Below are 57,671 nucleotides of genomic sequence, written 5' to 3' on the forward strand. Positions count from 1 at the left end.
GCTACTATCACCGGCGGCACCTTAGCTGCCGTTAATAACATCGGCACTATTACCAGCATCCTCGGTGCAACGATAACCGCAGGTACCCTATCCAGCGTCACTTCGATTTCGCAAAAGAGCTTCGTAGAATCATCTGTCTTGAACGTCCAGCCATCATCTACTACTTTCGCTCCACTACCAGCCGTAACGACAAGTGTATTGGGCGTGTATTCCTACTTCGTATATAACAGACAGGGAGGGTCTATTGTAACTAGAGTCGAAATAAGCGCAGACGGCACAAACTATTTCGTCGATACAAACGGAGCTACGATCGCAGCTGGTGCATCTGACGTTGTCGTTCCTGCCAGATTTTTAAAATACACCAGACTGTCATACCGGCTAGCCCTACTTGCAGCCCCGGCTACAATTGATGTTTATTTCAATGGGCAAGGTACCTAATAAATAGCTCTCACATAACCTAATAACTAACAACACGAAAGAGCACGTGAGCACCATGTGCTCTTTCTGCACGTGCGAATGATGAGGTGAGAGGGTATGTATATTTCGCATGGCAATCGAGGCTTTACTATAGGCGTCCTCATATTAGCTCGTGATGAAGCAGCATTAATTGGACGTTGCTTAGATAGTGTAAAGGAAGCTGATGAATGTCTTGTTGCTGACACAGGATCAGTAGATGGCACTCCTGAAATGGCTCTCCAACAAGGAGCCCACGTCATTCAGCTGGAATGGAATAATGACTTCGCAGAAGCACGCAACGAGGCGCTGCAGCATATGACAACGGATTGGATACTTGTACTGGATGCAGATGAACGATTGATAAGCTCGATCCAAGATGTTCGAGAATGGATTTACCACACAAATGGCGAAGGCAGCACGGTGAAAATAATTAATCGACTGAGCGAAGAAGATGTGCAGCTAGCTGTTTGCCATCGTGCAGTAAGACTGTTTCGACGCCGCGACACCTTTCAATACAAAGGAAGGATTCACGAAGACATCGGACCTTCCATTACGCAAATCTATGAAGAAGCGGCTTTAGCAGACAGTGCGATCACCATTGAACACATTGGCACACTTCCACAGCATATCCAACGTAAGAACAAGCCCGAACGCAATAAACAACTGCTGCTCAAAAGTATAGAGCTGAATCCAACCGATGCCTTTTTGCTATATGGACTTGGAGTCACCGCTGTTCAGCAGCAAGAACTGGATGACGCCTATCGATGGTTCAGTCTTTCTCGCGAGAACATCGATCTCCACGCAGCTTATCGCCCTACCTTATATCGGGATGCGATCAAAGTACTACTTGCACAACATAACCCCCATACAGCGGAGGAGTGGCTGCAAGAGGCTATTTCTAGCTACTCTGAATATGCCGAGCTCTATATTTTGCAAGGACAGTCGTTGTTTCAACAAGGGTTATTACAAGAAGCTTTACACAGCTTCCAACATGCTCTGACGACAAGCTCTGACCACTACGTCACGGAAAATGGAAGCAACAGCTATATCCCACATACGTGGATTGGGGAAACATACCGACAGCTGCGCCAATATAGTGAAGCGCTCAAATCCTACAACACTGCACTTGTTGACCATCCACAATATGAACCCGCACTTCATGGGTTCGTAGCAGCTGCTGTGGAATTGCATGTATCAGAAGAAGAGGTTGTCACTCATATCGAATCACTATGGGAACAAAGAGAACAAATCGACTTCCCTAGCGCCGTGATTCTCGTTCGTGTCTACAAACAAGCTGGCTACCATCATTCTCTTGCCCAGTTGTGTGTCAATCGTTTATCTACACCCCAAGCTATATATGGATTAACCATTGCTTGGATCCATAAAGAACGATACGCGGAAGCCAATGGAATGCTGCACCATTTACTACAGACGACGCGACTGCATGACAACGAGCGCAGACAGTTGGAAGATTGGCAGGCAATCTGTGCATGGCAGGCTCACTTGCAAGGAAAACCTGCTCTCGTCAGCAATGCCAACTGGGCACCTGCTGTTCGTGAGGCTTACCAACTGCTGACAAGGTCCAACCAAGCCATTGCAAGCGGGAAAGCCTATATTCATAAATACACGATTGAGCATACAGAGGAGCAGTCTGCAGTAGAAGCTTCCCCGCATAAAAAGGATATACAGGATAGCGTAGCTGCATCTCATCTTGAAGGAACTTCCCCTAGCGGCGAGCTATACGAAGTTCTAGATCGGTGGATAACGCTGCTGCGCGATGAAGCGCTTATTCAACCACTCCAAAAATGGACGTTCCATGCTGGTAATCGCGATTTGAAGTGTGCCAAAGCCTTGTATGCCGCTGGTGATATTTACAGCTCAGCGGATATCTTACTTAAAGCGATGACGGAACAGCGGCTTGATGCAGAAGGAGCCATGATGCTAGGCGAGGTGCTCATGCAGAAACAGCACTGGCAGGAAGCACTCGACTTGTTAGAAGGTGCCCGACTGCTGCACCAAGAACAAGTAGACGTCGAGCAAGACGTGTCCGCTAGGCTTGATCGTATGCTGGCACTTACGTATGTTCGGCTGTCTGAGCATTATTTGCAGCAGGCCATTGCGCTTGATCCTAAGCAGCAAGCGTGGGAAGAACAGCTCAAGATGATTCGTCTGGCAATCGAGCAATTATCGTCGACGCCTTGGGAACTGCCGCGCACCACACTGCAAAGGAGGAACATCCAACTTGTCCAAAGTGAAGCTGTCCGCCTGTCTCATCGTTCGGAATGAACAGCATCTACTTCCGGATTGCCTGCACAGCATACGTCAAGCAGTAGATGAGATTATCGTCGTAGATACAGGCTCAACCGATGAAACGATAGCTATTGCCAAGCAGGCGGGGGCTATCGTGCTTGAAATACCTTGGAACGACGACTTTGCAGCAGCTAGAAATCTTTCGCTGGCTCATGCAACAGGCAAGTGGGTGCTTATTCTCGACGCAGATGAGCGCCTAGATGCCGAAAGCATCCCACTGCTCCGTAAGCTGGTGGAAGGGAACGATCCCTATGAAGGGTATTTTATAAGAGTGGAGCATGTGATGGGAGACGGATTCGATCCGATTCCTATGACTGTCAATCCGCTGCTTCGGCTGTTTCGCAATCGAGAGGCTTATCGTTTCGAAGGAGCTATTCACGAACAAATAGCATCTGTCATTATTCGTGAGAAGGTGGATGCCGTTCTCGCCTTCACACCAATACGCGTGCTTCACTTAGGCTACCAGCCGCATATTGTTAGCGGCAAAGATAAGATTGCTCGCAACATACACATGCTGGAACGAATCATTGAGACCGAAGGAAGACAGCCGTTCCACTTGTTTAATCTTGCTGTTGAGCGATTGAGAAAAGGCGATGACATAACCGCCCTCACCTTACTCCGTGAGGCACGCGAGATTACACCACTGTCTGCTTCATTTGCCCATCTGATGATTAAAATAGAAGCTTGGGCTTGTGCCCGGATTGGGAAAATAGACGAAGCCGTGCAACTATGCACGGCAGGTATTAAAGACTTCCCCGACTATACGGACCTCCACTTTGCGCTGGCGGTGTATTACGACGCCAGCGGCAATCGTCACGCCGCCATCGAGGCGATGCGCGAGGCGGCGCGGATTGGCACGCCTCCTTCGCATTATCATACCGAAGGAGGCGTGGGTACCTTTCGCGCCCATATGCAATTGGGCGCGTGGGCGCTTGAGGCGCGCGCATGGCGCGAAGCTGCGCGCGCCTTCGACGCCGCGTTGGCGGCGGAAGGCTGCCCGGCAGCGGCTTGGCTCGCCAGCGTGCGATTACGCCGCGTTCAGGGCGACCTGCCTGCGCTAAGCGAAGCCGCAGCGCAATGGCTGCAAGCGCAGCCGCAGGCGCTCCGTGCCGCATTGCTTAGCGCGGCACAGCACGGCGGCGGTTCAGCGCTTGATTTACCTCACGCCACCGCTGCCCATAATGCCCCCACTCCCCCTGTCGGCAGCAGCGTTACGCCGCAGGCACAGCCAACTGCTGCCTCGGCTGGTTCACCCGCTTCGTCAGCAGCTAAAAACCCATCTCGCACATCTGCTACCGTTTCATTAGCTGATCTGCTTGCTGATAATAACAACACTAACAACAAACACAATAACAACTTATCAACCCCATCAAAACATAAACAACACGTACAACCTACAATGACTAACACGCCTATTGCACAAGCCCTATCCTCCTTGTCTAAAGCTGATATAGCTTTAGCAAGATTGCAGCAATATCCTTGGTCGCGCACGTCAGCGGCCACTTCACGTCTTTTGCTCCCCCTCTATGCATTGGCACTATCAGCTCAGACAAAGGAGGCACCTACAATATGACGACACCTTCTTTTCCCATAACTTTATGTGTCATCGTTCGCGATGAGGAGGACGTGCTGCGGCGCTGCCTACAATCGGCTAAAGATCTGGTGGCTCAAATGATCGTTGTCGATACAGGATCAACGGATGCCTCTGCTGCAATTGCCAAAGAATGTGGGGCTTCCGTTTATCATTTCGAATGGCAAGATGACTTTTCAGCCGCACGCAATGCTGCTATCGAAAAAGCCGAGCAGCCATGGATATTAATGCTGGATGCTGACGAAATCATAGATAGGGAAAGTTGGCAAGAAGAACAATTGCAAGCCGTTTTTAAACAGCCGCACGTTCTCGGCTGTTACGTACGGATTGCCCATTTAACTCACTGCTGGAACCAAAATTTTAACCTTAATCATAGACCAGCTTATAGTGCCATCGATATGGCGTGTCGGCTATTCCGTAACGATCCCCATCTTCGTTATGCTGGGCGCATTCACGAAGACATCACCGCTACTATAGAAGCCGTATCAACAGAAGAATCATCAGAAGCAATATGTTGGAGCTCCTTCACCATATGGCATGATGGATACGCAGCCGAGCGCTTGCAGAACAAAGATAAGTCAGCACGGAACTTGCACTTGCTTCATTTGCAACTAGAAGAAGAACCACTAAACCCATTATGGTGGTATGCGTACGGGACAGAACATTTCCAAGCAGAACGCTATGCAGAAGCACTTCCTTGGCTGCTGCGGACGATCACTTCCTTATCCAAACAGCCTCGCTTGCCGGGCTATGCTTCTGACGTTTGGCTTAAAGCTGTTTTTGCCTACTATTCACTTAACCAAATAGACAGCGCTGTTCGATTAGCCGAAGAAGCAATGAATCGATTTCCACGCTTTCCAGATTTGCTGCTGCTCAGTTCCACCTTGTATGCCATCCGTGGCAGCTTAGCAGAAGCCTACCGTTGTGCCGAAAAGGCCGCTTCCTGCGGAGATCGTACACACCTATATACGAGCACCGATGGCGCTAGTACGTGGAGAGCACATTGGATGGCAGCGTTTCTTGCCGAACGTACTGGTAATTATGCTCAAGCTGCACACCATTATGAACAAGCCGCCGCCTACACCATCGCACAGCACCCTTCCGCTGTTCTGAAGTCTGCCGCGGCATGGCACCGATCCGATTGGATTTCATCCAGCCGCTGGATGCGGTCAGCTGCGGCAGCTTCCGAACAAACACTACCCACCATTGCTCATCAACTTACACAAGCGTTAGCCGCCTCCGTTCATTCCTCTGCTGCCGCTCATCTCCTACCATTTGTGCCAGCCTTACATCGTGCAACAAGAATTGATTGGGCTTCATTCACCCGCCATTTCTTATACGATGACACTTAACTTGACATCCTAAGTACAGGATGTTATATTCTCCTCATATTCAAGATAATTATTTTCGAGATATATACAAAGGCGGTAATATACTATGCATGAAAAGAAATCAACAAAAGATTACGGCCCTGAGATAGAGCAAGCACTTAAACTACTCGTTGTCTTGTCACGTGCGTCACGTTCTTTAATGGAAGTGTCCCAGCAAGACATTAAACGGTATGGCTTGAACTTAAGTGAATTTGCTGTGCTTGAATTGCTTTATCATAAAGGGCCTACTCCGATTCAGCAGATCGGCAGTAAGGTTCTGCTTGCTAGCGGCACAATGACTTATGTTGTGGACAAGCTCGTAAGTAAAGACTACATTATCCGCAAGCAATCGGAGCAGGATCGTCGCGTCATTATGATCGAGCTGACACCTGCAGGCGAAGAAGTCATTGCCCGTATTTTCCCAGAACATGCTCAAACTCTACACGATCGGATGAGCCACCTGTCTAATGAACAGCAACAGCAATTGATTCAGCTTTTGAAAATATTAGGCCAACCTGACACAGCACCATCCAATTAGCGAGCTTTCATTGCAAATCATCCTGCATGTAAAGATGTGTAATGAAGGCTTTCCTCAGCGTAGTTATCGATAACCATAAGGATGTAGCATACAATAAAAAACTGCCTCCGCTCAAGTTAACCCTAGAACGGAGACAGCTGTATTATTATCTAATTTGATTTGTCCATGAAACCATACCTAACATCTTTCATTGCTTCGCGGCTTCGTTCTGAGTATCATTATCCGTTTGCAGCAACCAGTTCCCTCGTGTCGGCAACAAGCTGTGATGGATCGTTGTTACCTTGGCGAGGAATGAATGTATGACCACTCTTTGTCACAGATGCCAATTGATAGGGCAAACATAAAGGTACACCTGTACGTGGATCTGGTACGATATCAGCTTCAATGCCAAATACTTGACGAAGAACATCCTGTGTTACAACTTCCTCAGGCGCTCCCTCACAAATGACAGTACCTGACTTAATTGCGACCATATGATGAGCATAGCGCGACGCATGGTTCAAGTCATGCACGACCATAATAATTGTCCGTCCTTCTTCTTCGTTAAGCTTATGCAACAATTGCAGAACTTCTAATTGATGCGCCATATCAAGGAATGTCGTAGGCTCATCCAAAAATAAAATATCCGTCTGCTGCGCAAGCGCCATCGCGATCCAAGCACGCTGACGTTGGCCTCCAGATAGCTGATCCACAGGACGATCATGGAAAGCGGCAAGTCCTGTCACTTCAATCGCCCATTGGACAATCTCACGATCTTCCTTTGTCATCGAGCCAAAGCCTTTCTGGTGTGGGAAGCGACCATAGCTAATCAACTCCGAGACGGTCAGACCTTCAGGCGCTGTTGGATTTTGCGGCAAAATAGCCATCTGCTTAGCTACTTCTTTCGTAGATTGTTCGTGGATTGAGCGTCCATCCAACAGAACGTCTCCGCCCGAAGGCCTCATAATCCGAGACATCGTCTTCAATATCGTAGACTTGCCTGAACCGTTAGAACCGACCAGTGCCGTTATTTTTCCCGTCGGAATCGATACATTCAAATTATCTACAATTACCGTGTCATTGTACCCAATCCGAAGCTGTTCTGTACGCAATCTCTCCACTGCGCCCACTCCCTTTTACAAATAATTTACCTCATCTATGCCAATACCGATCTTATTTGAAATTGGACGTCCGACATTGTATCCGTTCATTTTATTAATTGATAATGATTATCAATGATAATATCACTAATCTTTAGTAATGTCTATCCCTCGCCAAAAATATACAAATCTGCTCATTTACATAGACAAACAAATAAAGAGGACTGCCTACAGGTTGTTCCCATCCTGTTAAGCAATCCTCTATTCAACCATCCTATTCACTATCATGTACCGACATCCACTGATACTATCCCTTACCAAAGAAGATCCTTATTTGCTTACGAAGCACATTCACAACGATACCAAGTATCGTCCCGATTAAAAAGGCGACGAGAGAGATGGCTATACCGAACATAGCCGTAAATCCTTCTCCTGGATTATCACTCTCTGCTTCGTATAAACCTCCGATTAAAGGAACCAAAAATGTATAAATTACTACGTAAATAAAAAATGCAGCGAACGATATGATAAGCTGCCTCCACTGCCCCTGCGATACGAGGGAAGTCGAAATGAAATTGACGATAATAAGTATGAATACCCCAATGGTTAAACGATGATCATAATCTTCATACGTGTACAACCTATGAATAAAGAGAAGTGTTAGGACCACATGGATGAGAGCCGGCAGGCTTCTTACTAGCATAGATCGCAGTACAGGGATAAACATGCGCTCATGCTCCCCTCCCTCCCATTTTCAATAAATATGATTTGTTCATTTACATATGGAAGCGGTCTGTAGAACTTATCTCTCGATTGAAGGCCAAAAAGCGGGTTCCTTGATAAGAAACCATACCTCCATCACCCTCAGCAATCAAGCCGTATTCTTTTGACTCAACTTGAAGCTCCATTCTACTCCCATCTGTCAGTTCGAACGTCACATAATGCTCCTGCTTAACGCCTGAGTTCTTTCTCCCTCCCCATACTTCAACACGTTTGCCCACCACTTTGCAAACTTCCGATACCTGAGGAGCTCTATTATTCGATAACCAGCGTGAAATACCTGTAACAACAGATATGAGTATGGAGCCAACAATAAAAATAAAGATAGCACCAAAAAATAATTTAAAACCAAGCGGCGTTTCGTTGAAAAAATCCCAAAACCCAGGCTCTTGAAAGTAAGCATGCAATTGTCTGGAAATGACCATAAGCTCGATTGTTCAACTCCTTTTCGCGTCGTTGTCCACTAAGTGCTTCCTTAAGCAGACAGAGCTAAGCGCACAATTTCCTCATACTTTGCTCTTGCCAATCGCTCAGTAATGTACATACAAGCAAGGACAGTGATAATCGACGAACTCACATTAGATAATTAGGTAGAACATGCCTGGCGGATAAGGCTTCGTACCAAATAAATAAGCGGCAGTATCCGGATTTATGCCTGCTACCTGCAAGTATACCAAACTAAAGGATAATATTTCCACAAACAGAAAGAGGACTCCTTCCAACGGCCAATTCATCTACTCTTAACGTCTGACCTTATAGACAACTATGAAAAAAAGGACATTCCTACACAGTTGCACCATAGTATAGTAAGGAGTGGTATTTCCGTCTTTACCACTACAGCGAATCTAGCAAATTACATTTTTACAAAAAAATTTGTTATGATGGAAATAGAATTATAGGGCATCCGTCGATGCGAAATTAAGGAGGATATTATGTTAGCAACCGATCATCGCTCCCAAGAATTGTATTCGATCTGGCTGAACGATCCGCATATCGATGCAGCTACAAAGCAAGAGCTTCAAGCAATCGCTGGCCAAGACAAAGAAATTGTGGACCGTTTCTATACAGAATTGCAATTTGGCACAGGCGGTCTGCGTGGAGTTATAGGCGCAGGAACAAACCGTATGAATGTATATACAGTAGGAAAAGCCACTCAAGGTTTGGCTCAATATTTGAATGCAGCCACGGATTCACCTTCCGTTGCAATCGCATACGATTCTCGTCATTTCTCACCTGAGTTTGCACTAGAAGCTGCACTTGTCCTTGCAGGCAACGGTGTCAAAGCATATGTATACGAATCACTGCGTCCAACACCACAGCTGTCGTTCACGGTACGTCAATTGCAAGCTAGCGCAGGCATTGTGGTGACAGCGAGCCACAATCCGCCGGAATATAACGGATACAAAGTATACGGAGCAGATGGGGCTCAGATTAACCCTGAGACAGCCGCTCAAGTCATTGGCGAAATTCGCGGCATTGCGTCACTAGCTGATATCAAACGTCTCACTCGTGAAGAAGCAGAAGCACAAGGATTGCTTGTCTGGCTAGGTAAAGAGATGGACGAAGCATACATAAGCGCCGTCGCAGCTGTTAGCCAAAACCCTGACGTCATTCGTGAAACGAGCAACAACTTCCGCGTCTTGTTCACGCCACTTCACGGCTCAGGCAATCTTCCTGTTCGCCATGTACTAGAGCGTATCGGATTTAGCCAAGTACGTGTAGTTGCTGAGCAAGAACAGCCTGACGGCAGCTTCCCGACAGTGAAGTCACCTAACCCTGAGGAGCGCGAAGCATTTGCCATCGCTATTGAGCAAGCTCAAGCTTGGGATGCTGACATTATTATGGGTACTGACCCAGATGCTGACCGAATGGGTGCTGTTGTTAAAGATGGAAATGGACAATATGTTGTACTGACAGGTAATCAGTCAGGCGCTCTAATGGTCCATTATGTACTGGATGCGATGAAGAAGAACAACACCCTGCCTGCAAATGGCGCAGTTATTAAGACGATCGTAACAAGCGAGCTAGGTGCTTCCATCGCTGAAGCATTTGGCATGACCGTACTAAACACGCTAACAGGCTTCAAATATATTGGCGAGAAAATGACTCAGTTCGATGAGACTGGTGAGCATACCTTCCTGTTTGGATACGAAGAGAGCTATGGCTATTTAGCTGGCAACTACGCACGTGACAAAGATGCTGTCATTGGGGCTATGCTCATTGCTGAAGCTGGCGCGTATTACAAAGCGCAAGGAAATACATTGTATGATGTGCTGCAAGAGCTTTATGTAGAGCATGGCTACTACTTGGAAGGCTTGCAGTCCCGTACCCTTAAAGGTGTAGAAGGTGTTGCCGTCATTCAAGGTATTATGGAAGACTGGCGGACAAACGTCCCTACCGAAGCTGGCGGCATAGCTGTTGCCAAGGCAGAGGACTATGCGCTTGGGCTCTATGATCTACCAAAAGAGAACGTGCTTAAGTTCCATCTTGCAGACGGAAGCTGGTTCTGCCTTCGCCCTTCTGGAACTGAGCCAAAAATTAAAATGTACTTTGCAGTAAAAGGCACGGACAATGCAGATGCTCAAGCTCGTCTAGAGCGCGTTACGAACGATGTAATGTCTCGCATTGATGCATTTGTCGCTGCTCACAGTGAATAAATCATGAACTAACAACTACGCACTCATACTCATATAGATCAACCTCAAGCCAAGCCATCAAGCATCTAGCTCGTTGGCTTGGCTTTTTCATTTATAGCCATACTGTTCTCGTTTCTAGTCAGCCCTCTAAATATCCATCTTGTATTGCTGCTGCTTAGATACACTGCCCCGATGCAAACCATACGCGTTGAAATCTTTTAATGATTGTCCCCTCTTCTACGCTTGCCTACATGCGTAAATAAGTTCATACTTACCTTATATGCATCAAGCAACACCGAGTCCTGTCGACTCAATATCAAATCTTGTATTTCATCGTATAAAGGAGACCTCGACATGCAGCAAGAGACATTAGAGCTATTCCGCACGCTAACTGAATTTCCGGCCGCGCCAGGCTTTGAGCGTGATCTCCGAGCACTTGTTAAAGGAGAAATTAGCAAATACACAGATGAAATCATTCATGACGCGCTTGGCAGCGTATTTGGCGTTATGCGTGGTAATGAAGAAGGTCCTCGCGTTATGGTTGCTGGACATTTGGATGAAGTCGGCTTTATGTCTACGCAAATTACAGACACAGGCATGATTAAATTCACTACGCTCGGCGGCTGGTGGGGACAAGTTATTCTCGCTCAGCAAGTAGATATCATTACACCAAACGGCCCAATTCGCGGTGTTGTCGGTTCCATTCCGAAGCATTTGCTCGATGAAGCAACAGCGAACAAGCCTGTTGATCCTAAAGTGATGTATATCGATGTAGGTGCAGATAACCGTGCAGAAGCTGAAGCAGCAGGCATTCGCCCTGGCCAACAAATTGTGCCTGTTTGTGAGTTTACACCAATGCTGAATCCGAAAAAGATTATGGCCAAAGCATGGGACAACCGTTACGGTGTCGGACTTGCTATCGAGTTGTTGAAAGAGCTGCATCGTGAGAAAGCTCAGCTGCCTAACATTTTATTCTCTGGTGCAACCGTACAAGAGGAAGTTGGTCTGCGTGGAGCACGTACAGCTGCAAACTTAATTCAACCTGACATTTTCTATGGATTGGATTGCAGTGCTGCCAATGATATGACCGGCGACCGTAATTCCTTCGGTCACTTAGGTAAAGGCGCACTTCTTCGCATCTTCGATCCGACGATGATTACACATCGCGGTCTCGTTGAGTTCGTACAAGATATCGCTGATACGCACAAAATTCCGTACCAATACTTCGTATCTCCTGGTGGTACAGATGCTGGACAAGTACATTTGAGCGGCAAAGGCGTACCATCTACGATTATCGGTGTTGTCGGACGCTACATCCATACGCCAGCATCCATCGTTCATACGGATGATATTGATGCAGCGAAGGAACTGCTTATCCAACTCGTTAAACATACCGACCGTACAACGTACAACACAATCGTTGAGCGAGCTTAGCACGTAATACTTAAGCTCCCTTTCCAGCATCGCACCCTTTTTTCATCACCAAGTACCTTCCGTCATTCATGATGGAAGGTACTTTCATGTTTGTATTACATAGCGCAAACTATGAACCACTCTTTAGAAATTGAGCTATTCCTATTAAGAAAAGCATTAAAAAAAGTGCTAAAACAACAAAGAAAATGAATTTAATCCTTTTCCCTCTTTTGTTTTGTGAACTTAATTGTTTCTCAACCTCATTCAAACGCTTTTCAATACTATCGAGATTTTTTTGATTATTATCATTCATGAGTAACCCATCCTCCTTTTCATGCTTCTAATTTCCTGTCTCTTCACGATATATCACTCTGTCTACTAATAATAACAAATAATTATGTAGTAAATAGAAAACCTACGTTCGAACAACTGACCAGCCGTTGTGGTAGTACATATCGTACCATCTTGAGCGGATATCTGCTGATCATTTCTACCAAATTTACAATAAAATATTGCCTAATCATATTAGACGACGATTATAGAGACAGTGAACATAAAGCAGCCCAAAATACGTAAAACAAAAAGCTCCTTCAGTAATACACCGCTGAAGGAGCTTCTATTCTTATGCAAAAATATTAGTCTCTGCTCGCTCCAATAAAGCGAAGAATGAACAAGAACAAGTTCACAAAGTCGAGGTAAATACTCACAACGATGGAAGGAATATCTTCTTCCGCAAATCCATGCTTTGTAAGACGAGAGAAATCAAACAACGTCCATCCGATAAAGATCAGAATACCGAAGCCTGAATATATCAATTCCATTGTACCTGTCATTGGAACGAACAAGCCTACAAGCATAATACCAATAAGAACAAGCGTTGAAGCAACCAAGAAACCACGCATATAGGAGAAGTCTTGCTTAGACTTCACCGCATAAAGCGCTGTCCCCCCGAAAGCAACTACCGCAAGAGCAAATGCTTGCCCAACAAGAGTTGCACCGAGCGTGCTTACATAATAAGCGATCGCAAACTGCAACGTAATACCCGAAACAAACATAAAGGCAAACATTATCGGGTACCCAACAGCTTTGCTCTTTCTCAAGAAGAAGACAGCCAGCAATAGGCCGATCTCTACAACGAAGAGAGGGATCGCATATGCTGCGGGTACGAATTGTCCTGCATAAATACCTGCAAATGAAATCAGCAATGCAATAAACAATACTGAAAATAACTTAGGCAATGAGCCATTTGATGAAGAATACTCTGTGCTATGCATTGGTATCAATTTCCTCCTTTTTATACTTTTCATGTCTCTTATTTAATTATACGATGCGTGATCCATTTTGTCCCACAATATATAAAGTAACCGTCTTATATGCACCTAACATGCAAGAAAATACGATCATCCAGAGCTCGTACTCTCCATTATCTTTATGCCCCTTTTCCCATGCCCATACCTATTATCTATGTTATGCATCCAACTCTTCATCTTTCACCTACTAAAAAAGTTACCGGTTGTTGAAACTTTAGAGTTGTAAAGGAGCGCACAACTCCCAAATTAAATGGGTAACTATGAAAAGAAGGGATCTGCTCCCTGTTTAATGAAATTTGACTCACATACATGACTTTACCTCCAGCTCTGTCGTTCTTCATCATGATGTACAAATTTAGCACATTAATCACATTAATTATTTCTAGCATTTATTATAAATAACTGTTCAATCTACCGCAGTACAGGTACACTTAAATGAATCGAAACAACGATATCAATGAGTAGCGATACGAATTATACATGAAATTTCATCACTACGAGAATGATCGAGCATAGGGAGGCATACGGCAATGACAACGTCAGTTACTCAATCCAATTCGACAGTTTTAGAGAAAGCAACATTTGCTGGGGGCTGCTTCTGGTGTATGGTGAAGCCGTTTGATCAATGGGATGGCATTCATAGAGTCATTTCAGGCTATACAGGAGGACATGTAGTCAATCCAACCTATGAACAAGTAAAAACACAGACGACAGGACATATAGAAGCTGTACAAATTACGTTCGATCCGAGCATTTTCAGTTATGCACAGCTGCTCGATATTTTCTGGATGCAAATCGACCCGACCGATGCAGGCGGTCAATTCCAAGATCGTGGGGAATCGTATACGACAGCCATTTTCGTTCATAGTGAAGAACAACGACAGCTGGCAGAAGCATCTAAAGCTGCATTGGCTCATAGTGGACGCTTCGACAAACCGCTTGTAACTCCCATTGTCGATGCTGCTCCATTTTACGAGGCAGAAGCGTATCACCAAGATTATTACCGCAAAGAGCCCGAGCACTATAAGCAGGATCGCGCTGCATCAGGACGAGATGAATTCATCCAGTCCCATTGGGACGGATCTTTGTCATCACAATAACGCTTTTCTCTGTTATGCCCTCTCCACATTGAGAGGGCTCTATTTATTTGGAAGGAGATGCGGCAAATGGCCTCACCTAACTCATGCATATCGTGACAAATTCATGACCTATGAAGATATTATCGATGTGCGCTCACAACAGCCCTCCAAAGTAAATCTATTTCTGTCCTGTATCGTCGTAGATGGGCACTATCGCAGCAGAAGAGCAGTCCAGCATATGCTTCAACATTATTGTGCGCATTATAAATCATTAGAGAAACTGGGTTGGAAGTTCGAAAGGGTTATAACCGACAATGTTACGGAAGCAGGTCAACGGTTTTCGCAAAAATACGGATTTCAAAAGTTGACCATTTCGAAGCACGAATCTTTTATTTATACAACAACCTTTGAAAATCTGTGTCTCAAAGTTCATTCCATATTTTAAGGCTCGTACATGTATACCTCCACATACATCATCCCAAGGACAAAAAGAATTCCAAGTAGTAGAGCAAGAGCATATACCGACAAGAACATGGCCAAAACAACTTTCCCTATCTTCTTACCTATTTTCATATCGTCCACTTCCCCTCATAAAAAATAGCTGTCGAGTATACACTCGACAGCTATTCAGCATCAATAGATTTAGGATATGAACTTATTCGTCAATAAATTATAAACAGATTAAAGCAACTCTGCGCGCAATTGCTCCGCAGATTTAGGAGACAATAAGCCGAAAGGAATATCGAATACGGTACGTGCTCCACGCTCACCACGTTGAGACAAGCGGTGTACAGCACGAGCATAGGCAACAAGAACGCTGGACGTGAACTCAGGGTTGCTTCCAAGGTTCAAGCCGAATTCCATTACTTGTGTCGTTCCTTCACCTGTCACACCGCTATGTAACACAAGACCGCCGTGTGGGATACCGCTATGGTTTGCCTTCAATTCTTCTTCGTCGATAAAGTTAACAACCGTATCGTAATCAGCAAAATAGTTAGGCATGTTAACAATGGTTTGCTTGATTTCATTTAGGTCAGCGCCTTCTTCTGCTACGACGAAACATTCACGAAGATGCTTCTCGCGAGTTGTCAGCTCTGGGTTCTCACCGTTGCGAACACGCTCTACTGCTTCCGTAGATGGAATCGTGTACTGAACGCCATTCTTAACACCCGGAACACGGCGAATTGCATCGGAGTGTCCTTGGCTCACGCCTTTGCCCCAGAATGTATATGCATTACCTTCTGGCAAAATAGCTTCGAACAGCAAACGACTCAAGGAGAACAAGCCAGGGTCCCAACCTGTAGAAATAACGGCAACATGTCCATTACCTTCAGCTTGCTGGTTAACTTCTTCGAAGTATTCAGGAATGCGTGCATGCGTATCGAAGCTATCTACGATATTAAACAACTTCGCCATTGCTGGCCCTTGAATAGGCAAGTCCGTCGCAGATCCGCCGCACAATAGCATTACATCAATACGATCCTGATATTGCTCAACGTCATCCAGTGAGATCACTGGCACAGATGCTTGAACGGATTCTGGACTGCGACGTGTAAATACAGCTACTAACTCCATATCTGGATTTTGGCGGATTGAATATTCTACACCTTTACCCAAGTTACCATAACCAACAATACCAATTCTAATCTTTTGCAACCTCTTCACCCTACCCTACGATCAAATTTTTCATTGCCTAAAGATCTTAACATCTTGAATTCGACAAAATATCATATCTATTATAGATCATTATGTCGGCGTAATCAGTATAAAAAGAAGAAAAAAGTGGTAATTAGAAGAAAATTCCGTGTCACTCTCTCCTTCTCATTACAATAGACAACGCATCTATCCTTGCACTTGGCTGGACTTATATATAAAGAACAGCGCCCCAGCCAGCAACAGCAGCCCTATCACTTTGTAGCTATTAATAGGAACCGTCTTACCAAATAAGCCATAATGATCGATCACCGTACTCATTAGCATCTGGGCCGCAATAATAGCGACAAAGGTTGTTGCCGTTCCGATCTTTGGCACTGCAAATATCATGATCAACACATAGATGACTCCTAAAATTCCACCTGTAAGCTGCCACTTCGGTACATGCAAAGCTTGAACGAGTGGCCCCAAATTACCACGGCTCGTCATCAGTAACAAGATAAGCAGCACAATCGTTCCTGTTAGAAACGAAACAAAGGAGCCTTCAATAATGCCAATCTTCTTGCCAAGCAAGCCATTTACGCCCGCTTGAAATGCAGTCGCCACACCGCCGATAAGAACGATGAGCAGGACCATAATTGAACTCATGTCGCAACCCTCTTTTTCACTATTTCGCAATATTAAGATGTTCAGAGCCTTGTACAATCAGCTCAGCAATGTGCTCGAGCCACATCCCATCCGTCTCGTTAAACCGATCTAAAATAGGACTATCAATATCCAATACACCGATCAGTTGTCCATTTTGAACAAGCGGCACAACGATTTCACTTTGTGATCTTGCGTCACAAGCAATATGACCAGGAAACGCATGGACATCGGACACGATAACGGTACGCAGCTCAGCTGCCGATGTACCGCATACTCCTCGACCCAGCGGTATACGGACACATGCTGGCATCCCTTGGAATGGTCCTAATACGAGCTGATTGGTCTCTGCTTCATACAGATAGAACCCCGCCCAGTTAATATTCTCAAGCCCATGCCAGAGCAGAGCTGCAGCATTTGCTAGATTCGCAATCTGGTTCGATTCTCCGTCTATTAACGCCTTCAACTGACTTACCATTAGCTCATAATCTTTACTAGCATCGCCGCTGTATGATTGTGGTTGGAACATCTTACGTCCTCCTTATGCGTAGCCGTTTACGTTCAACAAAACTTGTGCTATTTCAACATTTCTATACTATCACTATTTACATGTGCTTTTCAGACTTGACTTATCCAGTAATATAGCAAGATTTAGAGAATATAAAAAAGAGGGCTATTCAGCCCCCTTCAATAAAACTTTCGTTACACTTTGAATTTGCTCAAGTAAGACTGTAGATCCTCTGCCATCTTCGCTAGTGATGTCGCCGAAGAGCTTACTTGCTCCATAGCTGCCAATTGCTCTTCCGTAGCAGCCGACACGTTCTGCGTTCCTTCTGCTGAACGCTCTGCAACTTCCGTAATTAGGTTCACTTGCTCAACCGCATGTTCAGTGCTGCTGTTCATTTCGATCGAGTAAGCAGTGACCTCTTGAATCTGAGTTGCTACTTGTTGAACAGAATTCAATATTTCCGTAAATGCTGCACCTGCTTGGTTAACAACATCCATACCAACTGCAACTTCACGTGTACCTTGCTCCATTGATTCGATTGCTGTTGCTGTTTCACTTTGAATCGCTGCCAACAATTCAGCTATCTTCTCTGTAGATTCCCCCGATTGCTCGGACAGCTTGCGCACCTCATCAGCTACAACCGCAAATCCACGTCCGTGCTCTCCAGCACGAGCCGCTTCGATGGCAGCATTCAGGGCAAGCAAATTCGTTTGTGCTGCAATTCCGGAAATAACTTGTACGATATTATCAATGGCAGCAGAACGTTGACCGAGCTGCTTCACTGTTTCGTTAAGCGTATTAACTGTGTTATGAATCGACTGCATTTGCTCCATCGCCGATTGTAAAATGCGGTTACCCATCTCAGCACTTTCCGAAGCAGTTAAGGCAGAATGCGCCACGCTTTGAGCGTTATTCGAAATTTGCTGAACGCCTTCTGCAACTTGATGGATCGAACGCACACTTTCCTCTACGTTCTGCACCTGCTGCTCTGTACCGTCTGCTACTTCTTGAATCGACATGGCAATATGCTCTGTCGCCTTGCTCGTATGATCAGCGTTGGCAGATAACTCCTCGGCAGATGTAGCTACATCCTCAGCAGTACGATTCACTTGTTGGATAAATTGACGCAGGGAACGAATCATCGTATTCACTGCACCTGTCAGCTTACCAACTTCATCACTCGACTTAACTGGTAACTCTTCTTGATTCAGATCGCCATTCGATACACGCTCTGCCGCTTCCGCCACTGCGACGATCGGACGTGTAATCTGCTGTGCGATGAAATAAGCAAGAACAACAACGATCAAGCTTACTGCAATGACAATTACCATCACACTCCATTGGATAGAAGAAACTGCTTCAGTGATCGAAGCTTCTGGAATGTGCATATATATGCTATATCCTGTGGTAGGAACCGGCGCATAAGCAACCGTAAAGTTCTCTCCATCTTCCGAGTACGAATAAGACGTCGCATCCGACTTCTCTTGACCCAAAATATTGACCAATCCTGCAGTCAATTTCGCTTCCTCAGCCGTCTTACCAATCAATTCTTTGTTCGGATGAAGCTGAATCTTTCCTTGGTTGTCTACGACAATCGGATACCCTACCCCATTATCAATATACAAACTTTTAAAAATCTCCGTAGTGAACTTCTCAAAATTCACTAGTCCAGTTAGTGCACCTTTTACTTTTCCATCTGCCTGTTTAACAGGTACAGCGACGATGATGGAGCGTTGACCTGTCGTCTTCGCTAAAATAACGTCTGTGTATGTTTCTTTGCCTTCCATCGCATTCTTAAAGAATGGACGCATACCTAAGTTAATACCGATGCTGTTTTCAAATGTGTCAGCTTTCACATGTCCATCCAAGCCGATGAACGTATTACCATCGTATTGAGGTGCCGTTTGCTTCAAGCTTTGAATAAACTTCATCATATGCGCATTGTCATCTGTGCGAAGATCGGATGTCGTTGCAATAATTCGGATTTCATTCATACGTTCTTTAAAATACTCATCCATCATTTCTGCTCTACTTTTTACAAGTGAAACGTAAGCATCATTTTGTTTCTCAATTAGCTTTGATGAAGCTGTGCTGTACACGAATGTCGAGGTGAGGACAAGGGGAATAAGGGAAACGACAAGAAACCAAGCTATCAACCGATTTTTCAATTTACCCTTGAATACCGTGCCTACTTTAGTACCTTTGGATGCATCCGTCGAACTTGGTTCGACATGTTCGTTCATTACCTTATACCTCCATAATTGAATTGCGAAGATGAATAAATTAGTACTTTTAGACTATGTGCATTCGATCACATAATCCCTAGCGAGAGAGCGTCAAGGCAGGCTTCTCTCCCCTCCTGCCCTGACAATCCTCAACCCATCTATTGCATCATTTCATAAGTCTAGAAATGATTAATAGCCAACAGCTGCGCCTTCACCACGAGGGTCAGCACCAGCAAACTTAACATTTGTTTGTGGATCAATAACTACCATACCGGATTGACCAACTTGGTCTGTGTAATCATCAATCTTCTTCACCGGATGACCACGGCGAATCATTTCGTCCATAACGGATTGAGGAATTCGTCCTTCCATTCTTAATCCGTTAGCAGACTCTCCCCAGTTACGGCCATGCAGCCATCTTGGTGCTTCAATCGCATCTTGAACCGTCATACCGAAATCAACGAAACGTGTAACAAGAGCTGCTTGTGTTTGAGGTTGTCCCTCTCCACCTTGTGTACCGTAAAGCATGAATGGCTTACCGTCTTTCATCAACATTGCAGGGTTCAACGTGTGGAACGTACGCTTCTTAGGCTCCAAGTCGTTAACGTGGTTTGGATCTAAGGAGAAGAAGCTACCACGGTTTTGCAAAAGAACGCCTGTGTCTTTTGCAACTACACCAGCACCCCAGTCAAAGTAATGACTTTGGATAACAGATACAGCGTTACCGTCTTTATCAACGATACCCAACCATACTGTGTCACCTTTAGGGTCAAGTGGTTTTACGTTTTCTGCAGCTTTTTTCATATCAATACGAGCTGCAAGCTTCTTACCATGCTCTTTGGACAACAAATCATTAACCGGAATGTTAACGAAGTCTGGATCTGTCAACCATTTGTCGCGATCAGCAAATGCTTGCTTCGTTGCTTCAACCATAACGTGATAGTAGTCAGCTGAGCCTTCGCCCATGCTCTTCAAGTCGAAGTTGTTCAAGATGTTCAAGATAGACAAGGACGCCATACCTTGAGAGTTTGGTGGTACGTTGTAAGCTTGGTAGCCACGATAGTCAACAGAAATTGGTTTTACCCAGTCTGCTTTGTGATTCTTAAAGTCATAATATGTCAATGATCCGCCGTTAGCCTGAATGTCAGCAGCGATCTTCATTGCTGTTTCACCTTTGTAGAACTCGTCAGCGCCGTTAACAGCGATTCGCTTCAACGTTTTCGCCAAGTCCTTTTGTACCATCATTTCGCCTACTTTAAAATGCTCACCGTTAGGCTTCACGAAAATATCCGTAAATGTTTTGAAACGACCCAAGTCAAACAGCTCTTTATTGTCAGGATTCATAGCTGTTTTTGTCCATCTTTCTTGGTTAGGCGTTACTGGGTAGCCTTTTTCCGCGTAATGAATCGCACGCTTCAGCAAGTCGTCCCAATCCATGGACAAGTCCATTGTATCTTCAGCATATTCATAAGCCGCGCCCCAACCAGAAACCGTTCCTGGGACAGTGTTCGCTGCCAAGTAGCCACGGGAAGGAATTTTGTTGTAGCCTTTATTTTTATAGAAATCAATTGTTGTCTTCTCACCGGAACGACCACTTGCATTTAGTGCCTTGAGCTCTTTGCTCTCAGCGTTGTAGATAAGCCAGAAAGCATCTCCACCCATACTTGTGTATTGTGGATATACGACTGCCAAAGTTGCTTGAGCAGCAATAGCAGCATCCACCGCGTTACCGCCTTCTTCAAGCACTTCCAAAGCCGCAGCAGAAGCCAAATAATGAGGTGTTGTTACGATACCATTTGGTGCCATCGTCGTCGGACGGTTAGCAGCACCAGCCGTTGTTGACAACATAGAGAAGCACATAACTGTTGTCATCAGCATAATTGCCCACTTTTTAAATTGAGTACGCATGTTATTCCCCCTGATTCATGATGTAATGATGTACAACCTTGCCCCTCTCCCTATGCCTCCCTTCAATGGGACGAATAGTTCTTCTAGCAAAAAGTGCGCATATACACAACTTTTTTACTACAAAATTAGCTATATTTATGATCATATAATCATATAGCCTAGTAATTATATCCTATCTAACATTTCCCATCAATATTCGACATCACCAAAATTGGTGTTTTCCTAATAAATTATCATTTTAGCACCTGATCACATCTGCCTATTTATGCCACCAAATAGTATATCGGTAGAGATGAACGATTTTTCAATATTGTGGAACGAAATTTCATATTTTTTTCTAACGTTACCAATTCCACCTCCTTACAAGAGCTGCTGTGCCTGATATATTCACTTCCATCGGCCCTTTTTCAGGCCGCTTTACATGTACCTTTACCCTGCCTTCTCTCCCGATCTCGTACCATTGCTCAACAAAAAAAGAAGATTGTGCTAGCGTTGGCTCCATATAAGTCAAATAATAAGCTCCCATGACTCCAGATGCCGTTCCTGTGACTGCGTCTTCAATAGTTCCTGAATAAGGTGAAGAAAAATGTCGAGCATACATGAATGCTGTCGGATCTACGGTTTCCAGACAAAATGGATGAATAGACGCCAACTGTATACGATCTCCTTTATGTATCATTCATAACTTATGTTTCATTTTATAGTAGGAAAGAAATGAAGAGGGGAAATGCTGCACTGCACTTCATCGATTTTCAAGTTACAATGGAAAATACGATCACGCCATAAAACCATTCATTAGGAGTTGAACAACTACGATGCAACATCACACCTTTACTCTGCAAGCACATGACGGGCTTGCCTTGCATATAAGTCAATGGTCACCTGATGAGAACGAGCCTGTTCGTGCCGTTGTACAAATTGCACATGGCATGACAGAGACCGGATCACGCTATGAGAGATTTGCTCGTTCCTTGACTGAACACGGGTATATCGTCTACGCCAACGACCATCGCGGTCACGGGCAAACCTCTATCAGCAATGAACTGCTGGGCCATCTGGAAGCGAACGATATGAGACATATGGTGCAGGACATGGATCTGTTGAGCAGACATATTGAATCCTCACATCCTCAATTGCCTTTGCTGCTATTTGGACACAGCATGGGTTCATTTTTATCCACGGACTACCTTACAGAGTACGGACAACGTTTGAAAGGTGCTGTGCTGTGCGGCAGTAATGGTCCGCGCGGACCAGAACTAGGAGCAGGCGTAGTACTCGCCAAGTTGATTGGAAAAATACGTGGGCGTACGTATCATAGCAACCTAATTAACAACATGGCTTTTGGTGGTTTTAATCGTCGCTTCCAACCAAGCATAACTTCATTCGACTGGCTGTCCCGGGACAAAGATGAAGTGCGAAAATATGTGGAAGACCCTTACTGCGGCTTCATTTGCAGCGTAGGGTTCTACGAAGAGATGTTCCGCATGCTGCGCCGTATTCACCAGCCAGAACAACTTGCTCGCATACCAAATGATCTTCCTATCCTGCTTATTGCAGGCGATATGGATCCAGTGAGCAATTTTGGCAAAGGTGTACCACGTCTAGAGCAGTTATTAAAGCAAGCGGGATCACAATCCTTGAAAATGATTACGTACAAAGAAGGAAGACACGAGCTGCTTAATGATACGAACCGTGATGAAGTTACGGCAGATGTCATTCAATGGTTTGATCAGATATTGGCCTAAGTTAGCCTAAAATGATGTGGGACGCAGGATATATTAGTAGTTACACACGCCTCAGTTAACGAAGAGAAAGCTAGCTGAGGCGTTTTCATAAAATGTCCATATATCCCGCTACTGTATGTGATTGGTAAGCGATCTTTGGAACAGGTATAATGGTTGTATAACTACATATCAACATAACTAGAAAAAAGATAGATTAGCGATGAATCTAGTAGAGTGGAGAATGGAGGGTATCCTGTGCCTCATTTATTCGAACCGTTAACGATTCGTAATGTCACATTACCAAACCGGATTGTCATGTCACCAATGTGCATGTACGCTTGTGAGACAGAAGACGGCAAAGTAAGCGATTGGCATCTCGTCCACTATGCATCTCGTGCAATTGGACAAGTAGGCCTTATTATGGTGGAAGCTACAGCTGTTCAACCGAACGGGCGGATTAGCGCCCGCGACTTAGGCATATGGAGCGATGAGCATGTTGAAGGATTGCGCCGTCTCGTAGATATGGTGCATGCGCATGGGATGAAGATTGGTATTCAACTCGCCCATGCTGGCCGCAAAGCTGACGTTCCTGATGCTGTAGCTCCATCTGCTATTTCCTTTAATGGCGATTATCAAGTTCCTAGAGAAATGTCGCAAGAAGAAATTAGAAAAGCGATCAAAGCATTTACGGATGCGACACAGCGCGCCGAACAGGCAGGGTTCGATGTCGTAGAACTTCATGCAGCACATGGCTATCTGATTAATGAATTTTTGTCGCCACTCACCAATGAACGAAGAGATCAATACGGTGGAAACAGCGACAATCGCTATCGTTTCTTAGAAGAAATTATTGATAGCGTCCGTCATGTGTGGGATAAGCCTTTATTCGTCCGTATATCAGCAAATGAATATGCGGAACACGGCAACTCCATAGAGACGTATACGGACTATGCACGCCGCATGAAGTCACAAGGTGTTGACGTTGTAGACTGCAGTTCAGGTGGAACCGTACCTTATCCCGTCAAAGCCTACCCCGGCTATCAAATCAACTATGCTTCGATGATTCGCCAATCGACGGGCATCTTAACAGGAGCGGTTGGGCTTATAACAGAGCCTACTCATGCAGAAGACATTATACGCAATCATCGTGCCGATCTTGTGTTCATTGGACGCGAGCTGCTCCGCGATCCTTATTGGCCGAGACGTGCTGCTGCCGTCTTGGATGCCAAGCTGGAACCACCACAGCCTTATAAACGTGGATGGTAATCTTGTGCGGGTACTAGCTGCGATCGATCACAGCTAATCATAGACCTCAAAACGACAAACCGAGAAATCCCCTCAACGATAACGAGATAGGCAATGCTGCTTAGAGCAGCATTGACCTCCATCTCCATTCGTAAGGGGATTTCTTATTGTCGATGCCTACATCGCACGTGTCAAATTGCGTAGATAGCGCCAGCGAATTCCAATAAAGTAAGCAAACTGTACAACAGCAAAGGAAATAAATATAAGAATCGATGCCTGCAACACCGAATAACTGACCAGTTGCTGCAAAGCCATAAATGCCACACTACTATGAATAACGGCAACGAAAAAAGGCAGGAAGAACATGAACATAAATTGAACGGTGACGACCCGCCCCATTTCTTTCCGGCTCAATCCAACTTTTGCAATCATGTTGTAATGCTGGCGATCTCGCTCAAGGTCTGTGTATAAACGGAAGTACAGGAAGCTCGCTGCAAACGTAAAGAACACGATCCCAATCAGCACACTTACCATCAGAATAATGCCATTTTCCTGTTTGGAAGTAAGCCAGTGTGTAACTAGTGTCTCAAGGTAATAGTCTCCTTTAGTATCGGGATTTCCCTCTAATTTAGCCTCGATCTTTCGTGCTACTTCCTGTGTATGTTCCCAGTCCTTAACGACAAATTTAATATGATTTGTTGATTCGATTTTTGCATACTCCGCTAGCTCATCAGGCAACACGATAACCCTTTTCTCGTAAGTATCTACAATTGCCGCTCCAACTGCTTTCACCTTCATATCTTTTTTCCAATCCCCAACAGCTACCGTCAGAGTTTCTGGTACCATTCCCTTCTTGTTGAACTGGGTTTGTTGGAATACGGTAGTAGGCGCTAATAAAATCTCATTCGGAGATAGTGATTCTGGTGGATATCCGAGCATCCCAGCCAAGCGGTTATAGCTAGACAGCGCAAGCAAACCCTCTCCGTTCTTCGTAGTGCCAACTTGTATTCTAGCTGACTCATAATCAAATCCCGCTCGCCCAAGCTCATCCTCTATCACCTTCCAATGCTCTTCTTCATACGGATTATTACCAATGGAATTATACGTAAATGCATACGGCTTCTCCATAGCAGCAAGACCTGGATTGAGCAGGGCAAAAGAAGTACCGATGCCTGTTAAAGATGCAGCCGTTACAACCGTAACCATAAAGAACATCACGGCATTATCTCGCATCCGATAACTGAGTTCTGACAATATCAATAGATTCGTCTTACGAAGCAGCAATCCTCTCCTAGAACGTAACCAACGGAGCACATGCACACTCAACTGTGTAAATAAGAAATACGTCCCCATCACCGTAAGAGTGACACAGGCAAGAAGTATATACCGGGATTCTTCTCTCATAGCAAAATAAAATACGCATGCATATCCTGCCACGATGAGCACAATCGATAACAGCGCTAACCATACAGACGCCTTCGGCTCAGGCTTAGGCTTATCCGCCGCCCGAATTAGCTCAATTAACTGATCGGCCTTCACCAACCTTGATGTGAGTAATGAGACTACCAAAAACATCACTATAAACGCCAATGCCGTTAAGGAAATAGCTTGCCACGGGATATAGAACGGAAGTCCATTTCGTATGAACAGCACGCTGGCACTAACAAGCAGTACGAGTTTGGAGAACACAACTCCCGTTACTATACCAACAATAATGGAAGCTAAACCAATCATCATATTTTCCATAAACAAAAGCTGATGAAGTTGCTTCGGTGACATCCCCTGCACCATCAAAATACCAAACTCTCGCTTGCGCGCCTTCAAAAAGGCACTGACGGAATACATACAAAAGAAAAACGAAAAGGTAAAAATAATATATTGCGATGCCTTCATCGCCATCATGCCGAGCTGACTAATCGTAATGCTAGTAGAAGCTAGCTCCCCTTGCAAATTGGGATGAAACAACAGCAGCGCATAAATGAAGAAAATCATGACGGAGAATGAGCTGCTCAAAAAATGAGCTACATAGACGCGTTTATTCCGAACAATATTTCTAAACGCGAATTGACGAAACGTCATGTCGATACCCTCCCAACAGCGATAGGACATGAATAATTTTCTGATAGAACTCCTCCCGGCTCTCACCGCATTCAATTTCATTATGGAACTTACCATCCTTAATAAAGACGACACGGTTGCAGTAGCTGGCCGCCATCGCATCATGCGTCACCAGCATCATCGTCGTCTGCTCCGTTCGGTTCAAATGAGCCATCAATTCCATAACATCGCGGGCGGCCTTTGAATCCAGATTACCTGTCGGCTCATCAGCTAGCACAAGCTTTGGGTCGTGAATGAGTGCGCGAGCAATCGCGGTTCGCTGAGCTTGCCCTCCAGATATTTCATACGTGCGCTTATGTAAAATATCTGAAATCCCCAGTTTCTGCGCGATCTCTTTCACTTTCATGTCCATTTCTTTAAGAGAAGCTCCTTCCAAGGTAAGAGGCAGCAGAATATTTTCTTCCACTGTGAGTGTATTCAACAAGTTGAATGATTGAAACACGAAACCTAATTCCTTGCGGCGAAAGGAAGCTAGCTGCTCAGGGAACAAGTCATGCGGATATTGACCATTAATTCGAACATCACCAGAAGTTGGTGCGTCGATCGTCGATATAATATTGAGAAGTGTTGTTTTGCCACTGCCAGATGGCCCCATAATGCCAACAAACTCTCCCTTGGCAATCGTTAAATCAATATTGGTAAGTGCCTCGTGCGCTACTTTTTCTTTATATATTTTACACAGGTCTCGAACGTTCACGATGTCCATTATTCCGTCTCCCTTCTCAGATGCAATTTAGTATAGACCACCTTTCTAGCACCTCCTACCTTTCCATCTTTCACCGAGCTAACAACTTTGTAAGATTATGTTCGCCTCTCTATAAAAAAGAACGAGGATTGACTAGTCAGCCCTCGTCCCTGCATATGGAAATTCAATGCGAACGGTCGTGCCTGCTCCAACCGTCGATTCAAGAGAAATGTTGTGATGAAGCTTATCGACGACTTCCTTAACAAGATACAGCCCCATGCCAGTTGATTCCCGATACGCTCTCCCATTTTCCCCTGTATAAAATGCTCTAAATACGCGAGATACATCCTGCTTAGGTATCCCCGCACCGCGATCTATCACTTCCAAGAAGACTGAGCGACCCTCTGTATACGCAGAAATCGTTACTTTCTCTCGACTGCCTGCCGAATACTTAATGGCATTAGATAACAACTGATAAATAACAAAGCGAAGCCACTTCACATCAGTCTCGACGAACAACTCTTCTGGAACGACATTCTCTGGATACACATAGCTGCGAATGAAAAATCCCTTATTATCCTTAATCGCTTCTTTAACAACTGCATGCAACGAGACCCGATCCACATGAAAATCTTGAGCGAACGTTTCCAGCCGGGACATATACAGCACCATTTCAAGCCCCTGTCGCAGCCGATCCGTCTCTTCCGAGATGCTTGTCGGATCGATATCTTCGCCATCCTGAATGATGAGCTCGATGACAGACAGTGGTGTTTTCATCTGATGAACCCACTGGTTCATAAACGTAAGATGCTCCTGCTGCTTGCGCTCCCACGTCTTGAGCTGCTGTTGATAATAGCCGTACTGCTTCTCCAACAGCGAGTCTATCGCATGACCCAGCGGCGTGTCGGCCGTAATTCCTCCATCATGAATGGACGCGAGCGGTCGTGATAGCCGTTCATACAACTTGCGATGGGTCACATATCGGTATATTAAATAACCCAAAAGAACAAACAGCCCTAGAAACATCGCGTATAAAGCTGTCCCTATTTGCTGATAGCCATCAAACCATACGACAAGCAGCACGAGGCATAGTTGAATCAGTGTAAAACCTATTAGCGGAACATGCTCACGAATAAATAACTTCATGAATCACCTTCAACAGACCATGTTTGATTTAAACGATAGCCTACCCCCCGTACCGTCTCCAGCGCATCTTCTACACCGAGATCCGATAGCTTCTTCCGTAACCGTGTAATGTTGACACTCAAGGTATTGTCATCGATATAGCTTTCATCGTCCCATAACTTATCCAAAATAGCATCTCGCTTTACGATACGCGGACAAGCTTGAAGAAGCGTCTCAATGAGCACCGCTTCCTTCTTTGTCAGCGGAACCATGCTGCCCATAAGATGAAGCTCCAGCCGTTCTGGATACAGCATCATGCCGTACTTTTCCACCGTACGTTCCTTTATCGCATAGTCGCCGTAGACACGTCGAATTTGACTACGGATTTTGGCCATTACTATTTCGCGTGAAAATGGCTTCGTAATATAATCATCCGCTCCACTCTCTAACGCCAGCACTTGATCCATTTCACCGCTGCGTGCCGATAAGAACAAAATAGGACAAGTAGATACCATACGAATTTGCCGACACCAATAATAACCGTCGTAGCTGGGCAAATTGACATCCATCACCACGACATGAGGCTGAACACGTTGGAATTCATCATAAACATGCGCGAAATCTTGGATTGTGATGCTATCATACCCATACTTCTCAATATGAGAAGCTAGCAATTCTGCTATTTTCGGATCATCTTCCACGATCATTATTTTGTACACACGTCATTCCCCTTCATGAATCCGAATCTTTTCGATCTTTTCACTATTGTAAAAGAGCCTAATATAGAGGTCAAACGTGACGGTTTATGGGCTGCAAGCATAGGACATTCTGTCATGCGCATAGTTCTAGAACCATGTATGATGATGAACTTTGATGGACTTTATTGAAGTGGAGTAACAAAAGTAGCAGCAGGATTCAACGGAATTTGGGGACGGTGACGAGCCGCAGCGATCCGATCCCTTATGAAGGAGGACTTCAAATGTTTAAAAGGATCAATCGACTGGCGATTGACTTACCCGTCTTAAAAGAAGGGGACCCGAATGCGGCTGCCGCCGTGCAGGAACTGCTAGGTGGACGGTTCGGTGAAATGTCTACCTTAAACAATTACATGTTCCAGTCGTTCAACTTCCGGCAGAAGCGAAAGTTGAAGCCTTTTTACGATATCGTTGCCAGTATCACAGCAGAAGAGTTCGGGCATGTCGAGCTTGTTACCAATGCGATTAATATTGTGTTGTCAGGCAGCACAAAGGCTGGCAATCCGAACAAAACACCTTTGCATGTAGGCATGAACGCTCGCAATACGTATCACTTTATAGCCAATGCCCAAACCACCGTAGTTGGGGATTCCATGGGCAGACCGTGGGCAGGAGACTATGTATTCAACAGCGGCAACCTCATTCTTGATCTACTGCATAACTTTTTCCTTGAATGCGGTGCCCGTACCCACAAGATGAGAGTATATGAAATGACAGACCATCCTACTGCCCGAGCCATGATTGGATATCTGCTCGTCCGTGGCGGCACCCATGTTCTTGCCTACTCGAAGGCATTGGAAATTGCAACAGGAGTCGATGTGTCCAAAATGCTGCCGATCCCAAATCTGGACAATCGCGCCTTTGATACAGCACGCAAATTTGAGGATCAAGGACTTGGTCGTATTCTGTACACATGGAGTGATAATGACTATAAGGACATCGGATTAATTTGGAGCGGCAAACATCCAGGAGACGGCAAGCCGCTAGAAGTGAGGCAAGGTACACCAGAAGGCCACCCGATTCCTGACCTAGATGACTTGCCTGAAGAGTTTGCTCCTGGCATTTCCAAGGAAGACTTTATGGCCATTGTGCGCCGCTTGCAAAAGAACGCCGGATTGTAATTGTCATCAACAAAAATAGTTGGCTCGGAGCAGAGTGGTACTGGTACTGGTACTGGTACTGGTACTGGTACTCACGAAATCTACCACTATTGTGCTTAAATGATATGGTATGGACAAAAAGGCAGTTATTTAAATGAGAAAAAGTCATTTGAAGATAAAAATGGACAAATGTGCAGTTATTTTTCTAGATTAGCAGCTAAAATGGCTAATAACAGAAAAATAACTGCATTTTTGCGGATAACAGCCTAAAAAAGCGTATTTGCAGAAGAAATAACTGCATATTTGCCGCTGTTTACTACACAAGTACTTTAAAAGAGTGATACATGGTGGAAGCCTACTCCTATCCTATGTAAATGATGCAGCTAGTTGCTGCTCATAAGCGGATGCTTGGTAGCTAATCATGATTTCGTGAGCTCTATCATAGAAGCACAGAACAAACTTATGACCGGTTAGTTTACTTAGCGGTTTACTTAGCGGTTTACTTAGCGATATGGACATCGATGCGTGCAAAGGAAGATATCGCAAAGCTAGTTCTTATTTGGTGGATGCTATATGCCTTTATCGCCACGGGCTACGAACGTACTGTTGCCAATATGTCATTGCTAACATTATCTCTTTTATTGCAGCAGCACCCGGCTTCCATTACATGGGCTGGCTGTACAGCATGATTCCGGTTATAGTTGGTAACGCCCGTCGGTGGAATTGTATTTGTCGGTATGGCCTATTGGTATATTAGTAATAAGCATACAGGAAAGTGAACACACAACTACTTGCATTTCATCCCTAAAAATGCCTCATCGTCATGCTCATCATTTCCAAAAAAAAATTCTCTCGAATTAAAACCAATGACACCAAAGGTTTAACCCATTATGGTATGATTAATGTCACTCAGTCCTATTTACTTCCCCTTATTTCATGTAGTATATTAACAACTTGATTACTGATAGGAATGAACAATCTTATCTACCTCGCAGGGAGATCAACTTGCATCATTATAAAGAAATGAAACCTTGCCAAGGTCACGTTTTGACTAAGACAAGCTGTCACCGAATAGCTAACCAAGTCAACGTTAATGATTAACACTGCCCTTTGGGGATAAGGGTACATTCAGTATGCGCAATTTATAACAATAGTACGCCTCTTTGCGGCTGACATCTGTTCGGAACAATCCGGCAGTCACATGTATGCAGCAAAGGGGCTTCCTTATGACTCATGACTGACGGTTAGAACGCTGTCTTATGCTTATGCTTAACACCTACTAACAGAAGGATTAGCTAAATGACAGCTTATGATATGGATGTACATGAAGCAGGATAGTACGGATTTATGTGGAGGAGGAACAACCTATGTATTCAACCAATACTGCTCATACCGTGCAGACGGTACTTAAGCCGAACAATCGCTCACTCGCCTTCGATGCCAATCGTATCCGTGTATACGGCGAACGTCTTATGGAGGATTATCCGCATCTTGATGTCGAGCGCTGGCACCGCAGTGTACTAACAAAGCTTCGTTCTTCAAGTGTACAAGCTGCGGAAATTACACAAGCTTGCATTATGTCTGCACTGGAGCTCGTTTCTCGTGAAGAGCCGGACTGGAAGTTCGTCGCTGCGCGTTCTCTATTGACGAAGCTGTACAAAGAAGCAGCTGTACATCGTAACTACAAAGCTTATCCAGATAAGCCTTATGGTGATTTCTATAAATTGATCAAACGTCTCGTTGATATTGGCGTATACCGTCAAGAATTGCTCGATGCCTATACACCTGAGCAAATTGCTGAGCTTGGTGCTGCCATTGAGCCTGTATGTGATGAGTTGTTCGACTACATTGGCCTTCTGACGCTTCGTGAGCGTTATTTGGCTACAGACTTTGATGCTCGTACGATGGAGCTTCCTCAAGAGCGCTACATGGTTATCGCGATGTACTTGATGTATCAAGAGCCAGCGGAGCGCCGCGTAGAGCTTGCTAAAGAAGCGTACTGGGCAATGAGTAACTTGTACATGACAGCAGCAACACCTACAATGGCGAACGCCGGCAAGAAAGTTGCTGGCCAGCTTTCCAGCTGCTTCATCGATACGATCGACGACTCTTTGGAAGGTATTTTCGATTCCAATACAGACGTAGCTCGTCTTAGCAAAATGGGCGGCGGTATCGGCGTTTACTTAGGTAAAGTACGTGCTCGCGGTTCCGATATTCGCGGACATAAAAATACAAGCTCTGGCGTAATCCCATGGATTCGCCAGCTGAATAATACAGCAGTAAGCGTTGACCAATTGGGTACGCGTAAAGGCGCAATCGCTGTTTACTTGGACGTATTCCATAAAGATATTTTGTCCTTCCTCGACTTGAAGTTGAACAACGGGGATGAGCGCATGCGTGCGCATGACATTTTCCACGGTATCTCGATTCCGGATCTATTCATGGAAGCTGTGGAGAAACGTGAAGACTGGCACCTATTCTGCCCACACGAAATTAAGAAAGTAATGGGTTGGACAGATGCGAATGGTCGACCGCTTGGCTTGGAAGACTTCTATGATGAGAAGTTCGGCGAAGGTACATTCCGTGAAAAGTATGCTGAGGCTGTAGCTAACATTCAGTTGTCCCGCATTACTTTGCCAGCTATCGATATTATGAAGCGTGTATTGAAATCTCAGCTTGAAACAGGTACGCCATACATGTTCTACAAAGACGCTGCCAACCGTGCGAACCCGAACAAAGGCCACGGCATGATTTACAGCTCGAACTTGTGTACCGAGATTTTCCAAAACATGTCCGCTACCGTTGTTGAGCACGAAGAGCTCGTAACGAAGGACGGTCAAACACGCATCGTCATTACGAAAACACCTGGTGACTTTGTCGTTTGTAACTTGAACTCCATTCACTTGGCTCGTGCGGTACGCGCTGACGTATTGGATCGCCTTGTGCCGATTCAAGTTCGTATGCTCGACAATGTTATCGACATTAACAATATTGAAGTATTGCAAGCACAGCACACGAATCGCCGCTACCGTGCAATCGGTCTTGGTACATTCGGTCTTCATCACTTGCTAGCACTTGAAGGAATCGCTTGGGAGTCTGACAAAGCAGTTACGTTCAATGACAATCTTTACGAGCGCATTAACTTCTTGGCTATCCGCTCCAGCATGGAGTTGGCGAAGGAAAAAGGAACGTACGAGCTGTTCCCTGGTTCTGAGTGGGAAAATGGCCGTTACTTCGAGGATCGCGAATACACAACGGGCACTCGTGTTGGTGAATTCATTACGACGGAGCAATGGCAGCAGTTGGCGGCAGAAGTTCGTGAGAACGGTATGCGCAATGGTTGGCTAATGGCAGTAGCGCCTAACGGTTCTACGTCCATTATTGCCGGTTCTACAGCAAGCATTGACCCTGTATATGAGTTGTTGAGCTACGAAGAGAAGACAACTTACAAGATTGCGAATCCAGCTCCAGACTTGTCTGATAAGACAATGTGGTTCTATAAGACGGCATTCCGTCTTGACCAACATGCATCTATCCGTATGGCAGCTGCTCGTCAGCGTCATATCGATCAAGGCCAAAGCTTCAACTTGTACGTTCGTCCTGACATTCGCGCCGTTGAGTTCCTTGAGCTTCACCTTCACGCATGGCGCGATGGCATGAAGTCCACGTACTATGTACGCAGCCAAGCATTAACAGTTGAAGAATGTGAGTCTTGCAGCTCTTAATAGCTAAAGATCACGCTTTTTACACGAACACGTATATATGATAATAGGGCACAATGAGTTACTGGCTAACGCCTTTCCCTCTTGTGCCCTTCCTTTGGACAAACGGTTTCGCAGCGATTTCGAAACTTTAGAATAAATGCTTTATGCTTTCCTATTTCATTTCTATTATTGTAACACAGAAAGGACGTGCCCCTTCATGAGCTTGTTAGAACAAGATTTGAAGCGCCAGTCGATCTTTAATACATCCGCACCTAACCAATCCACTCGTATCATTATGGGTGAATGTTCCGGTATTTTGAACTGGGACGATATTCGTATGCCTCACATGTACAAACTGTACAAAGTATTGCTATTAAATCATTGGATCGCAGACGAAATTCCGATGAACAAAGATGCACAGCAGTTTGCACAGTTGTCTGAGGAAGAGCGTCGTGCATTCAAAATTAACATCTCCCTACTTGCTGTACTCGACTCCATGCAGACGATGTACGTAGGCGACGTGAAGCAGTACTTTACAGATTCTTCACTTGAAGCGATTTCCGCAATTATTGCGCAGCAGGAAGTTGTTCATAACCAATCGTACTCTTATGTTCTTTCTTCCATCGTATCGGAGCAAGAGCAGAAAGAAATTTTCGAGTACTGGAAGCACGATGAAGTATTGCTTGAGCGCAATCGCTTTATCGCTGATATTTATCAGTCTTTCCGTAACAATCCGACTCCACAGACATTCTTTGAATCGTTGGTTGCGGACTTGATTCTTGAAGGTATCTTCTTCTATTCAACGTTTGCCTTCTTCTACAACATGGCACGCGATCAGAAGATGATGGGTACAAGCCAAATGATCTCTTACATTCAGCGTGATGAGAACCAGCACTGCTACTTCTTTGGTGAAGTGTTCAAGCAATTGATGCGCGACTTCCCAGAGTTGGATACAGAAGCAAACCGCAAATTTGTATATGACACCATTGAGCGTGCTGTACAGTTGGAGACAAACTGGGCACATTACACGCTCAAAAATATTAGTGGTATTGACCTTCGTGAGTTGTCTGACTACATCAAGCATATTGCGAACCGTCGCCTTGCTCTCATGGGTATGGACAAAGCTTATGAAGGCGTTGACGTCAACTGCATGCCTTGGATTAAACCATTCTCTGATGAAGCATTGAATGCAACGAAGACAGACTTCTTCGAAGCGAAGTCCCGTACGTACGCAAAGGCTGGCGACGACAATGGGTTCGACGAACTGTAATTGAAGTTTAAATGAACTGTAGAAGTGCTGTACTTATTCACCGTTCATATCCTTTATATAAATCACAGAAGGAGCAGGTCACGATAGTGGATCTGCTCTTTTTTCAATAGCGTCTCACTAACATCCTTATAGATTTATAGACATCCTAAACAATTGGTGCTACCATTGATAACAATTATCAACTAGTCATCTTAAACTTCTTACCTAGCAGCCAGCTCCCTTCCCTTACAGAATGACGAAGGCCAACGATATTATAGGATTCAATGACTGATTAAATAGTAGCTAAAGATAATGTATTCAACAGACAAAGGAGTGAGCTGTAATTCCATGTTAAAACGATTTTTCTCGTACTACCGGCCTTATCGCGGCTTGTTTGTACTCGACTTTTCCTGTGCTGTAATCGCTGCTCTGTTGGAGCTGGGATTCCCGCTCGTCGTTAATAGAATCATAGACGATCTGCTTCCAAGCAATAACTGGTCATGGATCGCATGGGCATGCTTCGGACTGCTAGTCCTCTATATCATCAATACTGGACTCAACTATGTCGTAACGTATTGGGGACATAAGCTTGGCATCAACATAGAAACAGATATGAGGAAGAAGTTGTTCGAGCATATTCAGAAGCTGTCCTTCCGTTACTTTGACAACAACAAGACTGGGCACACGATGTCTCGTATGACGAATGATTTGTTCGAAATTGGCGAGGTGGCGCATCACGGTCCCGAAGATATTTTCATCGCAGTCATGACCTTGATCGGCTCCTTTACGATTATGCTGTATATGAATGTGCAGTTGGCCTTAATGACGTTCATTATTGTGCCATTTATGGCATGGTTGGTCGTAGTGTGCAATAAGCGCATGACGGTAGCAGCTGACCGCATGTTCTCTGATATCGCAGATTTCAACGCACGCGTGGAAGATAGTGTTGGCGGTATCCGCGTTGTTCAAGCATTTGCGAACGAAGAGCATGAGAAGAAGCAATTTGCGGTCAACAATATGCGCTTCCGTGAAGCAAAGCTAATGGCCTACAAAATAATGGGCTTCAATATTTCGACCAGCTATCTGCTTATGCGACTAGGAAATCTATTCGTACTGATTTCAGGCACTTGGTTCGTTATTCAAAATAAGATTACGTACGGTGAGTTTGTTGGCTTCCTGTTACTTACGAACGTGTTCTTTAGACCGATTGAGAAAATTAACGCGGTTATCGAAAGCTATCCAAAAGGTATTGCCGGCTTCAAACGATATCTCGAAATTATCGATACAGAGCCTGATGTAGCAGATATGCCAGATGCGATTGAGGTCGCTCATCTAAACGGGAACATCCGATATGACAATGTTACGTTCGGTTACGAAGGACATGCTAATGTACTGAACGGGATTAACTTGACGATTCACGCAGGTGAAACGATTGCGTTTGTCGGTCCGTCAGGCGCTGGTAAGACAACGCTGTGCAGCCTGCTCCCCCGCTTCTATGAGCGGAATGAAGGCAGTATTACGATTGATAACATCGATATTCGCGATATGAAGCTCACAAGCTTGCGTCGCCAGATCGGTATTGTACAGCAGGATGTATTCCTATTCGCGGGTACGATCCGGGAAAATATCGAGTATGGCAAGCTTGGTGCAACCGATGAGGAAATTATGGAGGCAGCTCGTCGTGCGCGTTTGGACGACTTTATTCGTTCACAACCAGATGGTCTGCTGACGGTCGTTGGTGAACGCGGCGTGAAGCTCTCTGGTGGTCAGAAGCAGCGCTTGGCAATAGCGCGTATGTTCTTGAAAAATCCGCCGATTCTCATTTTAGATGAAGCCACTTCCGCGCTAGATACTGAGACGGAACAAGCGATTCAGCAGTCGTTAGCGGAACTGTCTGTTGGACGTACGACGCTCGTCATCGCGCACCGACTCGCGACGATCAAGAACGCGGATCGTATCGTCGTTGTTACGGAAGATGGCATTTCTGAGCAAGGCAAGCATGAAGAGCTTGTAACCGCAGGCGGAATATATAGCCGTTTGCATCATGCACAGTTCAGCTCTTAAAATTATGATTTTGGAAATGAAGAAGGTTACCGTTACAAAAGGCAATAAAACGAATGAACAAAGGAGCAGCGTCCTGTCACGGACACTGCTCCTTTCGTTTATTGACCCTCTGCTACTAGGCAGTCTTACGCTGAACACTTCCACTCCTACGAATCAACCACTCTGCTACGAGTAGATTCGGCACCCAGCACATCCAAGCAATAACAACGTAATACACCAAGAAATGTTCTCCACCAAAAATAGAAACAGATAGTAATATCATCATTCGCAAAGTTACCGCCGCAAACGTTAGCGCATAATTGCGTAGCATCCACTTGCGATGTTCACGGTAATTTCCCTGAATGCCCGCACGTACCCCATAGAACACCGTGTACAACCATAGCACGGCAAGTACTCCAAACCCCGCTTGAGAAATCCAACCGCCAGTCGCATATACAGCCAAATACAGACCGCTAATGCCACCAAACAGCACACCAAGGCCATACAACATTCCTAATATCCGATGAGCCCCACGGTACTTCCTCCTCATTCGCGGAAACCATTGATAGGCACCGATAACCAAAGCAATCACACTGCTTACGATATGAACGTACAGCATCCCTGTCCACAGAGCAGTAAACGCAGTTGCTTCACCTTGCTTTACCCCTATTAATCCTTCGCCATTCTCTCCCAGCGCATCTGGCGTAAAGATATACTGATTCCACGACATCACTGAAATAACTAATGCAAAAACAGCAACGATCACTAGCGGCCAAGTTGACTTTCTCATATGCCTCACATCCTTATCTGCTGAACGTTTCGTTGCGGTGTAAGAGATCTGAGATGTTAATTCTGACGTAACGCTTTGAATAGAGATAGTCTACCATGCCGCAGTGCCCCGTTTGACCCGACAAAAGTCCAGTATGCATCCACAGCCGTCAATTCATCCTATACAATCGGCGCTCAGATGTAATTTCAGTGTATAATTTCATGCTGCGATACGACGATACACTGGTACACAAATACACAGATACACCGTAATGATGCTTTTCGCTGTTAATCCTTCTACCGTGCGCCATTTTTTAAACTAATTTTCTACTATATAACATAGCCCTCCGTTTGAATGACACGTGCGGCAATCTCCCTTTTCAAGCCAACTGCGTTGATCGGTGTCCGACGTGTGAGCTTTTTCAGTATGGATAGATGCATCCGCAGCGTATCCCCGCTCTCCATAGCAGCTGCCGTTTCTTTGGCAATATGCTCGATCTTCGCAAATGACTCATGAATGAACACTTCGGTCATTTGAATCGCCGCCTTCGCCTTCTCTTCCCCTACCTTATCGATCCGCTTGCGGGTGCGCAGCAGCGTGCTCTCGATAGCATACATTTGGATCATCAAATCTGCCAAATAACTGAGTACCTCTTGTTCTTTCTCCAAGGAGATTCCATATTTCTGTACAGCTATTCCGCCAACTGTTAAAAATATTTTTTTCGCAGCTGCTACCAAATGCGCCTCCTGCTCCAACGCACCCTCAAAGGTTTGCCCAGGTACAAGCGAAATTAACTCGCCTTGCAGTTCCTGAACTTTTGCTAAGAGCGGCAGCTCGCCCTTCATCGAACGCTTCAACAACGTACCAGGGATAAGCAGTCTGTTGATCTCATTTGTTCCTTCAAAAATACGGTTAATCCGAGAATCACGGTAAATGCGTTCTATTTTATATTCCTGCACATAACCATAACCGCCGTGAATTTGTACCCCTTCATCGGCCACGAAATCCAGCGCCTCGGTGACAAATACTTTGTTGATTGAGCATTCGAGTGCATATTCCGCGATGGCTTTGGCAGCCAGCGTACCAGAGTCAGCATCTTGGTCATTGACGTCCTTTAGGCGTTCGTCGATAAGACCAGATGTGCGGTAAACCATACTTTCCGATACATACGTCTGAATATTCATATCTGCCAACTTGCTAGCGACAAGCGGAAATGAGGAGATCGCGCGCCCAAACTGTTTGCGCTCATTTGCATAGCGAGAACTTAAGGCAATCGCCTCTTTTTGAGCGCCAAGACAACCTGCTGCCAGCTTAAACCGTCCAATGTTCAAAATATTAAATGCGATCAAATGGCCGCGCCCAATCTCACCTAGCACATGATTGATCGGAACCTTCACATCCTCAAAATACAGCGGACAAGTCGAAGATCCCTTAATCCCCATCTTTTTCTCCTCAGGACCTACCGTAAAGCCTTCCATATCCCGCTCCACAATAAAGGCCGTAAAGTCTTTACCGTCTACTTTGGCATATACGATAAAAATATCTGCAAAGCCTGCATTTGTGATGTAGATTTTGGAGCCATTAAGAATATAGTGCTGGCCATCGTCGGACAGTTTGGCTGTTGTCTTCGCGCCCAATGCATCCGAACCTGATGCTGGCTCAGTGAGGCAGTATGCCGCAATTTTTTCCCCTGTCGCTAAATCAGGCAAATACTTTTGCTTCTGTTCAGGTGTACCGAAAAATACGATAGGCAAAGTGCCTATGCCAACATGCGCTCCAATCGATAAGGCGAAGGAAGAAGCTGGCGACAACGTCTCACTAATGATCGTGGAACTGACTTTATCAAGCCCCAGCCCGCCATACAACTCTGGAATATCCGCGCTAAGCAAGCCCACCTCTCCTGCCTTGCGCATTAGCTTCACCGTCAATGCGTAGTCCTGCCGCTCCAACTCCTCATCATGCGGAATCACTTCCGACGTTACATAATCTCTTGTTGTATCCTGAATCATCCGCTGCTCCGCTGTAAAGTCTTCCGGTGTTACAATCGTGTCCACTCCCACATCCTCAATGACAAAGCTACCTCCCACAATCTTCGCCTTTGTCATACCACAGCGCCCCTTCCACATGTAAAATGTAAAGCTGCCATTAATGGCCAAGCTAGCAGCTTCGATTCATAAATGAGATCTTAGATCCTTTTACTATGGACAGTATGCGTTCTTACGCGAAACATGTATTAACTTTTCTCCCCGATGTGATGTCAAAGAAAGCACGTCGTTCAACCGAACAGAAATAGGATCAGGGGTAAAGCCATATATATCTACTAAAACGTTTGTTAGCGGAATTCCTTAATACAGTTAACGAATGAAATACTTGAAAGGAGTGGTAGCTGCGATGAACATTATCGTGTTGGCAAAGCAAACATTCGATACCGAAGAAAAGATTGTCATCGAGCAAGGAACGATCTCCGAGGATGGGGTTAAATTCGTACTGAATCCCTATGATGAATACGCAGTAGAACAAGCGATCCAGCTTCGTGATGAGCATGGGGGTAGAGTGACGGTTATCGCAATCGGCCCAGAACGAGCCGCTGAAGCGCTTCGCACCGCGTTAGCGATGGGCGCAGACGATGCCGTACTCATTGACGATGGAGGCGCTGCTCTTGATGAGCATACAGTTGCGCAAATACTGTATGCCCATGTGGGCCAACAAGCGTATGATCTCATTCTCGGCGGTAATTTTTCGGTCGACAACGGAAGTGGGCAGGTCGCCATCCGGCTCGCGAAACTTCTTGGTATCCCTCATGTCGGGTCGATTACGAAGCTCGTCATTCAAGATAGGCAAGCAGAAGTAGAACGTGATGCCGAAGGGGATACCGAGCGCCTTACAGTAGCCTTACCTGCTTTGTTTACCGCTCAACAAGGACTGAATGAGCCGCGTTATCCATCACTGCAAGGCATTATGAAAGCCAAACGCAAACCTTTCCAGCAGCTATCGCTTGCTGACTTCGACTCACCTAGCATCGTTTCGGCTAGCCAAGAGCCGCTAACTGCTCGCGTTGCAGTGTTCAGCCCTCCGCCTCGCCAAGCTGGCAAGCGGTTATCAGGCACTCCATCAGAGCAGACCCAGCAGCTTATTGAGCTGTTGCAGACAGAAGCCAAGCTGTTCACTTAATGATAAGGAGGCATGGAGACATGACTACGATATATCTGGCGATAGCTGAAGTAAAAGGAGGCTCCTTGCGGCAAGTGTCATTTGAGCTGATAGCTGCCGCAAGGCAAGCTTCAGAAGCAGGCTCAACAGTTGCATCTGTGCTTATTGGAAGTAATGTATCCCGCTTCGCGAATGATCTCGCTGCGTATGGAGCAGATCATGTCTATGTCGTCGAACATGACGACCTTACACACTATAACGCCGAAGCTTATGATGCTTCGCTGCAAGCGGTCATCCAAGCTGCCCAGCCGAAGGCCATCTTTCTCGGCCACACCTCCATCGGTAAAGACCTTGCTCCGCTATCCGCTGCTTCCCTGCAAGCAGGGCAAATCTCCGACATCATCGCCATAGATATCGATGCTGCAAGTGGCAGCCTGTTATACACGCGCCCTATTTACGCCGGCAAAGCATTCGAGCAGCGGACATTCTTCTCTTCTTCGTCCGTCGTCACCATCCGACCAAACAATTTCCCGCTCCCTACTTATGAAGCAGGTCGCACCGCGCCTGTAGAGAACATAGCCTACCCGGCACCGACACTTCGCACCGTCATCCGGGATGTCGTCACTCAAGCAGCAGGGCGTGTCGATCTAAGCGAAGCGAAGATCGTCATCTCCGGTGGACGCGGCGTCAAAAGTGCAGCAGGCTTCAAGCCGCTCGAAGAGCTGGCCGAAGTACTGAATGGCGCAGTTGGCGCATCTCGCGGTGCCTGCGATGCGGGCTACTGCGACTATGCACTGCAAATCGGGCAGACGGGTAAAGTCGTCACCCCAGAGCTTTATATCGCCTGCGGCATTAGCGGCGCGATACAGCATGTCGCAGGGATGAGCCAATCAAGGGTAATTATAGCTATTAACAAAGACCCTGATGCTCCCATCTTCCAGATTGCCGACTACGGCATAGTTGGTGACCTATTCGAAGTCGTGCCAATACTAACAGCTCAATTCAAGCAGCTGCTGAAAATCGGCCCTGTTGATTAGCCATATGTTTCTATTCGTTAACCATATGTGAAGTGTTCAGGGGGCAGCAGCTCTATCGTGTGCTCAACCGCATGACGCCAACGATTGCCATTGAGGCTATTCGGTGCAAATTTGCTTATTTTCAAATCTAAAGGTTGCCAGCGAGCCTATTTGTCAGATATAGCACTATTCTTCATCAATATCGTCGCAATAAGCGCCATAACGATCGTTAGCATTCAAATAGGGCTAATTCCGCGAAAATAACGCCAATAGCGTTCGTTAGCAGCTTCCTATTGAAAAATGCACAAAGAAAGTACACAAAAAGCCTAGCCAGGCAGCAAGTCAGGTTAGGCTTTTCTTCATGTTCTTCCTGTTCTTCATGTTCTCATTCAAGAGGCATTTCATAGCTACCACTACGATATGATTTGTATTCTCTCAAGTAGGGATTTTATTTTTGCTAGCTTATTCTAGTTGCCCTAGTCTCTCCTGCCGATATTGGACCCCACATAAAAGGAAAAGCAAGAAGCTGTGTATGACCTTTTTTATTATCGTCTATTTACTTACATAATCGTTTGAGGAATATAGAAAAAAGTAGAGATACAAAATGTGTGTTAGCATTCGGTCAACTGCCACTTTCCTTCGATACTTCTAGCCATATGCTATAGGGATAGTTGTACAGCTAGGCAGACATGCTTAGTTCAGATGCCCGATTGACAAGGCATAGAGGTATATCTCAAGGAGAAAGGATGAACGCTGTTGGTTACATTTCCAAGTGACTCCCAATTCAGCCCTCTGCTGCGAGGAACAACACCGCTCATCGATCCTGCGGGCGATATAAATCCCATTGATACCGATATCGTAGGAAGTGATGCCTTTCCGGCTGTATATATGGCCTATGACGGCACAAATATATACTTCCGAATGCGACTGAACGGGGATCCGCGACAAAAGACGGGCTTTAGTAACTTCGCATGGGGATTTTTGTTCGATACGGATAATAATCCAGCTACGTATGAATGGCTCATCGCGGTCAACGGCCTGCGAACGACACTTGATCTCGTCCAGAACACGATCAAGGCGAACAATTCGTGGAACGACCCTGCCGAAGGAACAGATGGAAGAGGTTCTCCAAATGTGAGCCTGCCCATTATCAACTACGATATCGTTCGTGCACGGCTAACTGGGGATGGCTCTAACTTTAGCGGCAACCCTGATTATTTCCTCGATTATTTCGTACCTGCCACCCTTTTCTTCAACACACTCGGCATAACCGCTACTACCCCTATACGCCTGCTCTTCTTCACAGCAACGAACAACAACAACTTCAACAAAGATACGCTTGAAGCACAGGGCTTCACGTTCAGTCAGGCATTCAGCAACCCTACTCCTGCCTCCTCAACAGACGTCCGAGCTTCCTTATCGATTTCCAAAACTCTTACATCAGGCCCAACTTCGGTTGCCGTTGGCACTGTTTCCACATGGCAGGAATCGCTTACCGTAACGAACACGGGTAAAAGTACAGCTAATCTAGTGTTTGCCTCCAGTAACATTGAACTGGAGCAGGCAGTTAGCGTGACATTTGTTGCTCCCGGTAACACAATGGCCACCTATAATGCACTCAATAAAACAATTACTTGGATTATTGGCAACTTGGCCGCAGGAGCGTCCGTCACGCTGCCTATCCAAATTAGCGGTCAGTTCACGACGGTAAACGGTGGGGTAAGAACACTTAATCGAGCAACAACAACTGGTGTCGATTCGTTCAGCGGCACACCTATAAACAGTGGAAGTACGGCAGTAACCATCAACGCAGTCATTTCACCAACAACGGGCTCTGCTTCTGGGACTGTACTGGATCGCTCAACTGGCTTGCCCATTCAAGGTGTTGCAATAAACTTACTAGATGCGGCGCTCAATGTGATTCGTACGACCACATCAGACATAGGGGGTGCCTACGGCTTCTCCGAATTGCCTCCGGGAACGTACACATTAAGGGCTGATGCCTCAGGCGCAGGCTACTCCATAACGGATACGAGTGTGACCATTACAGCTGGTCAAGGAACAGTAACCACCGTATTTCTACAGCCACTTCCCGCTGCTGTGCAAGGAACGGTCACCGACAGCAATAATGTTCCTTTAGCTGGGGCTACTCTCCTGTTGAAGGACGCCCTCGCTCACACGGTCGCAACTGCCACAACAGATGCAAATGGACAATATATGCTCTCTAACCTGCTGCCTGACTTTTATACATTGTCTGCTTCTCTTAACAGCTATCAAAGCAAAGTTGTCTCCGAAAATCTAGGACGAGGACAGACAGATACCGTTAACTTTATCCTACAGCCGAATCCAGGCAGCTTATCCGGTCTCGTCACAGATGCCGATACGGGACTGCCTATTCCCGGAACGTTAGTAGAAATACTCGGAGCGAATCGACTCGTTTTCGCGACAACGGTTACGGATGCGAATGGCGCATACGCGGTTGCTGGCTTGGCTGCTGGCAATGATAGAGTTCGATTTACTGCAACGAATTATGGTGTGCAATTGTTAGGCGTAACCGTCAGCCCAGGTTCAGATATGCAGCTGAATACTCAATTACAAGCTAATCCAGGTGCACTGACTGGGACCGTAACAGATAGCTTAGGGGAAGCATTAGCTGGTATCAGCATTCGCATCGTGAATAGCCTAGGACTTACGCTAGCAACTGCCAATACAGATGCATCTGGAAACTTCGCAATAGACTTCATCCTGCCACCAGGAACCTATTCCGTATCGTTTAGTGGTCAAGGCTATGCCAGTCAAACGATAGGCGCCATCGTCCAGTCGGGGCTGTCTACCCCTGTCAGCGCCATATTGAGCCCACTGGCAGGCTCCATCCAAGGTGTTATCACCGATGCGATCTCAACACAACCATTGCCAGATGCATCTGTGCGAATTTTGCTCAATGACCTGCTTGTATTTTCCACGACGACCGATAGCAGCGGGGCATACTTTATTAGCAATGTGGGACCAGGCAATTATCAAACAGCATTCAGCACCACAGGATATGGAACAGCAACCTTAGGCGCCATCGTCCTCCCTCACCAAATTGCGACAGCAAGTGCCGCATTGCAGCCATTAGTCGGCTCCGTAAGTGGTATAATCACAGACTCATTTGGAAATCCAATCCCAAGTGCAGTAATTACCGTCCGCAGCAACACAGGAGGCGGCCCCGTTATTACTCGGGTAATTAGCAACATCAACGGCAGCTATTCGGTTCCGTCTTTATCTCCAGGCACATATGTCATAGCGGTAACCGCTGACGGATATCAAAATGGCCTTTGCAGCGTTACCGTAATAGCCGATACGAACACAGAATGCTCCATCACGCTGCAATCACAGCCTGGATTTATCTCAGGTCAGATTATTTCCATTCAGAACCAGCTACCTATTAGCGGTGCTGCGGTGGAAATACGTCTGTCCGATCAAAATGGAACGGTTGTATCCACCCTATATACGGATGCCAATGGCAACTTCCTTAGTCCAGGCCTCTTACCTGCCACGTATACGATCGCGGTGACAGCAGACGGCTTCCAAATCGACGGTGCTAATGTTGTAGTACTCCCCAATGCAACGACACCGATTACGATCGGACTTAATCCGGATCCAGGCAGTGTAACAGGCAGCGTGTTCGATAATCAGACGAATTCGCCCTTAGCCGGTGCGCTTGTAAAAGTCGTCAATGCGAACGGCTTCCGGCTATCTGTCACCGTTACGGATAGCAACGGACAGTTCACTTTCTCCAGTCTTACACCCGATCAATATACCGTTACTGCAAGTACAGATAACTATCAGACAAATACAGTAGGAGTTGTCGTTCAACCAGGGCTTACAACACCAACAGCCATTGGTTTGCTCCCTCAACCAGGAACCATTACCGGATTCATTACTCCCAATGTTCCGAATACAATTGTGAAACTGTACAATAGCAACCATATCTTTATCGCTGTCGTAGCAACGGATGAAATTGGACGCTATGCATTCAGCAATCTGGCATCTGGTAATTATGAGATCGCTGCTTCCGCACCTGATTATGCTGTATCTACTGCTGGAGCATTTGTTACATCCAATGCAACCACTGAATTGAATATTACGCTGCTGCCTAATCCTGCTCAGTTCAGCGGTACAATTACAAGTACAGACGGAACACCAATTATAAATGCCCAACTGCGCGCGCTCGATAGCAATGAAAATATACTTGCACTCGGACTTCCTAATATTTCTGGAAACTATGTGATTACCAATCTCCCTCCAGGCAATCACTCCGTCGTCATATCGGCTCCTAACTTTTCAACACTTGTAGATGGGGTTGCTCTCACACCAGGCGCTTCACTCACTAATGTGAACTTTGTCCTCACTCCTAATCCCGGTTCCATTAGCGGCAATGTGCGAGACCGTGTAACAGGCGAAATTATCAGCGGTGCGAGTATTAGTATCCGTACGCCGGATGCCCAAGGCGTCCTGCTAGAAGCGACTGTTACGAGTATTTTCGGCAACTTTACCTTTGTTGATCTGCCGGCTGGTTCTTATTCTCTTATCATACGTGCTAATGGTTACTCAACGCAGGAGCTTGGTGAGATTATTCAAAGTGGGGTCAATACGACAGCTAACATCTTGTTAGACCCTTCCTTTGCACGTATAGATGGAAATGTCTTAACAACCTCTGGTACTCCTGTTACCGGAAACAGTATCAATATTCGAATCTATGACGAGAAGGGTGCCTTGTTCGAGACTATTGTCGCGAATAGCAACGGAACATTCACGGTACAGGATCTACCTACTGGAAATTATCAAGTGAGCGTAAATGCACCAGGCTTTGCCGCTACGGTCGTTCCCCTTCAGGTGATCTCAGGGCAAACTCTCCCCCTTACCATTACACTGAGTACTCTTGTATCTACTGTAAGCGGAAATGTATTCGATGCTACGACTAATCAACCACTAAGTGGCACTACCGTCGCCTTTAAAATGGAAACGGGAGAGATTGTTACCTCTGTATTAACGGGACAGGAGGGCACCTATCAATTTCCGAACTTGCAACCCGGTACAGGAGCAGTCACCTGTGAACATATCGGCTATGGCGAGAAATCTCAAGCAATCCAGCTTCCAGCCGGAGAGTCACAAACGGTGAATTTTATTTTGCAGCAAAATGCAGGCGGGGTATTTGGCATTGTAACGGATCTAGCGACTGGCGACACTTTAGAGGGAGCCGCTATCCAAATTTTCGATTCGCGCAACACACTTCTATCCACACATTTAACAGACTCCATTGGACAGTATTTAGCAGAAGGATTATCACCAGGAACGTACAAAGCAGTTGCGTCTCAACAAGGCTACGCCTCACAGTCTGGCAGCTTTACCGTAGCATCTGGCACGAATACGAGACTCAGCTTCGCCCTAACAGCCTTGCCGGGGGAAATTGCAGGAACGGTACGCAGTCCATTAGCCCTTCCTGTGCCGGGAACGATCGTATCACTCCGTATCTTCAACGTGTTCGGTGACCCTGTGGCAACAGTTACAACAGGACCAGACGGAACGTACCGCCTTACCAATCTTCCTGCTGGAAATTACACACTGTCCTTTACTGCCCCTAACTTCTCGGCCTATACAACATCCGTCCTCATAGGCATTGGCGAACGCGTTCAGCTCGATGTTGTCCTTCAAGCGAACCCGCCTATCATTCAAGGAACAGTGCGGCCTACCGTGCCTGTCCCACCAACTCCACCTAATGTCGTAGATGAGAATCAGAACGGAATCGTACGGGTGATAGATGCTAACAATACGGTCGTTCGTGAGGTTCAAACGCTCCCCGGCGCTACCTACCTCGTCAATAATGCTGTACCTGGAGAGGTAACTATATATGCGCAGCTGCCCAACCTACAATTTGAAGAGCAGTCTGTTGACTTGAGTCCCAATCAGCAGCTAACCCTTAACTTCACACTTCTACCAAATCCAGCTATCGTAACAGGGCGAGTCGTCGATCGAGAAGCGAATAATCCAATCGTAGGCGCTATTATCCAAATACTGAACGAGAACCATATGGTGACAGCTATCGGATTAACTGACGGCGAAGGTCGATTCCGAATCGGCAGCTTACGGCCGGGAACATACTTCATTACCGTAACCGCACCTGGATTCGGTTCTCAAGTGCAACGAGTTGTTCTACTAGCAGGTCAACTTCTCAATACAGACTTTTCCCTTAGTTCTCTGCCAGGCAACCTAGTTGGGATTGTTCGTGATGAACAATTCCGCCCGTTATTCCGCGCACTCGTTGTCATTTTCACGGCAGACCGACTCCCGCTTCGTACCGTTATTACGAACGAACAAGGCCAGTACGGGGTATTTGGTCTCGATCCAGGGACATACACCGCTCAATTCTCGTACCCCGACAAACGAACAAGACTCCTCCCTTTCACCATAACTGCCCTCTCAACCACAACGCTGGATGTCATTTTATTTGATGAGGAAGAAGAATAAACAAAACACAAAGAACATGTCCTGCTCCACTTCGGTAGTGCGAGACATGTTCTATCTTTTTTATGTGGCCTATTCGCTTTCAGGACTACCGATTTCTCGCTTAATCTCGCTCATCCGCTTCTTGCCCCAGTCATACATCATTTCAACGATAGGCAAAATGGTCATGCCAAGCTTTGTCATCGAATACTCGACTTTCGGCGGAGATTCAGGGTACACCTCACGATGAACGATCCCATCTTCAATCAGCTCACGCAGCTGATTCGTTAATATTTTATGTGATATTTTCGGGAATAGCTTCTGCAAGTCACTAAAGCGATGAGCTCCCTCTACACCCAAATGCCACAAAATAACGACCTTCCATTTGCCGCTCAAAATGGATAACGTTAATTCTTTTTCACAGTTAAAATCTCCGTTTACTATTTTCTGTTTAATATCTTCTCGTAATGTATCTGACATCGACACTCGTTAACTCCTTGTCCTACGCAAAAGTAACCTTCAGGTAACTTCCGCACAAAATAGTGCATTCTTCACAGTTTAGGAAATCGACGTTACAGTGTAAGTAATCTTACAACCATTCATTCACACCTAGGAGGAATTACACATGAATAAAAAAGTATTGTTTATTATACCACCCGAGCGTTTTAATGAAGATGAATGTTTTCACCCAAAGGAAATATTGGAGCAAGCAGGCGTAGAAGTCACGATCGCAAGCACAGTAGTTGGTGAAATTACAGGCGACCATAAAGGAAAAGCCAACTCAGAAGTGGTCTTCTCCAATACGGACGTTAACCAATATGACGCTGTGGCGGTCATCGGCGGTTCTGGTACGATCGATCATCTTTGGGGCAATGAAGCGCTCATTTCTTATTTAAAACAAGCCCATGAGCAGCAAATACTTGTAGCAGGTATTTGCGCTGGTTCTGTCTCTGTCGCGGAAACAGGCTTGCTTGCTGGACGAACAGCTACTTGTTATCCCGTCGATGTAATGACTAACGCATTGAAAAATAACAATGTCGAATATGTATCCGAGCATGTCGTTGCGCACAACGATATTATTACGAGCGATGGTCCAGACGGTGCAAAAGCATTTGGCCACAGCATGGTTGAGGCGCTGCGCTAACTATTTTTTAAACTTTGCTGCGAAAATAAGATGAATAAGAGGATGTCCTATAAGTCATTAAAATGGTCTTAAGGGCATCCCTCTTCCTTTCACAGCATAAAACATGCTCCCGGTTGGAAATTATCGAAGAACAAAGTATCGGGGTCGTCTATGTGTATCAAAAACAAGACGGCACCCAATTAATCGTTCATCCCTACATCGATGAAATATCATATGATCTGTATCCTACGCGAAATGACCCCCAATCGGAAGCACAATAAAGAAGCCTCGGGGCCCCCTAAGGCTTCTATACATGCTTCATTCGAATCACCCTCGTTTCTATCTCCACTTCCAACAAGCAGGACGGCTAATCAACCATCCTGAGCCTTACAACTTTTTATTTGTATGCGCGATGTGTGCGTTCGTAATTTGCAAAATGATGTGAAATCCAACGTGTTTGTCAGATCGTAAGACATAATTTTCTTGATGACGATCTCAATAATACTCTGAGCCAGATCATCCTGCCTATCGTACTTGGTCTTACAGCGGACAGAATGAATGACAGGTGTGAAAAGATGAATAATAGACATCAATGCATCTTTATCACCGCGATGTGCAAGTTCTACTAAATCGAACAATTCATCGTCCACGTTTTGCATCATCCTCCTTTTGGGCAGAGACAACGTCTGATAAATCCTTAATCGTTTCTGTGAGAATATCTAGTTTCTTCTCAAAGCGCAGCAGCAAATATCCCGTCAACACGATAGGAAATCCAACTTGACTTATAGCGGATAGCAGATCGGAAGGAAAAAAGGATTGATTATCCATCTTATATCACCTCCTTATTTAATATCGATGCTCGCATTTTCTTGAGGGCAGAATTGCGAGATTTACCGACGGCTTGTGGAGAAACGCCCAGCAGCTTAGCGATCTCGTTGTCTCGATAGGACATACCGTAACCTAGTGTAATGACTACCTTCTGGTGTGGAGTGAGTTGGGAATAAGCGCATTCTAGTGTCTCATTTGAGATATTTTCTATAAATTGCTGCGGGTCTGAGATCAGTGAGTTCGTGGCTGGTTCAACTTGTGCAGAGAGCAATTCGCCTAGCGTAGCAGTGGATTGGTCTTCCCTTGTAGGTTGGTCAAAAATAAGCGGATGGCGCGTATCATTTCGTTGGTTGGCTCGGAACTGATCAATCGCACAGAACTTAATCGTGGAAACCAAATATTTAACGAAACGAATGCGGAAGAAGTGTTTGCGGAAATTGTTCTCCAACTGCTGCTTGCTAACACAATCTCCTTCCAGTGTAAGTAATAACAGCTCAATATTAGGTTCATGAGAGAAAAACTCTTGCATAACGCGGTCATCAAAAAGGACTTGATTCTTTCTAGTAAATGTGAGAAATCGGTTCCGCTGGTCATCATTTAGCATCCACATACCTCCTTCATTTTCTTTCCTAATAAAGTGAGCAGCATGACGATAAAAACAACCTAAATAAGAACATTTGTTCTGTTTTATAAGCAAAAAAAAGGACCCAACCGGATCAACTCCTTCATGACTTACTTTATTAGTATACCATAAAATCTCCTAAACCGCACCATTTTCTTCGTTCTTCTTTCTATAATAGCAAGCGAAAATATACATTAATCGATGTCTGTTACTTTCCATTGTCCTTCTTTATTTTTCTCCAAAAAGTACGTAGCTCTTTTGAGCAAATAGAGGGCTTTCGCCCTCTATGCCACACTCGCCCTAACTATATCCAGCTATCAAATCGTCCGAGCGCCCACTACGAACGGAGTCGTCGAAATGGCTGGTATGACCAAGAAGAACGAGATTGTTTCAGTAGCGCCAGGCGCGAGACTGGCCGTCTCAATCATATCTACATAGCTGCCGCCGCCAACCCAATTGTGATAGACCGAAGTACCCGCCATATTCACAAATGGGAAGGAGTAGAATCCAGTCGTCCGACCCATAAACACTCTAAACTTCCGAGCTGTTGCAGTCGTATTTTGAATTTTCATCGTAACGGACATTTGCTGTCCGTAGCCGCCATCCAGCAGACCTGTTACATTTTGATTCTGTCCCGGAATCGTTGGCGCTGGGTCGGTGATCAATGGAATATCATCCGTACCGAAAACACCTGGATAAGCGGTCGATCCACAAATTCGGTAAGCCACGCCATTCGTAGTAGTCGGTGCAAGAGTATCAAAATTAATCGTATTGTAATACGTGCGACCTTGACCTCGTCTCATTTCAGTACCTTTATTTTTCGCAAACGCAGTCGCACTTGAGGAGTTTGTATTCCAAGCCAAGTCATAAAATACGGCTGATGCGGCTGCCCCAGTGCTGTTATTTGTTACATTTGTACGAGCCACAATTCCGAAGTTATTGCCAGCCGCAATCGTCGCTTGGAACATCGTCCCCCAAGATAGAGGGTTGATGACAATAGAGGTCGCACCTGCGCCCGAGAAATAATCTTTCCAAGCACTTGAATCCGGATTACCCGCATGATTCGATCTGCCATTATTGCTGGAAGTTACTTTTATCGCAAAGTTGTTCGGGTTGTATATAGACAAGGCATGCTTAATGGCAATGCCTGTCTTGTTATGATGCCATACATACACGAGTCCCGCTCCTGTGACCGTGTCACGGTTTAACCATTTTCCCGCGTCAGCCAAGTCAGTCGAATCTACCGCTTCGGGGTTATCCGAATAAAATACATAACCGCCACCTTTAAATACCGTACTATTGCCCTTTGGCGCCCAACTCGGTGTTCTCGGTGTTTTGGTTGCGTCATTAAGTAGAATTGCCATACAAGATCCCTCCCTATCGTTGCACCGTACTTTCGGTGCTTACTATATAAGTGATCTAGCAGACTGAATAAACAACCCTAATCAATTATTAAATAATAGGTTCCGTACCTATTTGTGAAACGAAATTCAAAACTTATATATCAAATCAGCGTATAGTCGATTAAGTAAGTGAATAATTGCTCATATTAAAAAATAGCAATTTACTTAAAGTAACTACTCAATCACAGGAGATCTGTTATATGAAACGTTCGGACATGTTTTATGTTTGGGTAGCTATAACTAGCTATTTAACAGGAATATTTGTTTATATATCATATCTATTGATGTACGATGGCAAAATTACTGAAGGCTTCGGGAAAATAATAACTTGGACTGCACCTGCCTTTTTTACAGTCGGAGTATTCCTTTATGCTACAGCTGTAGTGGTCCTTCACTTATTGAGGAAATATAATTTCTGGTCACAAACAGTGACCTTTCTATTCATCGGGATCATCCCTGTATCAATAGTGCCATTTACAATGGGCTATTTTTCTATTAACAACTTTAGTTTTATCTTTTCCCCTGAAGGATTGCATTTTTTGTTAGCTTATTCTAGCACTGCACTTATATTTTCTTATGGCATCTGGATCGCTCGACAAAAAAAGAACAAGAAACCGTTTCTATACCTTTCAGTCCTTGTAATTTTGCTGCTTATACTCATTAGTAATGTAGGATAGATCAGGGATTATACAATAAAGACAACCAGACACACAATGTTGCGATTGGTTGTCTTTTCTTACACTGTTTCATTGAAGAAGTCATCGCTAAGAGTCATGGACTAGAACTCTCACCCGTGTTACGTGGAGTGTCTGGTAAATAGAAACAAAAAAATGCGCAAAAGCTGCTGCTCCAGCCCTTGCGCATCACTTATATGCTACAACTGATCCTCTTCATTAAAAGGATCTCCACATTCCTGACAAAACTTTAAGCTCGCTCCGTTCGGAGGCATAAAGCCACACTTATCGCATTTGATAGTAACCGGACTTTCTGGACGCTTCGATCCACATTCTGTACAGAACTTGCCCGTATTGTCCTGACCGCAACTACAGTTCCATTCCGCAGACATGGCAGCAGGCTTAGCTTGACCACATTCCATACAAAAACGACCACTGTTCGCTTGACCACATCCACAGTTCCAAGGCTCCACATTCGCTGTAGCGTTAGAATTAGAGGTAGTATAGGCGTTATGCGCCACGTCCTTGCCATTTCTAATTCCTTGAGTCTCAGCATGAAATTGTTCACGATTCGTATCCGAGAATGTCCTCGCAACCTCGCCCACTCCCTGCATCCCCATGCCGAGTCCCACAAAGCCGTTCATCGCTCCGCTCGCATTCGATCCCGCTGCTTCTAAGCCACGAGCTGCCGCTCCCTGAACGTAGCCTTCTCGTATCATCGAATCTTTCAGCATAGCTCCCTTATTCCTCAAGTTAATGAGTGATTGAGACTCTTCATTATAAGAGATGCTTTCAATTCCGACAGATTGGATTTGAATGCCTCGTCTAAGGTTCCAATCTTCAGCTAATACAGTCGACATATGTTTGGAGAGCTCCAGCCCCTTAGAGGCTACATGAGAAATACGAACGTTTTCAGCAGACAATCGGTTAATGGCCGATTGAAGCGCGGTCATAAATTCTGCTGAATACTGCCTATGAATATCAAGAATATCTACTTGGTCACTATTTCTCGGAATCACTTCTGCAAAGAAAGTAAATGGATCTACAATTTTAAGCGAATACGATCCGTAGGCACGCAAGAACAGTTCTGCGTTATAGAATTCATCAAAGTAATTAATCGGATTACGAGTACCGAACTTAATTCCTCGAATCTCTTGCAGATTGATATAATATACTTTCTGCGCACGCGAAGGGACTCCCCCGAACTTAATCCGACTAAACGTTTCTGCTAATGTTTCTGCAAACTCACCATTAAATAACGACGGCATCGTTGCATGATCCACCGTATAGTATCCCGGTTCAGCAGAGTAATCGATAACCCTTCCTCCATCGACTAGCAGCATCATCTGATTCGGATACACATGTATAACAGAACCGTTAGACACCGTTCCGTCTGTCCCACTCCTATTTCCATTGCGAGCATCTTTCGTCCTTACTTTTACACCAGCTGTCATCACCGTCGTATTTCCCATATTGTGAGGCTCTATGACTTCCTGCCACTGATCCGCTAATCCACCTTTAACTGCATGTACCGCCGCTTTTATTATCCCCATATATATGCCTCCGTCGGTATATAGTAATACTTTCATACTAAAGCAACGATTAACAATATTCAATTAGGAATAGGACAAAACTCCCATTACCTACTCCCCAAAAAAAATAGAAAATAGTATAATGAAAATAGTGATAACAGATGTAAGATTTAACAATATAGAACGAAACATGATTAAAGGAGAACTCGTTATGAATGTCTCATATGCTAGCGGTAAACCATCTATTAGCAATGGTATCGTTATCTTTTTCTTAATTATCTTTTTCCCAGTAGGTCTACTTCTTTTAGCTTTACGAGCCATTAAGCACAGGAATTATACCTATCAGAAAGCATCTGATCTTAATATTGTGGCAGGGATCTTTTTCTTTATTTTCGCTTTATTTTCTATAGTATTTTTTACCGAAACGGCCGATGGCCGATATCCTGGACTCTTTGTGCTATTCTTTCTAACTATTCCCTTTCTCCTACCTGGTCTTATTTGTATTACAGTAGGAAGGCGGATTAAGAAAGAACTCAGCACTCGCTACCATTTATATCATTTATATATTCATGAACAAGGGATAACCTCCATCCCACACCTAGCACAGAGCGTAAGTATGAACGTGCCACGCGTAACGAATGAATTGGAGAGAATGAGTTATTTAGGCATGCTGCCCGATCTACAGATTGACTCTCTCGCTTCTCAAGTCATTCCATTGCGAGAGCCAGAACAGAAGCAAGAATACAAACACGACCATCAACATCAAGAATCGTTCTCTGAACCAAATGAAGAAGAGGAACTACATGAACCGTTTGAAGAAATATTCGAACAGGCATTTGGGCAAGGGCCAAACAGCTCCATTAACATTTCGGAAGGAAATATTTCGATTAACGTAAACTACGGTTCAGGTCAATCAACGAGCAATACCAAACCGAAGTCTGCACGAAAGAGCAATAAACCAAAAACGATAGCATGCGCAAGCTGTGGCGCACCAGCTACCCTTAAGCCGGGTGAAAGCAAATCATGCGAATATTGCTATGCACCGCTTACTTACTCGTAGCTATCTGTTGTAGTTGATACTTATGAATCATACATATGTAACAATGACAAAGAGCAGGCTACCTTAAAAAAGGAGCCTGCTTCTTTTATATTTCCCTCCCACCAAAAATAACCTACACTCCTTACTCGTACACAACTGCCGTCGTCATCCCTCCAAGCGGCAAAGTCATATTATTGCTCACATGATGTGGAAAATGACAATGCAGCGGCCATCGCCCCGGATTATTGGCGATAAATTCGATATCCCTTGTCGTACCTGAAGATACAAGTATCGTATTTTTAATAAGCTGATTGGCATGTGGAATCGAGTTCCCATCCACAGCCGTCTCCCTAAATTGATGCCCATGGAAATGCATCGGATGATTCATCATACCAATATTGCCGAATCGAATCCGCACACGTTCCCCTTTTGCAACGGGCAGCGCTTCCGTATATGGAAAACACCTTCCGTTCAACGTAAAAAAATTCGAATTATGAGCGAATGGATTAATATCGTAGACGCCGGGTTGGAGAACTCCCATCTCCATATTTTTTAATGCAAATGCGCCTAACATCAAGTAATAATCGCGCTGCACGTCATACTTCGACTCGCAAGGATCGAGGATAATCAATCCCCCTTCCAGCCCCATCATATCCTGCATGACCGTATTATAATGAGCGTGATACATATGGGTCCCAGGAGGATTCGTAATCTTGAAGTGGTAGTCAAAATACTGACCAGGCTCTATGCGTGGAGACGGCTCAATATCAGGCACTCCATCCATCACATTAGGCACGTCTAACCCGTGCCAGTGCACACTCGTAGGCTGGGGCAGCTTATTATATACGCGAATACATACATAATCATCGGGATACACACAAATCGTAGGACCCGGGGAGATTCCATTGTAGCCCCAAGCATTCATATAAATTCCCGGAAGAATCTCACTCTTCACAGGCTCAGCCACTAAGGTGAAGTACTTGATCCCATTCTTCTCTACATAAGGCAAGTTCGGTATATGGGGTGTAATGACCATGCGGTTCAACTCCATATCAGCTTTTTTAACAGTATACAGAGGGACATAGTCAGTTAGAATGATTGACGCTGTACATATACGAGCTATCTACACATAAACCTTTTAGAAAAACATTCATGCACATTGATAAACTTTCTAATGTAACAGTTAGAGGAACCAAGCTCCGGCGGTCGCCATCTTAGCACTTGCATACATGTTGTACGATTAAATTAAAACAATAAGGAGGTCATCTCTTTGGAAAAGGATCATCTAATTACTGCACCACTTAAGAACGCGAAGCCCGGTGCAATTATTACGTTCGGCACTTATCCGCACACAGCAGACGAATCAGACAGAACGCCAATACAATGGCGAGTGCTGCAGCACACAGAGGGAGAGCTATTTCTTCTTAGCGAGTATATTTTGGATACCAAGCGCTATTATGCTGAAAATGTAGATATTACATGGCGCGACTCCGATGTGCGAAAATGGCTAAACGATGAGTTCTATCACGCTGCATTCGATGACTCTGAGAAAAAGTACATCAAGACTACACTTTGTACCGACAACGGAGAGGATAGCCCAGATACAGAAGACAAAGTGTTTTTACTCAGTGTTCCAGAGGCGCAAGAATTGACTGATAAACTTAGTGAAGATACTTTACGTGCGAAACGTGGTACAATAGGAACAGTATTTTCCAAAATAAAGAAGAACGACGGATGTAACTTGTACGTGTACGATAAAACCGTCGGGGATAACTATATA

45 protein-coding genes and 1 pseudogene (1 of these 46 only partly in view) are annotated in these 57,671 nt (G+C 45.2%); 22 read left to right on the plus strand and 24 right to left on the minus strand.

Going from position 1 to position 57,671, the window contains the following annotated elements; all coding sequences use genetic code 11:
• The 5 genes from H580_RS0122320 to H580_RS0122335 all read left to right on the plus strand — a co-directional run.
• A partial coding sequence (locus tag H580_RS0122320; protein ID WP_028596752.1) for a DUF6385 domain-containing protein occupies positions 1–438 on the plus strand: 438 nt, incomplete at its 5' end.
• Positions 439–534: 96 nt separating this feature from the next.
• On the plus strand, positions 535–2,742 hold the full coding sequence (locus H580_RS25215) for a glycosyltransferase (protein WP_036605654.1): 2,208 nt from the start codon (positions 535–537) through the stop codon (positions 2,740–2,742).
• On the plus strand, positions 2,708–4,339 hold the full coding sequence (locus tag H580_RS25675) for a glycosyltransferase (protein WP_051217659.1): 1,632 nt from the start codon (positions 2,708–2,710) through the stop codon (positions 4,337–4,339). The genes H580_RS25215 and H580_RS25675 overlap by 35 nt, the downstream gene beginning before the upstream one ends.
• Positions 4,336–5,709: a glycosyltransferase family 2 protein gene (locus H580_RS25680; protein WP_028596753.1), complete on the plus strand. Its 1,374-nt coding sequence runs from the start codon at positions 4,336–4,338 to the stop codon at positions 5,707–5,709. The genes H580_RS25675 and H580_RS25680 overlap by 4 nt, the downstream gene beginning before the upstream one ends.
• 85 nt (positions 5,710–5,794) lie before the next feature.
• Positions 5,795–6,265 carry a MarR family winged helix-turn-helix transcriptional regulator gene (locus tag H580_RS0122335; RefSeq protein WP_028596754.1) on the plus strand — a complete coding sequence of 157 codons (471 nt, stop codon included), beginning with the start codon at positions 5,795–5,797 and terminating at the stop codon, positions 6,263–6,265.
• Between the two features lie 218 nt (positions 6,266–6,483).
• Here the strand turns inward: H580_RS0122335 and H580_RS0122340 are convergent, their stop codons facing one another.
• The 3 genes from H580_RS0122340 to H580_RS25230 all read right to left on the minus strand — a co-directional run bounded on the left by H580_RS0122340 (position 6,484) and on the right by H580_RS25230 (position 8,549).
• Positions 6,484–7,365, minus strand: coding sequence for an ABC transporter ATP-binding protein (locus H580_RS0122340; RefSeq protein ID WP_028596755.1), 882 nt, complete (start codon positions 7,363–7,365; stop codon positions 6,484–6,486).
• 286 nt (positions 7,366–7,651) lie between these two features.
• Positions 7,652–8,071 carry a hypothetical protein gene (locus H580_RS0122345; protein ID WP_028596756.1) on the minus strand — a complete coding sequence of 140 codons (420 nt, stop codon included), beginning with the start codon at positions 8,069–8,071 and terminating at the stop codon, positions 7,652–7,654.
• Between the two features lie 49 nt (positions 8,072–8,120).
• Positions 8,121–8,549, minus strand: a complete 429-nt coding sequence (locus H580_RS25230) for a DUF2500 domain-containing protein (RefSeq protein WP_051217660.1) — start codon at positions 8,547–8,549, stop codon at positions 8,121–8,123.
• A 507-nt stretch (positions 8,550–9,056) separates the two neighbouring features.
• Between H580_RS25230 and H580_RS0122355 the strand changes: the two genes are divergently transcribed.
• Together H580_RS0122355 and H580_RS0122360 are read left to right on the plus strand one after the other, a co-directional pair.
• The gene (locus tag H580_RS0122355; RefSeq protein WP_036605655.1) at positions 9,057–10,781 is read left to right on the plus strand and encodes a phospho-sugar mutase; all 1,725 of its coding nucleotides are present in this window, start codon (positions 9,057–9,059) and stop codon (positions 10,779–10,781) included.
• A gap of 333 nt (positions 10,782–11,114) precedes the next feature.
• The gene (locus H580_RS0122360; RefSeq protein ID WP_028596758.1) at positions 11,115–12,194 is read left to right on the plus strand and encodes a M42 family metallopeptidase; all 1,080 of its coding nucleotides are present in this window, start codon (positions 11,115–11,117) and stop codon (positions 12,192–12,194) included.
• Between the two features lie 109 nt (positions 12,195–12,303).
• On the opposite strand, the gene H580_RS0122365 is transcribed toward H580_RS0122360, so the two are convergent.
• Both H580_RS0122365 and H580_RS0122370 read right to left on the minus strand, forming a co-directional pair.
• A complete protein-coding gene (locus H580_RS0122365; protein ID WP_028596759.1) occupies positions 12,304–12,486 on the minus strand; it encodes a hypothetical protein in 183 nt (60 codons plus the stop codon).
• Positions 12,487–12,808: 322 nt separating this feature from the next.
• Positions 12,809–13,447, minus strand: a complete 639-nt coding sequence (locus H580_RS0122370) for a Bax inhibitor-1/YccA family protein (RefSeq protein ID WP_028596760.1) — start codon at positions 13,445–13,447, stop codon at positions 12,809–12,811.
• A 566-nt stretch (positions 13,448–14,013) separates the two neighbouring features.
• Here H580_RS0122370 and msrA point away from each other — a divergent pair.
• Entirely contained in the window at positions 14,014–14,583 is a 570-nt protein-coding gene (msrA, locus tag H580_RS0122375; protein WP_028596761.1) for a peptide-methionine (S)-S-oxide reductase MsrA, read from the plus strand.
• A 660-nt stretch (positions 14,584–15,243) separates the two neighbouring features.
• Here the strand turns inward: msrA and H580_RS0122390 are convergent.
• The 6 genes from H580_RS0122390 to H580_RS0122415 all read right to left on the minus strand — a co-directional run bounded on the left by H580_RS0122390 (position 15,244) and on the right by H580_RS0122415 (position 22,153).
• Positions 15,244–16,218: a diaminopimelate dehydrogenase gene (locus H580_RS0122390; RefSeq protein ID WP_028596763.1), complete on the minus strand. Its 975-nt coding sequence runs from the start codon at positions 16,216–16,218 to the stop codon at positions 15,244–15,246.
• A 186-nt stretch (positions 16,219–16,404) separates the two neighbouring features.
• Positions 16,405–16,863, minus strand: a complete 459-nt coding sequence (locus H580_RS0122395) for a DMT family transporter (protein WP_028596764.1) — start codon at positions 16,861–16,863, stop codon at positions 16,405–16,407.
• Between the two features lie 19 nt (positions 16,864–16,882).
• Positions 16,883–17,389 carry a GAF domain-containing protein gene (locus H580_RS0122400; RefSeq protein WP_028596765.1) on the minus strand — a complete coding sequence of 169 codons (507 nt, stop codon included), beginning with the start codon at positions 17,387–17,389 and terminating at the stop codon, positions 16,883–16,885.
• A gap of 173 nt (positions 17,390–17,562) precedes the next feature.
• Positions 17,563–19,611: a methyl-accepting chemotaxis protein gene (locus tag H580_RS0122405; protein ID WP_084509498.1), complete on the minus strand. Its 2,049-nt coding sequence runs from the start codon at positions 19,609–19,611 to the stop codon at positions 17,563–17,565.
• 171 nt (positions 19,612–19,782) lie between these two features.
• A complete protein-coding gene (gene ggt, locus H580_RS0122410) occupies positions 19,783–21,465 on the minus strand; it encodes a gamma-glutamyltransferase (protein ID WP_425414146.1) in 1,683 nt (560 codons plus the stop codon).
• A 379-nt stretch (positions 21,466–21,844) separates the two neighbouring features.
• Positions 21,845–22,153 (minus strand): PhzF family phenazine biosynthesis protein, encoded by a 309-nt coding sequence (locus tag H580_RS0122415; RefSeq protein WP_028596768.1) that lies wholly within the window; start codon positions 22,151–22,153, stop codon positions 21,845–21,847.
• Between the two features lie 163 nt (positions 22,154–22,316).
• Here H580_RS0122415 and H580_RS0122420 point away from each other — a divergent pair, with 163 nt between their 5' ends.
• On the plus strand, positions 22,317–23,246 hold the full coding sequence (locus H580_RS0122420) for an alpha/beta hydrolase (RefSeq protein WP_028596769.1): 930 nt from the start codon (positions 22,317–22,319) through the stop codon (positions 23,244–23,246).
• A 234-nt stretch (positions 23,247–23,480) separates the two neighbouring features.
• Positions 23,481–24,491: an NADPH dehydrogenase NamA gene (gene namA / locus H580_RS0122425; protein WP_028596770.1), complete on the plus strand. Its 1,011-nt coding sequence runs from the start codon at positions 23,481–23,483 to the stop codon at positions 24,489–24,491.
• 156 nt (positions 24,492–24,647) lie between these two features.
• Here namA and H580_RS0122430 read toward each other — a convergent pair whose 3' ends face one another.
• The 4 genes from H580_RS0122430 to H580_RS0122445 all read right to left on the minus strand — a co-directional run bounded on the left by H580_RS0122430 (position 24,648) and on the right by H580_RS0122445 (position 29,117).
• Positions 24,648–26,549: an ABC transporter permease gene (locus H580_RS0122430; RefSeq protein ID WP_028596771.1), complete on the minus strand. Its 1,902-nt coding sequence runs from the start codon at positions 26,547–26,549 to the stop codon at positions 24,648–24,650.
• Positions 26,524–27,294, minus strand: coding sequence for an ABC transporter ATP-binding protein (locus H580_RS0122435; RefSeq protein ID WP_028596772.1), 771 nt, complete (start codon positions 27,292–27,294; stop codon positions 26,524–26,526). The genes H580_RS0122430 and H580_RS0122435 overlap by 26 nt, the downstream gene beginning before the upstream one ends.
• Positions 27,295–27,426: 132 nt before the next feature.
• Positions 27,427–28,419 (minus strand): sensor histidine kinase, encoded by a 993-nt coding sequence (locus H580_RS0122440; protein ID WP_028596773.1) that lies wholly within the window; start codon positions 28,417–28,419, stop codon positions 27,427–27,429.
• Positions 28,416–29,117 carry a response regulator transcription factor gene (locus H580_RS0122445; protein ID WP_028596774.1) on the minus strand — a complete coding sequence of 234 codons (702 nt, stop codon included), beginning with the start codon at positions 29,115–29,117 and terminating at the stop codon, positions 28,416–28,418. The genes H580_RS0122440 and H580_RS0122445 overlap by 4 nt, the downstream gene beginning before the upstream one ends.
• Positions 29,118–29,377: 260 nt before the next feature.
• Between H580_RS0122445 and H580_RS0122450 the strand changes: the two genes are divergently transcribed.
• From H580_RS0122450 to H580_RS0122470, 5 genes and pseudogenes are all read left to right on the plus strand, one after another.
• The gene (locus tag H580_RS0122450; RefSeq protein ID WP_028596775.1) at positions 29,378–30,274 is read left to right on the plus strand and encodes a manganese catalase family protein; all 897 of its coding nucleotides are present in this window, start codon (positions 29,378–29,380) and stop codon (positions 30,272–30,274) included.
• A 476-nt stretch (positions 30,275–30,750) separates the two neighbouring features.
• Positions 30,751–31,032 (plus strand): annotated as a pseudogene (locus H580_RS26050) (formate/nitrite transporter family protein); the annotation flags it as partial.
• A gap of 588 nt (positions 31,033–31,620) precedes the next feature.
• Complete coding sequence (locus H580_RS0122460; protein WP_028596776.1) at positions 31,621–33,978, plus strand: ribonucleoside-diphosphate reductase subunit alpha; 2,358 nt, start codon at positions 31,621–31,623, stop codon at positions 33,976–33,978.
• Between the two features lie 217 nt (positions 33,979–34,195).
• Positions 34,196–35,227 carry a ribonucleotide-diphosphate reductase subunit beta gene (locus H580_RS0122465; RefSeq protein WP_028596777.1) on the plus strand — a complete coding sequence of 344 codons (1,032 nt, stop codon included), beginning with the start codon at positions 34,196–34,198 and terminating at the stop codon, positions 35,225–35,227.
• 327 nt (positions 35,228–35,554) lie between these two features.
• Positions 35,555–37,270, plus strand: a complete 1,716-nt coding sequence (locus H580_RS0122470) for an ABC transporter ATP-binding protein (protein ID WP_028596778.1) — start codon at positions 35,555–35,557, stop codon at positions 37,268–37,270.
• 115 nt (positions 37,271–37,385) lie between these two features.
• On the opposite strand, the gene H580_RS0122475 is transcribed toward H580_RS0122470, so the two are convergent.
• Both H580_RS0122475 and H580_RS0122480 read right to left on the minus strand, forming a co-directional pair.
• The gene (locus H580_RS0122475; RefSeq protein ID WP_028596779.1) at positions 37,386–38,039 is read right to left on the minus strand and encodes a DUF2306 domain-containing protein; all 654 of its coding nucleotides are present in this window, start codon (positions 38,037–38,039) and stop codon (positions 37,386–37,388) included.
• 308 nt (positions 38,040–38,347) lie between these two features.
• Positions 38,348–40,123 carry an acyl-CoA dehydrogenase family protein gene (locus H580_RS0122480; protein ID WP_028596780.1) on the minus strand — a complete coding sequence of 592 codons (1,776 nt, stop codon included), beginning with the start codon at positions 40,121–40,123 and terminating at the stop codon, positions 38,348–38,350.
• Positions 40,124–40,409: 286 nt separating this feature from the next.
• Here H580_RS0122480 and H580_RS0122485 point away from each other — a divergent pair, with 286 nt between their 5' ends.
• The 3 genes from H580_RS0122485 (at position 40,410) to H580_RS0122495 (ending at position 48,694) form a co-directional block, all read left to right on the plus strand.
• Positions 40,410–41,189, plus strand: coding sequence for an electron transfer flavoprotein subunit beta/FixA family protein (locus H580_RS0122485; RefSeq protein WP_028596781.1), 780 nt, complete (start codon positions 40,410–40,412; stop codon positions 41,187–41,189).
• A 20-nt stretch (positions 41,190–41,209) separates the two neighbouring features.
• A complete protein-coding gene (locus tag H580_RS0122490; protein WP_028596782.1) occupies positions 41,210–42,205 on the plus strand; it encodes an electron transfer flavoprotein subunit alpha/FixB family protein in 996 nt (331 codons plus the stop codon).
• A 735-nt stretch (positions 42,206–42,940) separates the two neighbouring features.
• Positions 42,941–48,694 carry a carboxypeptidase regulatory-like domain-containing protein gene (locus H580_RS0122495; RefSeq protein WP_028596783.1) on the plus strand — a complete coding sequence of 1,918 codons (5,754 nt, stop codon included), beginning with the start codon at positions 42,941–42,943 and terminating at the stop codon, positions 48,692–48,694.
• Between the two features lie 69 nt (positions 48,695–48,763).
• Here H580_RS0122495 and H580_RS0122500 read toward each other — a convergent pair whose 3' ends face one another.
• Complete coding sequence (locus H580_RS0122500) at positions 48,764–49,150, minus strand: winged helix-turn-helix transcriptional regulator (RefSeq protein WP_028596784.1); 387 nt, start codon at positions 49,148–49,150, stop codon at positions 48,764–48,766.
• A 145-nt stretch (positions 49,151–49,295) separates the two neighbouring features.
• Between H580_RS0122500 and H580_RS0122505 the strand changes: the two genes are divergently transcribed.
• Entirely contained in the window at positions 49,296–49,814 is a 519-nt protein-coding gene (locus tag H580_RS0122505; protein WP_028596785.1) for a DJ-1/PfpI family protein, read from the plus strand.
• A gap of 350 nt (positions 49,815–50,164) precedes the next feature.
• On the opposite strand, the gene H580_RS0122510 is transcribed toward H580_RS0122505, so the two are convergent.
• The 4 genes from H580_RS0122510 to H580_RS0122525 all read right to left on the minus strand — a co-directional run bounded on the left by H580_RS0122510 (position 50,165) and on the right by H580_RS0122525 (position 52,607).
• Positions 50,165–50,455: a helix-turn-helix domain-containing protein gene (locus tag H580_RS0122510; RefSeq protein ID WP_084509502.1), complete on the minus strand. Its 291-nt coding sequence runs from the start codon at positions 50,453–50,455 to the stop codon at positions 50,165–50,167.
• Positions 50,433–50,621, minus strand: a complete 189-nt coding sequence (locus H580_RS0122515; protein WP_028596787.1) for a YvrJ family protein — start codon at positions 50,619–50,621, stop codon at positions 50,433–50,435. The genes H580_RS0122510 and H580_RS0122515 overlap by 23 nt, the downstream gene beginning before the upstream one ends.
• A 1-nt stretch (position 50,622) precedes the next feature.
• Positions 50,623–51,225, minus strand: a complete 603-nt coding sequence (locus tag H580_RS0122520; RefSeq protein ID WP_028596788.1) for a sigma-70 family RNA polymerase sigma factor — start codon at positions 51,223–51,225, stop codon at positions 50,623–50,625.
• 335 nt (positions 51,226–51,560) lie between these two features.
• Positions 51,561–52,607, minus strand: a complete 1,047-nt coding sequence (locus tag H580_RS0122525; RefSeq protein WP_028596789.1) for a hypothetical protein — start codon at positions 52,605–52,607, stop codon at positions 51,561–51,563.
• A 239-nt stretch (positions 52,608–52,846) separates the two neighbouring features.
• On the opposite strand from H580_RS0122525, the gene H580_RS0122530 reads away from it, so the two are divergent.
• On the plus strand, positions 52,847–53,323 hold the full coding sequence (locus H580_RS0122530) for a hypothetical protein (RefSeq protein WP_028596790.1): 477 nt from the start codon (positions 52,847–52,849) through the stop codon (positions 53,321–53,323).
• A gap of 197 nt (positions 53,324–53,520) precedes the next feature.
• Here the strand turns inward: H580_RS0122530 and H580_RS0122535 are convergent, their stop codons facing one another.
• Positions 53,521–54,873, minus strand: a complete 1,353-nt coding sequence (locus H580_RS0122535; protein WP_028596791.1) for an SPFH domain-containing protein — start codon at positions 54,871–54,873, stop codon at positions 53,521–53,523.
• Positions 54,874–55,063: 190 nt separating this feature from the next.
• On the opposite strand from H580_RS0122535, the gene H580_RS0122540 reads away from it, so the two are divergent.
• Positions 55,064–55,912, plus strand: a complete 849-nt coding sequence (locus tag H580_RS0122540; protein WP_028596792.1) for a hypothetical protein — start codon at positions 55,064–55,066, stop codon at positions 55,910–55,912.
• A gap of 121 nt (positions 55,913–56,033) precedes the next feature.
• Here H580_RS0122540 and H580_RS0122545 read toward each other — a convergent pair whose 3' ends face one another.
• The gene (locus H580_RS0122545; protein WP_028596793.1) at positions 56,034–56,927 is read right to left on the minus strand and encodes a multicopper oxidase family protein; all 894 of its coding nucleotides are present in this window, start codon (positions 56,925–56,927) and stop codon (positions 56,034–56,036) included.
• A gap of 234 nt (positions 56,928–57,161) precedes the next feature.
• Between H580_RS0122545 and H580_RS0122550 the strand changes: the two genes are divergently transcribed.
• On the plus strand, positions 57,162–57,671 hold the 5' portion of the coding sequence (locus tag H580_RS0122550; RefSeq protein WP_028596794.1) for a DUF6273 domain-containing protein. It continues 168 nt past the right edge of the window; 510 of the gene's 678 nt are visible here — the first part of the coding sequence; its start codon is at positions 57,162–57,164; its stop codon lies off the right edge, out of view.

This window comes from Paenibacillus assamensis DSM 18201 (genome assembly GCF_000422445.1).
Lineage (GTDB): Bacteria > Bacillota > Bacilli > Paenibacillales > Paenibacillaceae > Paenibacillus_B > Paenibacillus_B assamensis.

Bases quoted from the DNA above. Each gene is read 5' to 3' on its own strand.
- H580_RS25215 (WP_036605654.1), top strand. From the start codon at position 535: ATGTATATTTCGCATGGCAATCGAGGCTTTACTATAGGCGTCCTCATA.
- H580_RS25680 (WP_028596753.1), top strand. From the start codon at position 4,336: ATGACGACACCTTCTTTTCCCATAACTTTATGTGTCATCGTTCGCGAT.
- H580_RS0122335 (WP_028596754.1), top strand. From the start codon at position 5,795: ATGCATGAAAAGAAATCAACAAAAGATTACGGCCCTGAGATAGAGCAA.
- H580_RS0122345 (WP_028596756.1), bottom strand. From the start codon at position 8,071: ATGTTTATCCCTGTACTGCGATCTATGCTAGTAAGAAGCCTGCCGGCT.
- H580_RS25230 (WP_051217660.1), bottom strand. From the start codon at position 8,549: ATGGTCATTTCCAGACAATTGCATGCTTACTTTCAAGAGCCTGGGTTT.
- H580_RS0122355 (WP_036605655.1), top strand. From the start codon at position 9,057: ATGTTAGCAACCGATCATCGCTCCCAAGAATTGTATTCGATCTGGCTG.
- H580_RS0122360 (WP_028596758.1), top strand. From the start codon at position 11,115: ATGCAGCAAGAGACATTAGAGCTATTCCGCACGCTAACTGAATTTCCG.
- H580_RS0122365 (WP_028596759.1), bottom strand. From the start codon at position 12,486: ATGAATGATAATAATCAAAAAAATCTCGATAGTATTGAAAAGCGTTTG.
- H580_RS0122370 (WP_028596760.1), bottom strand. From the start codon at position 13,447: ATGCATAGCACAGAGTATTCTTCATCAAATGGCTCATTGCCTAAGTTA.
- msrA (WP_028596761.1), top strand. From the start codon at position 14,014: ATGACAACGTCAGTTACTCAATCCAATTCGACAGTTTTAGAGAAAGCA.
- H580_RS0122395 (WP_028596764.1), bottom strand. From the start codon at position 16,863: ATGAGTTCAATTATGGTCCTGCTCATCGTTCTTATCGGCGGTGTGGCG.
- H580_RS0122400 (WP_028596765.1), bottom strand. From the start codon at position 17,389: ATGTTCCAACCACAATCATACAGCGGCGATGCTAGTAAAGATTATGAG.
- H580_RS0122405 (WP_084509498.1), bottom strand. From the start codon at position 19,611: ATGAACGAACATGTCGAACCAAGTTCGACGGATGCATCCAAAGGTACT.
- ggt (WP_425414146.1), bottom strand. From the start codon at position 21,465: ATGACAACAGTTATGTGCTTCTCTATGTTGTCAACAACGGCTGGTGCT.
- H580_RS0122420 (WP_028596769.1), top strand. From the start codon at position 22,317: ATGCAACATCACACCTTTACTCTGCAAGCACATGACGGGCTTGCCTTG.
- H580_RS0122430 (WP_028596771.1), bottom strand. From the start codon at position 26,549: ATGACGTTTCGTCAATTCGCGTTTAGAAATATTGTTCGGAATAAACGC.
- H580_RS0122435 (WP_028596772.1), bottom strand. From the start codon at position 27,294: ATGGACATCGTGAACGTTCGAGACCTGTGTAAAATATATAAAGAAAAA.
- H580_RS0122440 (WP_028596773.1), bottom strand. From the start codon at position 28,419: ATGAAGTTATTTATTCGTGAGCATGTTCCGCTAATAGGTTTTACACTG.
- H580_RS0122450 (WP_028596775.1), top strand. From the start codon at position 29,378: ATGTTTAAAAGGATCAATCGACTGGCGATTGACTTACCCGTCTTAAAA.
- H580_RS0122460 (WP_028596776.1), top strand. From the start codon at position 31,621: ATGTATTCAACCAATACTGCTCATACCGTGCAGACGGTACTTAAGCCG.
- H580_RS0122470 (WP_028596778.1), top strand. From the start codon at position 35,555: ATGTTAAAACGATTTTTCTCGTACTACCGGCCTTATCGCGGCTTGTTT.
- H580_RS0122475 (WP_028596779.1), bottom strand. From the start codon at position 38,039: ATGAGAAAGTCAACTTGGCCGCTAGTGATCGTTGCTGTTTTTGCATTA.
- H580_RS0122480 (WP_028596780.1), bottom strand. From the start codon at position 40,123: ATGACAAAGGCGAAGATTGTGGGAGGTAGCTTTGTCATTGAGGATGTG.
- H580_RS0122485 (WP_028596781.1), top strand. From the start codon at position 40,410: ATGAACATTATCGTGTTGGCAAAGCAAACATTCGATACCGAAGAAAAG.
- H580_RS0122490 (WP_028596782.1), top strand. From the start codon at position 41,210: ATGACTACGATATATCTGGCGATAGCTGAAGTAAAAGGAGGCTCCTTG.
- H580_RS0122500 (WP_028596784.1), bottom strand. From the start codon at position 49,150: ATGTCAGATACATTACGAGAAGATATTAAACAGAAAATAGTAAACGGA.
- H580_RS0122505 (WP_028596785.1), top strand. From the start codon at position 49,296: ATGAATAAAAAAGTATTGTTTATTATACCACCCGAGCGTTTTAATGAA.
- H580_RS0122510 (WP_084509502.1), bottom strand. From the start codon at position 50,455: ATGATGCAAAACGTGGACGATGAATTGTTCGATTTAGTAGAACTTGCA.
- H580_RS0122515 (WP_028596787.1), bottom strand. From the start codon at position 50,621: ATGGATAATCAATCCTTTTTTCCTTCCGATCTGCTATCCGCTATAAGT.
- H580_RS0122520 (WP_028596788.1), bottom strand. From the start codon at position 51,225: ATGCTAAATGATGACCAGCGGAACCGATTTCTCACATTTACTAGAAAG.
- H580_RS0122525 (WP_028596789.1), bottom strand. From the start codon at position 52,607: ATGGCAATTCTACTTAATGACGCAACCAAAACACCGAGAACACCGAGT.
- H580_RS0122530 (WP_028596790.1), top strand. From the start codon at position 52,847: ATGAAACGTTCGGACATGTTTTATGTTTGGGTAGCTATAACTAGCTAT.
- H580_RS0122535 (WP_028596791.1), bottom strand. From the start codon at position 54,873: ATGGGGATAATAAAAGCGGCGGTACATGCAGTTAAAGGTGGATTAGCG.
- H580_RS0122540 (WP_028596792.1), top strand. From the start codon at position 55,064: ATGAATGTCTCATATGCTAGCGGTAAACCATCTATTAGCAATGGTATC.
- H580_RS0122545 (WP_028596793.1), bottom strand. From the start codon at position 56,927: ATGGTCATTACACCCCATATACCGAACTTGCCTTATGTAGAGAAGAAT.